The sequence below is a fragment of the Paenibacillus vortex V453 genome (assembly GCF_000193415.1).
Lineage (GTDB): Bacteria > Bacillota > Bacilli > Paenibacillales > Paenibacillaceae > Paenibacillus_AQ > Paenibacillus_AQ glucanolyticus.
Window position 1 is genome coordinate 173,014 of sequence record NZ_ADHJ01000018.1, and the last position, 57,671, is coordinate 230,684.

Consider the following 57,671-nt stretch of genomic DNA (forward strand, 5'->3'; position numbering starts at 1 on the left):
CAGGGAGACAGAACCCTCCTCGCCCAGATTCAGCTGCTGCAGCGGCCGGATCAAATCATCCGCGGAGATGAGACAGATCAGATAGCGATTATGATAAGGCACGATGTTGATTACGTAGAACTTGTCTTGAACCTGAATCGGGTTCCAGTTCGAGTAGAAGGTTTCGTATACGTTTTTGGTAATCGGTGAGTGTTACGATCTGCTCCTTTAAGTCCCGGAACTCTGCATACGACAGCGACATAGGCGCATAGTTCTGGAAGAAATCCTGATCCTTTAGATAGAAGAAAAAGTTGTATTCTTGACCATAGTTTTTCTGAAGCTCGTTAAAGCGCTTATGCATTCGTTCGTTTGACTTAATATAATCTACATAGTCGGTGCCCGGGGTGTCCATCATCTTGACGCTTTCATCATTCGCGAGTGTCCACCCCATATAGTGGTTGATGTACGAGAAGTCATGATTGATCTGCCTTATATACAGATTCGCTGTATCCTGAAGATACCTTGTGGATTGCTGCTTCACGATGAAGATGGACGCGAAACTGATCACCAGATCCACTACAAGGGCAAAAATCGAGATGAAGAGCATGATTTTGACGTAGTGACGGATGGGATAAGGCTTATTATTCAGTGCTTTAACCATAGGGATGTTCGGGGTTCCTTTCCAATCGCCTTTTTATGAAAGCGTTTTATTGATGATAACGATATTATATAGGGATTAGGCAAAAAAAACAGGAGCGAACGCAGTCGCTTTTACCATAAAGTCCGAATAATACATCGTAAAGTCCGGATCATAGCATGTTCCTCCCTGAAATTTAGAGCTTCCCTGGCTGTAGAAAGGGGCAAAGGTCCGAATAGAGCATCATGAGGTCCAAATAACGATTCTGGGCGGAAGTATACTTGAGTTGCTTACACGACATACCGGGTTCACGACAACAAGAGGAGAAAGGGGAATCGATTTGAAAGCAGGCCAACTGAATAGCTCAACACACCCGACACTCGGGCGGATAAGAAAAAATTGGGGTCTGTATCTATTGCTGCTGCCTGCGGTTGTACTGGTCTTGTTATTTTCTTACGTTCCGATGTACGGCATACTGATCGCATTTAAGGATTACAGCCCGGCTGTTGGGATTATGGATAGCCCGTGGGCAGGACTGAAATACTTTGAGAAGTTTTTCAATTCCTATCAATTCTCAACCACTATTACCAATACGCTGGTCATCAGTTTGTACAGTGTCGCAACGTTTCCGATTCCGATCATGCTCGCCCTGATGGTCAATCAAATGCGGCAGAATAGGTTCAAGCGGTTCTTCCAGACCGTAACCTATATGCCGCATTTTATATCCACGGTTGTCATGGTGGGACTCATGCTGATTCTATTCTCGCCAGGTTCGGGACTGATCGGGAATATCTTCCGTCTCTTCGGTGCGGAGGCTCCGAATTTGATGGGCTCTGCCAGCTTGTTCAGCAGTGTGTATGTATGGTCGGATGTGTGGCAGCATACGGGCTGGGACAGCATCATCTATATCGCGGCGCTTTCCGCGGTGAGTCCGAGCTTGTACGAGGCGGCAACGATGGACGGGGCAAGCCGGTGGCAGAAAATCCGGTTTATTGATATTCCGATGCTGATGCCAACCGTGGTCACTTTGCTTATTTTGCGGATTGGCAGTTTGCTGGGCGTAGGTTTTGAAAAGGTATATCTGATGCAAAACAGCCTCAATATTACCTCAAGCGAGGTCATATCCACCTATGTATACAAAATCGGGATGCTGAGCAGCCAGTACAGCTTCTCCTCGGCGATCAATCTGTTTAATACAGTCATTAATTTTGCGCTGCTTATTCTGGTCAACCAGATTTCGAAAAAATACAGCGAGAACAGTCTGTGGTAACAAAAAGAGAGGAAGGGTTCTATGGGCTTAGTGGAAGTTAGAGAGAAAAGGGCGCCGCGGCAGAAAAATACTCGATCTTCCGATAAAGCGCTGGAAATCGGCCTGTATGTGTTCGCGGTCCTGATGCTGATCGTGCTGATCTACCCGCTTTACTTCATAATCATTGCATCATTCAGCGAGCCGGCAGCGGTTGCCAATGGACAGGTGTGGCTTGTTCCCAAGGATTTTACGCTGGCAGGCTATCAGGAATTGCTGAAGCACTCTAATATATGGATTGGGTACCGAAATACGATACTGTATACGATTGTGGGTACGGCCATCGGACTCGTGGTTAACATTTCCGCAGCGTATGCCCTGTCACGGAAAGACCTTGCGGGCCGCAAGTATTTTTCGCTGCTCTTTATATTTACGATGTTTTTTAACGGCGGTCTGATTCCTACCTTTATGACGATCCGGGATTTTCATCTCTACGATACGTTCCTTGTCATGGTGCTGCCATTCTCGGTTGCCGCGTTTAACATCATTGTGGCCCGGACTTTTTTTCAGAGCAGCATTCCGGAGGATTTATGGGAAGCGGCTCAGCTTGACGGCTGCGGAAACCTCAGGTATTTCATGACGATTGTAATCCCGCTATCCAAAGCGGTCATCTCGGTCATTGCATTGTGGACGGCCGTGGGTCACTGGAATTCCTATTTCAATGCTTTGATTTATTTAAAAGATACCAGCCTGTATCCGCTGCAGCTGATTCTACGTAACATTCTGGTCACCAACCAGATGCAGTCTGCCATGGGTACTGGAGAGGCCGCGGCCATTGCGCTGCGTCTGGCTAACATTATGCGTTACGCGGTGATTATCGTGGCAACGGTGCCGATCATGTGCATCTACCCGTTTGTGCAGAAGTATTTCAATCAGGGGGTGATGATCGGAGCCGTGAAGTCGTAAAACCGGATGGATCCAAGAAAATAATAATTGGGGGAATGGTGGTATGGGAACAAACAATAAAAAGAGGCCGCATCATCTGAAATGGGCTTTCTCTATTATGATGGCGGCAATCCTGCTGTTAAACCTGGCCGGTTGCAGCGGCAGCAAGAACAATGAGGCTAAGACGGATACCGAGGCCGCGTTCAATAGAGAGGGCCTGCCGATTGTGAATGAGCCGATAACCCTGGACGTCCTGACTGTTCGCTGGGGCAATATGGGGGACACCTTCCTTCAGAACCAGTGGCTCAAGGATTTGGAGAAGGAGACTAATGTCAAAATCAATTGGCAAATCATGTCCTCCAATGATTGGGGAGAGCAAAAATCGATAATGCTGGCCAGCGGGACGCTGCCTGATATTATTTTCGGTGATATCGTATTCAGTGATTCCGACATCGTGAACAACCTGTCTTATTTCCGTCCGCTCGACGATTACATTGATCAATACATGCCAAATTTGAAAGCGGCGCTGGAAGAAACGCCAGAGATGAAGAAGATGAGCACATTCCCGGACGGTAAAATATATTCCCTGCCGGCACGCTTGCCGTCGAGACCGAAGGCGTCAATCCAGCCGATCATTAACAAAACGTGGCTGGATAAACTCGGGTTGGATGTTCCGGATAACACAGACGAGCTGTATGAAGTGTTCAAGGCGTTTAAAGATAAGGATCCGAACGGCAATGGCAAGGCGGATGAAATTCCGGTCAGCGGATCGGGCAATATCAGCATGGATTTGTTGAATCCATTCGGCATCACTGACATCAATGCCAACAGCATGATGGTCATCGACAATGAGCCTGTTTATTATCCGGTGACGGAGAATTACAAGGAAGCGATCAAGTGGGCACACAAGCTGTATTCGGAAGGCCTGATCGACCAAGAGATTTTCACGCAGGACAGCACCATGTCCACGGCGAAACATCAGAACCCGGATGCGGCGCTGATCGGTTTCTCCAATCAATGGGTCCCGGATGCCGTGTTTGGCAAGTGGAAGGATCAATACATTGCAATCCCGTCCATCGCAGGACCTGACGGCAAGCGATATCAGGGCGGTGAGCCGCAGGGCATGAGTTTAAGAAGAAATGAGTTCCTCATTACAACGTCGAACAAACATCCGGAGGTCTCGGCTCGTTGGGCGGATCAGTTCTACACCAATGAAGCGAGCATCCAGAATTTCTGGGGAGCCATCGGCACTGTAATCCAGAAGAACGATGACGGTACCTTTACCCTGATGAATCCTCCGGAAGGAACGAGTGCCGACGCTTGGTACTGGGAACAGTCCGTCCGGGATTTCGGACCGAAGTATGTGAGCCCGAGCTTCGAGACAAACATCATTCTGGATGAGACTACGGGGGACGGTCTGAAGCTGGTCATTGACAAGCTGGGCAGCGATTATGTAACCACGCCGTTCCCGAATGTGATGTACAGTGCTGAGGAGTTCCAGGAACTGCCTACACTCACAACGGATATCGATGGCTTTGTCGGCACAACCCGGGCGAAGTGGATATCCGAAGGCAATATCGATGCGGAATGGGACGCTTATGTCAAGAAGCTGAACGACATGGGGTTAGAGCGATTGATCGAGATCCGTAAGGAAGCTTATCAGCGTTATATCAGCGTGAAATAAGGATCGGCTGCACGGATTCAGGCTGCCCCGCAGATCAATAGGCTGTGGGGCAGTGTGATTATTCAGGGAATAAAAGAAGAACTCTATCGACCTACAGGGGGTTGCAATCATGGGAAACATCAAAGTCACAGTGTGGAATGAATACCGGCATGAGAGACATAATGAACAGGTAGCGAGCATTTATCCGAATGGGATTCACAGAGCAATAGCGGATCATCTCGAAGGAGTTGAAGGCTTAGAAGTAGCTACCGCAGTATTGGATGAGCCGGATCACGGATTGACCGATGAGCGGTTGGCGAACACGGATGTGCTGCTGTGGTGGGGCCATTTGGCACATGATGAGGTGCGGGACGAGATCGTCGAGAAGGTGCGTCAGCGCGTTCTGGACGGCATGGGACTGATTGTCCTGCATTCCGGTCATGGCTCCAAAATCTTCTCCAAGCTTCTCGGTACAAACACCGGCATGCTGAAGTGGCGCGACGATGGCGAGATCGAACGGCTGTGGGTGGTCGAGCCCGGTCATCCTATCGCGAAGGGTCTTGGTGAATATATCGAAATTCCGAGGGAAGAAATGTATGGAGAACGGTTTGAAATACCGGCACCGGATGAACTGGTATTTATCTCCTGGTTTGAAGGCGGCGAAGTGTTCCGCAGCGGGTGCTGTTACAGAAGAGGCAGAGGGAAGCTGTTTTATTTCCGTCCAGGCCATGAAATGTTCCCTGTGTACCACCAGCCCGAGATTCTGCAGGTGATCACGAACGGCGTGTTCTGGGCTGCGCCTGTTGATGGGGCAAAAACATCCTACGGACGGGTTGCGCCCATCGTCCCTGTTGTTCAATCCTAAGACCATCAGTTATATAGAAGAGGAGTGCATCTAGATGAATAAATTTCGCATTGGATTAATTGGCTTGGGGGGCATGGCTCAGGAGCATATCCGCTGGATGAATGAAGAGAACATGTATCAGTTTGTCGCCGTTAGTGACGTAAATGGTGAAGCTGTGGCTCGGGTAGGCGATCAGCTCGGCATTGAGGACAGCAAGCGTTACGCTGACTTCCATCATTTAATTGAAGATCCGGACGTCGATGCCGTAATCTCGATTACACCTAACAATGTGCACGCAGATATTATCAGTGCATGCTTGCAGGCAGGCAAGCCTTTTTTGGCGGAGAAGCCATTCACTCGCGTCTTCGAAGAAGCGGTGCCCCTGCTGGAGCAGTATGAAAGACAGCCCGTTCCGGCCATGATCGGTTTTACATACCGTTACACACCGGCTTTCCGTTATGCCAGAGAGCTGGTGCGCACAGGCAAGCTGGGTACGATTCGTCACTTCTCGATTCAGTATTTGCAAGGGTTCGGTGTGCCAAGCGAGCAGGTTCCTTACATGTGGAGATACAATAAAGCCATCACGGGCACAGGCACTCTGGGTGATTTGGGATCGCACATGATTGATATGGCGCGCTTTCTGTTCGGGGAGTTCGAGGAAATAACCGCACAGCTGCACACGATTATTCCGGAACGCCGCGATCCGGTAACGGGCGCAATGGCCCGGATCGAAGTAGACGATTTTGCAAGCTTTCAGGCGCGGATGACGGGTGACATTATGGGCGTGTTCCAGACATCGCGCAATGCATTTGGCTCAGGCAATCAGCATGAGGTGTCCATATATGGCGACTTCGGTACGGCACATGCCAGCACATTGGACCCGGACCGGCTCATATGGATTCGGGAGGAGGAGCCAGGTCAGCTCTCCAGAACGACAATGGAAGTGCCGGAGCATTGCAAGGTGAAGCAATATGCGGATTTTGCAGCCGTATTACGCGGTGCGCCTGCCGATGGAGTTCCTGGATTCATGGACGGCTATCGAAATCAAGAGGTGCTGGATGCCGTAATCCGGGCAAGCGAAGCCAGGGCAGCAGTAGAGCTCCCGAATTAAAGCCGGGGTTCAGGGACCAGGAAATTAACAGCTGTCTCACAGTGTTTTGCCCATCCAGATGTACAAGGCCATTAAGCTGAACAGAAACAGGCAAAAGTTTACGCTTACAAATAATCCGCGAAGGACGGGCGAGCGGTGGAACTGAAAAGGTGTCCGCAGATCGCCTGTGCCTTCGATCAGGAACAGAATCAGCAGCGTGTGAATGATGGTGTGCCCGATGACTTCCTTGTAACCGAATACAAGGCTTGTCATAATAAAAATACCTGATACCAGCAGGGCGGTGAATCGGCTCATGATGCCTACGATGAATGCCCACGCCAGTCCAATTTCGATAAAAGCGCTGATCATAACAAAGTGTTCGATGGAGAATCCGAAGGTAGGCAGTCCATAGCTGCCCATGACAGAACACGCCAGTTCTGGAATGGTCAGCTTTTCCATGGCGAGCCAGGCGAGGGACATGCCTGTGCATACATACATGACTGGAGCGGCCGTTTTTTTCAAGGGCGTGCCGCACACGAACAGATAATACACAATACCGATATAAATCAAATAATCAATGGAATGAAAGATACCGTAGTTTAATGAAGCTTGAATATACAACAGGAACAGGATGGCACCGCTGATCGGCAATGTACGCTGATAGAGAAGACACGCAGCGGCGGCAGAGAGGCCGAGGATAATCCACATGGAATTGGTTCTGAATTCGGGTGCCAGATAAGAACCGCTCAGAAGCTGAAGCACTAGGCCGATGGCCAGCCCGATGCGGAGAATGACTTCGGTATGCGGCCTGAGACGGTACAGGAATTGATGAATCCGCACCACGGGCCGCGTCTTACCCAACGGATCGTTGAACACACTCGATACCAGTAAGACGAACAATGTAAACGCTAACCAAAACAAGAAGGTCAATGTAACGACACGGGGGAAGGGCAGGGGAACCCATTCGAAATTGTCCGTAAACCACTTTACATGAATATAGATGTTGCTAATCTCGCTGAAATACATTAACATTCAATCAGTTCCTCCCTTAACCACTCTAGTCACCTATCCAAGATAATACAACTTTGACTAAAAAAGTATATTAATAGATGAATATATCCCTCATTGTGAAAAATATTGTCCCTAAGCGCTCGCACATTTGAGTGTCTATAAAGGTTTTGAATGACACAAAGCAGGTGATCCAGGCGGATCGCCTGCTTTGTGTACGTTTTCGCCGAACAGGAACCTAAGATTCCGGAATGGAGTCATAATGCTCCCCTTTTGCAGCGGTTTGTTATAATGATGAACAAGCAGATCAAGTCATGGAAAAGGGTGAGGAAGATGAGTGAACGAACATACATAAACGATACGCATACGTATAACGGCGAGGCACGGGGAGCAGTACTTATGCTGCAGGGCACGGCCTCGGACGTAGGCAAGAGCATCCTAACGACCGCGCTATGCCGTATTCTCCTCCAGGATGGTTATCGCACAGCTCCATACAAGTCGCAAAATATGGCGCTTAACTCCTACGTGACGCTGGATGGCAAAGAGATCGGCAGAGCGCAGGGCGTGCAGGCCGAAGCCTGCGGCATTGCCGCAAACACGGACATGAATCCGATCCTGATCAAGCCGATGAAGGACATGTTTTCGCAAATCGTAATCCACGGCGTGCCCGAAATGCAGATGAGTGCGATGGATTACCGAACGGAGTTTTTGCCGAAGGCCAAGGGAATCGTACTGGCTGCACTCGATCGGCTCCGGGAGCAATACGATATCGTGCTTATGGAAGGCGCGGGAAGTCCGGCGGAGATCAATCTCAAGGACCGCGACATTGTGAATATGAATTTGGCGGGATGGGCGGATTCGCCGGTGATTTTGGTATCAGACATCGATCGCGGCGGCGTGTTTGCCTCCATCGTAGGCACCCTTGAACTATTGGAGCCCCATGAGGTTGCCAGGGTCCGGGGGTTTATCATCAACAAGTTCCGCGGGGATTTGGCACTGCTGAAGCCGGGACTGGACTGGCTAGAAGAGCGGACGGGCATTCCCGTGCTGGGCGTTCTCCCTTATATTCAGGACATGCGAATCGAGGCTGAGGATTCCGTTGTGCTGGATGAGCTTCAATATCAAAGACAGGAAAAACGCGACCTCGATATTGTTGTTATCCGGTATCCGCGGATTTCGAACTTTACGGATTTTGATGCGCTGCGCTGGGAGCCGGATGTTACCGTGCGCTTTGTCCAATCGGTGGATGAACTCGGGACGCCGGACGTCATTATTTTGCCTGGCACCAAGGATACGATCAGCGATCTCGGGTTTATCCAGGATCGGGGGCTGGCGGATGCGATTATGAAACAGACGCAGCAGCGGGATGTGCAGCTGGTTGGCATCTGCGGAGGATATCAAATGCTGGGCGAGCAGTTGTCCGATCCGCATGCGGTGGAAGGAAACGAACGGGATGCGGCAGGACTTGGGCTGCTGCCGATCCGGACCTCCTTTTTACAACAGAAAAGGACCGTTCGCGTAAAAGGGAGATTGTCACAGGAACATCCTTTGAGACTCATTCTACCGGATACAGAGGCCAATGTGGCGATAGCGGCCTATGAAATCCATATGGGCGTGACCGAATGGACCTCGATGCCTGGCGGATCGGGGCACCATCCACTGTTTTTAATAGAAGCAGACTGCGAGAATTCTTTAAAAAGTGAAGAAGATACTCCTATCCATCCAGAAGGCTTGGCTACCGCCGATGGCCAAGTATGGGGAAGTTATTTGCACGGGTTGTTTGACAACGATGCTTTCCGCAGGTCATGGCTGAACGGTGTCCGGGGGAGTAAGGGACTGGATGCCATTCCGGTAACGTTCCAAGCCGAGGCACGCAAATTCGCGGAATTCGACCGTGTGGCAGACATCGTGCGGGAGCATGTGGACATGGAGAAGATTTATGAAATCATCGGCTGTACGCGCTTATAGCCATAAGGAATAGAATGGGTTCTTGGGGTAATAGTGAAGAATAGAAGAACACCTTGCCTCAATTGCAAGGTGTTATCTGTGTGGGGAGGAAGAAAACTAAAATTGATTAATTATAGGATAGGGGGGTATACTAATAAAAGAGAGTTAAAGTCACCGCAAAGTATATCCATGATTGGAGTGATAGCCTATGTGGAATAAGAAGGGGACCTTGCTAATCTTAACGGGCCTGCTTGCTTTGGGATTGTTGACATCATGCGATAACGCGAAGCAGGTACAAGATACGGGTGGCCAGGGAGGGAACTCAAATCAGGAAAACGCAAACCAGGAAGAGAACGGACACAGTGGACACGAAGGCGGGCATGAGGCTGCCTCGAACAACTACAAAGCTGCAGTTACATCGAATGAGCCGGTAAGCGCAGGCACCGAAACCGAGCTATCGATTCAGATCACAGACAGTAACGGCGCACCCGTCCAGGAATTTGATGTCAATCATGAGAAACTGCTGCATCTGATCATCGTGAATCGGGATTTGTCTTTTTTCCACCATATCCATCCCGATTACATGGAGAATGGTAAATTTACCGTGAAAACTACTTTTCCGGCTGGCGGCGAATATAAATGGTTTGCGGATTTTGTCCCCAAGGGTGCTGAAGGGACGACGCGAAGCGAATGGCTCCGGATCGAGGGAGAAGAAGGAGAAGCTTCGGCAGTTCAACCTGACACCAGTCTGATCCAACAAGTAAACGGCAAGGAAATTGAACTGAGCCTGAGCAATACCTTATCGAATGAAGAGGTTGTGCTCAGCTATCATATTCGGGATGCGCAGACAAAGCAGGGAATCAGCGATTTGGAGCCATACCTGGGCGCGGTCGGGCATGTTGTCATTCTGTCCGCAGACGCCCAGCAGTACATCCATGTGCATCCTCTGGAGGAGCAGAGCACGGGACCGAAAGCGGAGTTTGTCGCTACCTTTCCCCATAGCGGCATCTACAAGATTTGGGGGCAATTTCAACACCAGGGCGAAGTGATGACGGTGCCTTTTGTCGTTGAGATCCAGTAATATTCACTTACAAGGAGTGATCGATATGACGGAAACATTGAAAATATACACCATTCCCACCTGCAGCGACTGCCATCACGCCAAGCGTTATTTCAAGGAGCAGGGAGTTCCGTACATGGAATATGATTGCACACAGAATCCGGAATATCCGGAAGAAGTGAGGCGTCTGACGGGGAAACAGATTGTGCCTACCATCGTTATTGGCGATAACGTATTTATCGGATTTGCCGATAACCTGCAAGAAATCAGGGAATTGTTCAGATAAACCAGCGATTATGGTTATAAAAAAGAAGCATGGTTCGTTCCTCGCGGAATGATCCATGCTTCTTTGCATGTGGTGTTCCCGATCGCAGCGCGTTGCTTATCGCGCCGGGCGTCGTTCGTCTTCTGGAGCCTTCCGCATCAAGCGGGCAATGCTCTTAATTTTAAACGATGACATGAGTGGCAATGTCAAGGGAGACCATGATCACGAAATTTGATGCTACACCCTATAAAACGTAAAGAATCAGGCATTGTATGGCTAGAATGTTCATTTTCGGGAGTTTTTTAATGTTAATTCGAAGGTGTAAATAATCTGTAGCGGTGTTATTATATGGATTGCGTCTTTTGGAAGATTATCGCTCTGCAAGCGTTGATAACTGATCATAGATTTCTGAAACGATTCCAAATATTGCACGTATCAATACTCACTGCTTAGATGGAAGGGGTAAGAACCAGTGGATAATGGAATGAATGTCATTTTGTTTGAAAAGAGACCGGATGGTGAACTGATCCAGATTGAAGAGCGTGCATGGACGATTAACATGGTTGCCGCACTGGAGCATGTGAACTATATCGTCGCAGGCGGCCGGGAATACGAAACGATTGAAGGCAGATTAAATGTAGACACGGGCAAACTGGAGCTTCTGCTCGTTCCGATGCGGAACGAATGAACCCTGTCCGAAAGGAGAAATCATCTTGAGTCATGAAAAAGACAAAAAAGAGCATCCGGCATCGAAATGGCTGACGCCGGATGGCAAACCGATCCGGGTCTTGTCAAGCTCGCTCGGCATCGCTTTGTTAGCGAATGCTTTTCTGGTATCGGGCACAGCCGCAAAGGATCTCGCATCGGAAGCGGTTACCTCGGCTGACGAGCCGCAGCTGGTGTCCTGGTCAACAGAAGAAGTAAAGAAGTATTTTGATAAGAATGTGGATTGGAACATTCCGTTTCCAAGCGAGGAAGAATTCCAGGATGAGCCGGTGGAGGGAGCTGCAGCAGGCTCAGGCGGCGGAACGACGGTTGTCAACAACTATGGCGGGTACAACTCAGGCTTCGGCTGGGATGATCTGCTGCTCTATCACATGCTGTTTAACAACGGTTCCTATTATTCATCCAGCGGATGGTATAACAATCACCGCGGTTATTACGCGAACAGTGGTAAACCATACAAACCCCGCACGTATTCGAGTGGTACGTTCCAGAACAAACCGGTGGTAAACTCGACCGTTCGCCCCAAAACTTCAACCTCATCTTCGGGTACGATTACACGCCGCTCCACCTCGTCCAAATCCGGCGGCATTGGCGGTAATTCCAGTGGATTCAGCTCCTCGGGTTCGAAATCCAGCTCCAGATCCGGTGGTTTTGGCGGATGAGTCAAGAAAGTGTGTTTGAAGTTACAGGAAAGCCCGAGCCCAATCGGAACGAGCGGGTGTCAGAGCTTGCGGAGCTTGGATTTACGTGGGCGGACATGGAAGGGGAAGCCTACTGGATAGACCAGATTGTGACCATGCGTCAAGAGACCTATCACGAGCTGGAAGAAGCGGCATCTATTCTGTGGACGATTTTAGACAAAACCGTTCGCAATATTCATCGCAATCATCACATATACAGTTTGATTGGCATTCCGCCAATCCTATGGCAAATGCTCGATGAATGCCCGATCCCGGAGGAGGGGCTGATCAGCAGGTATGCCAGGTTTGACTTTGCTATTGCCCATGACGGCAGCATCAAGCTGCTTGAGCTGAATGCGGATACGCCTACAGGCTATGTTGAAGCTTCCATTGCCACTCCATGGCTGTGTAGGCAAGCCGGAATCTTCTCGCCCAATGAAGGAATGCAGGAGCTGGTTGCAGCGGCGTGGGGAGTGGAGCGTCCCGATACGGCAGCCTGTATTGCATATGGTGAGCACAAAGAGGACTCCGGTACGATTGAAGCGTTGGTCCGGCATAGCGGTCTTGATATTCAATTGGTGGATTGTCTTGATCTGTGGGTGGATGAAGGCATGCTGAAGGACGGTGCCGGCCGGGAGATCCACCGAATGTTTGCCCTATACCCGAAGGAATGGATGTCCGTCGATGATGGCGGAGATGCGCTGGCCTATGCCATCGAGACGGGACGACTGCAGCTGTTCAACTCACCGCACAGCATTCTGCTGCAATCCAAAGGTTTGCTTGCCGCCATGTGGGGGATGTATGAGCTGGGACTTCTGTACGAGGAGAACGAACGGGAAGCCATCCTTAAATATATGCTGCCGACATACAACAAACCGGTGTTCTCCGGTCATTTTGTCTCCAAATCCATGTTCGGCCGTGAAGGTGGTTCTGTTAAACTGTACGATCAGGCAGGTCAGCTTGAAGTAGAGGATCAGGACGGCTACGACACGAGTGTGATGTTCCCGACGGTCTATCAACGAAGAGCGGACTTGGCTCGGGTTGAGACAGCGGAAGGAGCATTTCATTTATTGACCGGATTGTTCGTGCTGAATGGAACTCCTTGCGGCTTGCTCGGACGGGCGGGCGGCTTGATTACGGGGAATTCCAGCCATTTTATCGCAATGGGAGTGAAATAAATGCAGTTGAAACAAAAGGGAATGCAGCCAAGCGGCGCTCCTCTAAGGAAGAGGAAGCCTTCTGTCGTGCTGGCTGTACTGATTCTATCGATCATGGTGCTGGCGCTGAGCGCATGCGGAAGCAATGAGTCGTCCGTGTTCCATAGCGGTTCTTCAGAGGAAGTATCCTCCTCTACCCGTGTGCCATGGGACTACCGAATTGTTGAAGGCACGGTAGGCGATTTGATTGGCGGAGATATGACAGTGCTGCCGGATAACGAGCTGCTGCCAAACGACAACAATTATGCGACCGGGGACAAAATCTGGACGCTTGAATTCATGGACGCCGAACTCGCCACCGATGCGAATCAGCGGAATGATATCCGGTTATCCTCCTGGCAGACGATCAAATCGTTCAAGGACAAGAAGAGCGCGCAAGCGGATTTAACCAACCTGAAAGTCACGGTTAAAACGGATGTGAAGCTGATTGGTGTATACAAAACAACATACAAAAAAGAAACAAGACATTTTGCGGTAGTTGAATTGCCGACAGGAAACCGGATCAAACAGCCGATTGACGAGAAGCGTTTTACCGCAATGGAGAAAAAGAAAACGGTTGATGTTGTATTGGAGGAAGTCCATGATTTCGCCGATTACGACTTGGCCTATGCAAAATTTCGGGGGTGGGCGGATTGACGGTCGTTGTTAATATTGTAATAAGTGTGCTCTGCATTATCGTGCTTCAATTGCTGGGGATGTTGATATTTAGCTGGATGACCCGGTTTAACGACATGGAGGAGCTGAAGAAAGGGAATACAGCGGTAGGACTGGCTTTTGGAGGCAAATTTATGGCAACGGCCATTATCCTGGGGATATCAGCATACACGAATTCATCGATCTGGCATATGATTCTGTGGTTTGCCGTAGGGTATGTATGTTTGATCGTTGCCTATTGGGTATTCGAGCTGGTTACGCCGGGTCTTCGCATCTCCGAGCAACTGCAAAAGGGGAATGTAGCTATCGGAATTCTGCTCGCTATGGTGTTTATCGGTACAGCCTTTGCGATCAGCAGCTTGATTATTTAGGAAGAATAGCGCCCTTGGGGAGAGGATCAGGAACGTGCACTTTTTTCTAAGATTATCTTTGAAAATGATGCGTCTGCGTAAAACGACGATCAGCGTACTTGTCATTCTGTTTGTGGTACTGTGCTCGACGCTGGCATTTCTGCTGGAACCGGAAACCTTTCAGAACGGGTTTAACGCCTTTTATTGGGTGCTTACCACGATGGCAACCGTAGGTTACGGCGATTATTATGCAGTCACAGTGCCCGGCAAGATACTGACCATATTTATATATATTTTTGGTATCGGGCTGCTGAGTTTAGTAATTGGTAAAGTGATCGAATCGTTTGGAAGTATGCAGCGGCAGAGAGGGGCGGGCAGGTTGAATTTTCGGGGCAGCGGTCAAGTGATCATTATAAACTGGAGCAAAAAAGCGCAATCCGCCATCGATGAGATTTTGTCGTATTCGCCGGAGTCCGAGATTGTTGTCATTGATGATTCCAGTCAGCATCCTGCAGAGCATCTCGAACAGGTGCATTTTATTAGCGGGGACCCGTCAGCAGATGACGTGCTGATGCGGGCCAATATCCTGGAGGCGAAATCGGCGATTGTATTTGCAGACGCTCGGATTGATGAATCGGCGCTGGTGGATGGCAAATCGCTCTTGATTGTTTCTAGCATTGAACGGATTGCACCAAATGTACATACCACGGTGGAGATTGTTCAGGAGAAGCATGTTCAGAATTTCCGCCACAACCATGTGAACGAGTTTGTTCTTTCGCATGATGCGGTTTCCCGCTTAGCGGTACGTGCAGCTCTGCAGGAGGGCAATTCGGATGTGCTGATGCAACTGCTTAGCCGTGAGCATGGCGATGATATATATGAAGTGTCATTGAACCAGGCATGGAAGACTTATGGCGATGCCTTTCAGGATCTGCTGCGGCAGGGAGCGACGCTTATCTCCGATCGCAACGACCTCACCATTAACCGCAAGCTGGATCAGCCGATCCCGCGGGACGCCAAGCTGTATGTTGTCTCGGACGAGGCAACCTATAGGCGGATTGTTGGTAAACTTGCTTGACATTTCGAATTGCCATGGTTTAATATGGCTTAAATATTATGGAAACAATGAAAAGCTATGAAGAGAAGAGTAGTTGAGAAACGTTGTTTGCAGAGAGCTCCTGGCAGGTGGGAATGGAGCAGCAATATTCTTAATGAACAAAGACTCGGAGCTGCGTAAGGAATTGGGCAGAAGGGCTCAAGGATGTTACGACGGGCCTCTCCCGTTACAGAGATAGGGTATAAGCATCGTGATGCCGTACCTGAAGAGGTGGAACTGGTGACAGCTTTCACAAACCGGGGTGGTACCACGAAGCGTATTCTCAAAGCTCTCGTCCTCAAGATGACAATCTTGCGGATGAGGGCTTTTTTTGGTTTTTACCAAACGAATTAGAGGAGGGCTCGGAATGCATTGGTCAGAACGAATCGCGAACGAATTGATCGAGAGGTATCCAGATAGGCAGACCTATGTGTGCGCAGCCGGAATCAGTCCTTCCGGGGCTGTGCATATCGGAAATTTCCGGGAAATCGTGACGGCCTATTTTGTAACAAAAGCGCTGAGAAAGCAGGGCAGGAAGGTTCGGTTTATTTTCTCTTGGGATGATTTTGACCGATTCCGGGAGGTTCCTGCGGGAGTGGACCCGGGGTTTGAGCAGTACATCGGCATGCCCTACGTGGAGGTCCCATGTCCGTTCGGATGTCATGCTTCCTATGCGGAGCATTATGAGAAGGAGTTCGAGCTTGCCTTAGCCGAATTCGGGATCGAACCCGAGTTTATTTATCAGAGCCGGGAGTACCAATCCAGGCGGTATAATTCGCTTATGCTTCATGCGATCCGACACAGGACGGAAATTTACGATATCCTGCATGCCTTCAAAACGGGTGGAGCCCATGACCAAGAACGGGCTGTTTATTATCCAGTACAGGTATACTGTGAGGAATGCAGAAGGGATACAACGACGATACAGCAATTCGATGAGCCCACGGAAAGATTGGGTTATGCCTGCATCTGTGGGCATCGGGGCACCCTGTCGATCCTGCAGGCAACGCATATGAAATTGCAGTGGAAAATCGATTGGCCCATGCGCTGGAAGATGGAAAATGTCGCCTTCGAGCCGGGAGGCAGAGACCATTCGTCGGAAACAGGCAGCTACAATGTATCCAAAGTGATCTCGGAGAACATTTTCGGAAATCCAGCGCCTTTCTATGCGGCCTACGAATTTATAAGCATGAAGGGGAGCCATGCAAAAATGTCCAGCTCTTCCGGCAGCAACTATACGCCTGGGGACCTGCTGAAGGTGTACGCGCCTGAGAATATTCTGTTTATGTTTGCCAAGTATCAGCCGAATGCACCCTTCCATATCGGACTTGATGAAGATGTGATCCGTAACTATACCGAATATGAGCGTTACCGCAATCCTGCTGCTTCTAAGGAGTTAAGCCCTGATATTGAGGCTGCACTCGAGCTCTCCATGCCGGACAGCCATCCGGGCAGGGCTCCCAAATTCAGCCAGCTATCCGGCATATTGCCGCTCGTGAATTTTGATTACCGACTTCTGCAGGAGCTATTGCATCGAGTTGGTGAAAGTTATGCGAAGGAGCAGCTCGAACCCACCGCACGGCGAGCCGAGTATTGGATCAAACACTGGTATCCGCAAAAGCTGATTACCGTGAAGGAGCACCAGGATCACCAACGGTACGAGACGTTGGATTCATTGGAGCGGCAATGGCTTCACACCGTATGCGATCTGCTGAAGGATGCCGAGCTTACTGGATCAACACGAATGGAGAAGATCTATGCGATCTGCCACCATGATGATAAGAAGATGATGAAACAAAATCAGAAGCGTTTGTTCAGTCTTATCTATCAATTGGTCCTTGGCCGCGATGAAGGTCCCCGTATGCCGATCTTGATCGAGGGTGTCGGCGTGCATCGAATGCTTGATCTCCTGAATTTTCAGAAATAAGGAGGACGGGCTTTATCCTCGGGGGGAGGTACAATCGACTTGGTCACAAAGACGTGGGCAATTCATCAGATGTCCGGGGAACTACAGTGGATTTCAGGGTCGGATGTTGCCGATGTCTAAACGATGAATCAACTAACGCCGCTGGCGCTTATATAGGGGCGGGTAGAGGAGTGGAGATATTCGACATTTTGGAGGTGAAGGTGACATTTGCCTGTAGAATAAACGGTAATCAAGGTAACTTTTTCAACCTCATAGCCTTGCAAACAGACCCGCGAGACTAATTATCGGGTCTGTTTTATGTTGTCATGCCCGGATTTGTGTAAATTTTTAAACTAATTTATGTAAACTACTGTTAAGTAATCGAGACCTAAATCATCAAAAATAGGCGATACTTACCACTTGATCCTGATAATCAAATCTATAGAATATTACCCAATCCCGGTACAGGACTCTGTTCTCATTTTGTATAAAAGGCTAATATTGCCAATCCTTTACAGAATGCGGTTCTCAGCCGTTTTTTTATACGACTTTGGTATCAATTTTGTCATAACTATGGATAATGATGTAAAAATGACCGGAACTTTAGCAATTTTTCTGCGTTTAATATTACGATTCACGAAAATTTTCTGAAAACGGTCTGAACACGCTGTACTCCTTTCATGGGATAAAGTCATACAGGCTACAGCTTCTTCGGGGCCATGCCCGTTAGCTACACGTAACTAACATCATCTTGTGAAGTTGTCAAATGACAAGGTTGAAGAGACGGCGATGCATGATTCGGGGGAAAAGTTATGGGAGTGTTAAATCCGCTTCTTTAAGACTACTGTCGGTATTAGAAAAGTTGGTAAAGAAGGAATATGGTATCGGGAACGCATCGGCTATAGAATGACGAGTATAGCTCACGTCATGAACGTCGGTGCAGCAATCAGCATGTCATAGAAGGGGCAGGTGAGCAACGAAGACGATGAGCAGACGAAAATGGTGGGTAATCGCAGCGCTTTGTACTATAGTGCTTCTCTGCGGTGCCGCTGTAATTCTAGGATATCTAAGACCGTCATTAAAAACGTATGCGGATGCGGACGGCGTGAAAATGAAGTTCAAAACCGAGGGCACCTCTTTATTGGAATATGAAAACAAAGAGGTTTGGAATGAGGTTTTTGCCAAAGGCGTGAATCTGGGTGCAACGGTACCGGGGCATTATCCTGGTGAGCTGCCGGCAACGGAGGAGGATTACCTGCGTTGGTTCAAGCAGATTGATGACATGGGAGCAAACGTCATCAGGGTCTATACGGTGCACAATCCGGTCTTTTACTCGGCTTTGGTGAAATATAACCGTGATAAAGGCGAAGACCCCCTGTACTTTATGCAGGGCATCTGGTCGCCGGAGGAGCAGCTGATCGAGCGTCAGGATGCTTATGACGAGGAAATCGTCCAGACGTTTAAAGCCGAAATATCCAAGGCAGTCGCGGCTGTCTATGGGGATATAAACGTAGAGCCCAAACATGGGCAGTCGAGTGGCAAGTATAAGGTCAATGCAGGCAAGTACCTGATGGCCTGGCATGTGGGTACAGAGTGGGACCCCGCCATGGTTGAGAAAACAAATACGGTACATAAGGATGTTCCTCAATACGAGGGCTCCTATTTCTCGGGGACGGAAGACGCAAGCCCCTTCGAGAATTGGCTGGCATCTTTATTGGATTATACGGCTACCGAGGAGCAGAAGTATGGCTGGCAGCATCCGATGACATTTACGAATTGGGTCACAACGGATGTGCTGGAGCATCCCGGTGAACCGCTGTTCGAGGAGGATCTGGTGTCTGTGGACGCGAGGCATGTCACACCGGTGAATTGGGAAGCAGGATATTTTGCGGCTTACCATGTGTATCCGTACTATCCGGATTTCTTCCGAACGGACGAAACATTGCAGACCATTCCTGATGGAGACGGGGAATACAACACATACAAAGCCTACCTGCGCAAATTGAAGGCGGAGTTCGAGGATATGCCGATCATGGTCACCGAATATGGCGTGCCGTCATCCATAGGCGTTTCACACCATGGTCCTGGAGGGAGGGATCAAGGCGGACATGATGAAGCAGAGCAGGGTCTAGTCAACGTCTCACTAACCCAGGATATTTACGATGAGGGATATTCCGGGGCAATCCTGTTCATGTGGCAGGACGAATGGTTCAAGAAAACATGGAATACGATGCCTTTTGAAATCCCAGCAGACCGCCGGGCATTCTGGTTGAATGTGCTGACCAACGAGAAGATGTTCGGGGTTCTGGCCATGCAGCCGGGTAAAACAGAGCAGATTACAATTGACGGCGATTTGGCTGACTGGGATAAGCTTCCCGATGGGGAAGTTAAGGCCTGGTCCGGAACGGCTCCGGGGGTGAAGAGCATGAGGCTGACTCATGATGAAGCCTATCTGTACATTGGCATGGAGCTGGGCGAGGTGTTTGACCCTGAGCGTTCGAAGCTCTTCATTGGAGCGGACACGATTCAAGGCGGAGACATCCCGGAGAAGGAGCTGGCAGGACGAACGCTTACCGGCGGAGCTTTGGAGACTTTGATTCAGTTAGGGCAAGAGGACGAGTCCCAGGTAACCATAGCGCCATCTTATGACTTTCACAGCCGATTGTACGGCGAAGAAGGGTATTGGATGCTGCCAGGGGAGGAAGCCAAGGGCACGAAGAATGATCCTGTAGTACCGGGTGGATCGTTTCACTCCTGGAAGCTGGCGATCAGCCTGCTGATGAATCCCCCGGACACCCGTTTCTCTCATCCGTTTGTGGATGAAACCGTAGGAATTCTCAAACGGGGGACCACCGATCCGGAATCTCCGGATTTCAATTCTCTTACAGCGTGGCAGTATCAAGGACAGTTCATTGAGATGCGAATTCCTTGGATGCTATTGGGATTCGGAGACCCGAGCTCGCTGCAGGTTGTGGATTATACTCCGCTTCAAGACAAGCGCTCATTCAGCACCGTGACGGCGGATGGAATTCGCTTGGCACCATGGATTGCGGAACGCTCGAAGCAGAACGGGGCTTCGGCAGCCGAATCGCCGGAGGCTATAAACCTGCAGGATATCAAACCCTATACATGGGAGCTGTGGGAAGCCACCAAGTACAGTGAGCGGTTGAAGCAAAGCTATTACGATATGCAGGAAATCTTCACCCGCCTGCCTGAACCGGGGCGGCAATCAGATGCTAAATAAAAGGAGGAGCCATCGGATATGTTTTCAAATTTAGCCATGGCGTACGTATTCATCTATGTATGTCTCGGCCTCATTGCAGCCGGCATTATCCTGTTGTTCCAAATGAAGATCAAGCATAATGCCGAGCAGAAAGAAACGGAACGTTTAAAGAAAAAGTACCATGATTACTTTGTGTATGTGCAGACCCATCTGCATGGCGATATAACGCCAGAGCTTCCGCCTGGCAAACTGACCCCGGCAGAACGCCGGGTCATTCAGGCCAAGTTTATGGAATGGATCGAGCAGTTCAAAGGGGATGCCAGAGAGAAGCTGCTTCGCTTGTGCAGGGATGCCGGATTTGTGGAGGCCGATATCCGGGCACTGTCCAGCCTGCGGAAAGACCGCCGAATCGAGGCGGCCTACCGGCTTGGGGGGATGCGTGCCGAAGAGGCGGTGCCGCAGCTTCAGCATATGATGAATCGCATGAAATACGGTCCCATGACCATCATCATTGCGCGGGCAATAGCCAAAAGCGCGGTGCAGTCCCAGCAGATTCGGGAGATGCTGTCGAAGCTGCTCTCGTACGATAAAGCCATCCATCATATGGCAGCCGATATTTTGCTCGAGACCCGGCTGGATTCGGCCAGCCTTATGCGTAAGCTTCTGGATGATCCGGATCCGGGACTGGTCAAGGTTTCGCTCGTTGCCATGTGGGGGCAAGCCATTCCGGCGGTCGTTCCTGCACTGGGCAAACTGGTGGGATCCGAGGAGAAGGACGTACGCGCAGAAGCGGTCAAGCTGTACCTTAGCTCCAACCCTGCCCTGAAGGATGACACCATTGAGGAGCTAATGAATGATCATGCGTGGGAAGTACGTTCAGCAGCAGCGAAGGCGCTGGGACGGCTTCATGCCGCAGGCAGCATTCCGCTTCTGGCTTCTGCCCTGAAGGATGACAATTGGTATGTGCGTAATCATAGCGCCGAGAGTCTTGCCATGCTTGGAGAACAAGGCTTCGAGACACTGTGTCAGGCTGCGTTGACAGGAACCGGTCCGGCAAGGGAAACGGCACTGTACCGGATCGAACGGATCATGGCCAAGGAAGGCGAACATGAACAAGTGGAGCAAATGGTTGCCTATAACAAAAGAAAACTGGTGTACGATCGTTATTTCGGTGTTCAACCGAGTAAGCGCATCGGCACCGTTGCAGGAGTAGGAGGGGATTACACTGCTTAGAGACATCCTGCTCACTTACGGCATGGTGGCGATATATTACGTCATGGCCGTTAGCGCGCTTTATTTTGTAATTCTGTTGTTCTCTTTCAGAAATATCCGGGATATTTTCAGACGGGCTAATTACTCAAAATACAATACGCTGTCCGGCTCCGAGCTGGTACCATCCGTATCCCTGCTGGTTCCCGCTTACAACGAAGAGCTGACGATCGCAGAGAATGTTCGTTGTCTGATGACACTGAATTATCCCACGTACGAGGTTATTGTCATCAATGACGGATCTTCCGACGACACATTGCAGGTGCTGATTGAGGAGTATGGATTGACGCTGCTGCCAAATCCGGAGCTGCGCGGGAACATCCATACCCATAAGATGCGCGGGATTTATTACAACCCCCAGTATCCGCAGTTATACGTGATTGATAAAGAGAACGGCGGCAAGGCGGATTCATTGAACGCGGGAATCAACCTCTCCCGTTATCCGCTGATCTCTTCCATTGATGCGGATTCATTGCTGGAGAAGGATGCGCTGATCCGGATGGCCCGGATGTATATGGAGAACCCGGAAGAGACGGTGGCCATCGGGGGAGATGTTCGAATTGCCAACGGCTGCGTGATTGAGAACGGAGAGGTTAAGGACGTATCCTTGCCGCGCCGTATGTGGCCCATGTTCCAATCGATTGAATACCTCAAAGCTTTTCTGGGGGGACGAATCGGCTGGAGTCATCTTAACGGGCTTATCATCGTCTCCGGAGCCTTCGGCATGTTTCGAAAAGATTATGTCATTGCCGTAGGCGGCTATCGGGGCGGTTATCCCGGAGAAGACATGAATATCATCATCAAGCTGCACCGCTATATGCTGGAAAATAAAATCAAATATCGAGTCTCCTTCTGTCCGGAAGCAGTGTGCTGGACGCAGGCGCCGGACAGCTACAACATATTGTCCAACCAGCGCAAGCGCTGGGGACGGGGAAATTTGAAGAACATGATCGAGAACCGCAATATGCTGTTCAACCCGAAATATAAAGTCATGGGATTGCTGACAATGCCCTACAACGTTATTTTTGAAGCGCTAAACCCTTATTTCAGAATCACGGGCCTTCTGGCTCTGCTTGGATATGTAATGCTGGATATGACAAATTGGCAAGTACTGGTCGTGTTTGGACTCGTCAACTTCTTAAGCGGGTACCTGCTCAGTGTAGGCGCCCTCATCCTGGAGGAGATGGCCTTCCGGCGGTATACCAAATTGTCGGATCTGGTGAAGATGCTTCTCTTCTCGGCACTCAAATTTGTGGGTTACCACCAGTTGGGCGTGCTGTGGAGGGTACAGGGGCATATTCAATACATGCAAAACAACAATTCATGGGGAACCATGACCCGGCAGAGCTGGAAAGACAAGAACGAGGCAGCCTGACATCAAGGCCCGGTTCATGTTTTTACAGCGTCAAACCATAAAGAGAGGTGGGACTTACAATTATGTCTCAATCCGCAACATTGCAACGCGTGCAGGCCGTTGATTTCTACGGCCGCCTGGAGGAGGAAGTGAGAGGACACCGAAACGGAACAGCTTTGCTGTTTCTGTACTGTGCTGGCGATCCGTCCGGAACGGATGCTGAGCTGACGGAGGTCCAAAGCTTTGTGGACCAGCTGTCCGGTGTGAACAGCGAGGTTCTGCGAGATGTCAGTACCGGCGTCTTGGCCCTTACATTGCCTGGGTATACGCTGGATGCCGCCCACTATCAGGCACTGCTCTTGAAGCAGCATCTTCAGGGCCGGCTGGAGCAGTCGGATCCGAGAATTACGCTTGCAGCGCTTACTGAAACACCGTCAACGCAGACGATGAAGCAGATGGCGGAAGCGGCTAGGCTCAGCACCTCTTCGGATATTCATATATTCACGCAGGAGGAAGCAGACCGTGATCAGAGTCGAATTCTTATTGTGGATCAGGACGCCACGGTGAGAGAATTTTTGCAAATACGTTTGGCCATGCAAGGCTATGAAACACTCGAAGCGGTGGATGGCTTGGAGGCTCTGGATCTTATCCCGAAATGGGAGCCTGATCTTGTGCTGACGGAGCTTAATCTGCACGGCATCGATGGTTTGCCCTTCATTCATCATATCCAGCAGCTCAAGGTGAAGGAACCGCCAAAGATTGTTGTATTGACCGAGAAGCGTGTGGAGCAGACCATCAGCCAGTGCTTCCAGAACGGGGTGGATGATTATGTAACCAAGCCGTTCTCGCCGGTAGAGCTGGATGCCCGCATCCGCCGGTGCCTTCATTAAACACATGGTTATTAACGTCTTTAGCTTGATGAGGAATGTTTGAATGAAGAATGGATACGTGATTAGTTGAGCTGAGAAGTTCTTTAATCGCAAGGAGAGAGTTCAACAAACGAGGTCTATCCTTTAGCCAAAAAGTGAGACGATAGACTAACAGACTATACATCCGATGGAGGTTGAATACTTGTGAATGAGGAATACGAAACTTTATTGAGTGCCATTGAGAATAAGAAAGCTGTTTTGGGTGTTGTGGGGCTGGGCTATGTAGGATTGCCGCTCGCCGTAGAAATGGTAAGACAGGGATTTACGGTGATTGGAATCGATCTCGATTCAGACAAGATTGATCGAATCTATCGCGGAGAATCCTATATCACGGACATCTCGTCCGAAGAGCTTGCAGCCTGCATGGAGACCGGACGCTTTAAACCAACAACGGATTACAGCATGATTACGGTCATTGATGCGGTTAGCATCTGTGTGCCGACGCCGCTCAGCGAGAACCAGGACCCGGATACATCCTACATTACAATGGTAGTCGATCAGCTCAAACGCTTCATGAAACCCAATCTGTTGATTACTCTGGAGAGCACGACTTATCCGGGAACAACCGAGGAGCTGATCCAGCAGCAGATCGAAAAGCTCGGTTACAAGGTCGGTCAGGACTTCTACCTGTGCTTCTCGCCGGAACGGGTAGATCCATCCAACAGCCGGTTTAATACACGCAATACGCCGAAGGTGATCGGCGGAACAACGGATGCTTGCCTTAAACTGGGCGAGGCGTTGTACAAGCAGTACGTGGAGACGGTTGTGCCTGTCAGCAACCCCAAGGTTGCGGAAATGTCCAAGCTGCTAGAGAATACGTTCCGCAGCGTGAACATCGCCTTCGTGAACGAGATGGCCATGATGTGTGATCGCATGGGCATTGATATCTGGGAAGTAATTAATGCGGCAGCAACCAAGCCTTTCGGATTCATGCCGTTCTATCCGGGACCGGGCATCGGCGGTCACTGCATTCCGCTGGACCCTATGTACTTATCCTGGAAGGCCAAGGGTTTCCGTTTCTACAGCAAATTCATCGAGCTGGCGCAATCCACAAATGACAATATGCCATACTATGTGATCAACAAGACGGCTACGATTCTGAATGAGTATGCCAAATCGATTAAGCGCTCCAACATCCTGCTGCTTGGCATGGCGTACAAACCGGACATCAGCGATTTGCGCGAATCGCCGGGACTTGAAGTATATGAGCAGTTTAAGGAGAACGGCGCCTATGTGGAATATTACGATCCGTACGCTAACAGCTTTGTGGACAAGCATGGCACAACGATCCGCAGCGTGGAGTATGACCTCACCAAATTCAGTCGTTACGATTGCATTGTGCTGATCACGAATCATAGTAATCTCGATTACCATTCCATCGCTTCCGCGGGCGTGCCGATCCTGGATACGAGAAATGCATTTAAGGCGTATGCCGAGCCTCATATCTACAAGATTGGCCATTCCGTTCAGCATGTTGCCGAGCCGGATGAGGCCGTCTTGATCTGATGAAGTGGACGAGAAGACTGAGGTATATAAACGCAAAAGCGAAGTTGATCATCCTGGTTGCCAGCATCTGCCTTTTGCTGCTGATCCTTTTTCTTCTTCCGTCAGGCAAGGTGAATCAGAACAAAGCCACTTGGCTGTGGGATGCAAGTCTGATCCGGAGTGAAACGGAGGAGATTGTAGCCTTTAGCGGGAGGGAAGGAATTACAACGATTTTTTTGCAAATCCAAAAAGAGGTTACGGAAGAGGAATATCGCCGCTTTGTGGCGGCTGCGCATCAGAAGGGCATCAGCGTACATGCTTTGGGCGGGCAGCCGGATTGGGCTTATGGGGAAGGCCAGGGTCAAGGGATGGAGCTGTTAACCTGGCTGGACGAGTACAATCAGGCTTCTGCACCTGAGGAGAAATTTGAGGGTGTGCAGTTCGATGTCGAGCCCTATGTGCTAAGGAGATGGGACCGGGAACAGGTGCAGGTCGTGGAAGAATGGAGCGCGAACATGAAAGTGTGGGTGCAGGAGGCGGAGCGTCAGAACCTCCCGCTCAGTGCCGCCGTTCCGTTCTGGCTTGATTCCATACCTGGACCGAAAGGCGAGAATTCGGATTCGTTCAGCCGCTGGATGATTCAGAATACGGATGCAATTGCCGTTATGGCTTACCGGGACAGCGGGGAGCAAATGTATGAATTGTCCAAGGAAGAGCTGAAGCAGGCGGACGAACTCGGCAAGTCCGTCTGGATCGGCATGGAGCTTGGGGATACGGAAGAAGGGGAGCATTTGACCTTCTTCACCAAGAGCGAGCAGGAAATGGAGGATGAAGCCCTGAGCGCCGCCAAGCTTGGCAGCGACCATTCCTCCTTTGCAGGCCTGGCTGTCCATCATTACCAGGCTTGGGTTCACAAACGGACGGCGATGGTCGAGGAAAAACGGTGATTTTGTAGTAAGCCCGGTCCGTATTCCGGGTTAATGTGCAAGCAGCTTCATATCATTCACTCATTCAACTTTCAGCGTACCCCCGGAAGGTCTTCAGAGATCTTCGGGGGTATTTTTTATGCGTTTTTTGAATTGTTTAGAAATTGTATAGAATTGAATTTTATAATGAATCATCAAGTCTAGGAGGATGAAAGATGATTCAAAAGCAGTGGATGGATCGAGAGAATAGGTATAATGAACCATATATCCCTCAATTTGGTTAGAGCCATCTAAAAAAAGAAAAAAAATACCATGAATTCTTTAAAACAGCTGTAGCAATTATGGACGGATGGTGTTATATTCTACTGGTTTGTTCAGGATGACTGCATGACAAAAGTCCCGGTTTGAAATATAGAAGGAGTAACCAGATGAAAAGAGTTTCTATTAAATTCCGAGTTCCATACATACTTTCGAGAATGACTGCACTATTCATGATCCTGATATTATTGGGAGGCTGTGGTCTATTTGGCGGTAAACCAGCCTCTAATGAAGGAACCGGTCCGATGGCGCCCGCGCCGAAGGTAGATCGGTATACCGGGGAGAAGAGCAGGGAGATCCCGTATGTATACACAGACCAAAAAAGAATTGGCACTTACTTTCAATGGCATGGGTGATAAAGCGACCATGACCGCTCTGATCGATGAACTGGATGCGTGGGGGATCAAGGCAACTTTCTTCCTGCCGGGCATGAGAGTGGCGGAGGAGCCGGATATTGCCAGCGCCATCTTGGCCAGAGGTCACGAAATCGAGAACAATACACTGAACCAACTGGATATGAACAAGCTTGATTATGACCAGATCTATAAGGAAATCAAATTGGCGAATGACGTTATCAAGCGGGAAACCGGAGCAGAGCCGCGCTATGTTCGGACACGCTCCGGCGATTACCCTGCCGATGTACCCCTGGCGGCTGCGCATCTCGGCATGAAGGCGGTTGTGAGTTACAACATCAACCCCAAGGACCGTAATATGCAGAGTGCGGAAGAGATCGGAGAGTATGTGGCCAAATTCATTTCAAGAGGCGGTATTATCTCGATGAATACCGACGTCAATCCGGAAGTGATCTCATCTATTCAATATATAGCCCAGGCAGCAGATGATATCGGGTATCAGCTTGTTACGTTGAACGAGCTTGTTGAGAATGGCGGAGAGCGCAAACCGCTTGAACAGATTCCGGGATACGACGCAGCCCGAATCAATCCGGATTATCAACAGGCGAAGTATGAACTCGTCTACAAAGTGGATACGAACAAAAAAGAGGTAGCCTTGACGTTTGACGATTTCGGAAGTGACAAAACGGTGACCCGCATTCTCGATATTTTGGCAGAGCATGATGTAAAGGCCACCTTCTTCCTGCGGGCAAAAGGAGTGGAGAGCAACCCGAACCTGGCACGGGCGATGGTAGAAGGCGGCCATGATGTGGCCAACCATTCCTATAGTCACCCTGTTGTTACTTCGTTAACACCACAAGAGCTGCAGGAAGATGTGGTCAAGGCCCATCAGGTCATTACGGAAGCCATTCAACAACAGCCCGTTATGCTGTTCCGTCCGCCAACCGGCGTGGTAGATGATGAGCGGGCGAAAGCGCTGGCCGCTGTCGGTTATCCGGTGATTGCCATGTATGATGTGACAACGCTGGATTGGGACATTTCAAACAGTGCGAAAGATATCGTGAACGGAGTTATGACCAAAACGGAACGAGGCAGCGTCATCTTGCTGCACATGCTGGATGATATTCACACGATAGAATCTCTGCCAAGCGTGCTGGAAGGCCTGCAAGGCAAGGGATACACGTTTGTTAAAATGGCGGACATGATGCAGCAAAACAAGGCCGCAACGGAGATGGAATAATATGGGGTTGTATGAGAACATGGTAGACCGCTTGGACAAATTGGCGGTGGTGGGTCTTGGATATGTAGGTCTTCCGCTGGCGGTTGCATTTTCGAAGAAACTGGACGTTATCGGTTTTGATCTGAGTGAAGACAAGGTGAAGCAGTACAGCAGCGGAATGGACGCCACCGGTGAGATCGGAGATGCATCTCTTAGGGACTGCAGGGCGGTATTCACTTCAGATCCGGACAAGCTGAGGGAGGCTGGTTGTTTTATTGTAGCCGTTCCGACCCCCGTAAAAAGCGGGAATGTGCCGGATTTGAAATACGTGCGCAGTGCCAGCAGGATGGTGGGTCGTGCCTTATCGCGTGGGGCTGTAGTTGTCTATGAATCGACAGTTTATCCGGGCGTTACGGAGGAAATTTGCATTCCAATCCTCGAAGCGGAGTCAGGTCTGCGCTTTGGCGTGGATTTCAAGGTGGGATATTCCCCGGAACGAATTAACCCGGGAGATCGGGTGCACCGGCTTGAAACGATTGTGAAAATCGTGTCCGGCAGCGATTCGGAGGCGCTGGAGACGGTCGCCAGGCTATATGAGCTGATTATCGAAGCCGGCGTCCACCGGGCAGAAAGCATCAAAGTGGCCGAAGCAGCCAAAGTCATTGAGAACGCTCAGCGCGATATCAATATCGCGTTTATGAACGAGCTGTCGATGCTGTTCAACCAGATGGATATCGATACGAATGCCGTCCTCCGGGCAGCGGAAACGAAGTGGAATTTCCTGCCGTTCCGGCCAGGTCTCGTCGGTGGACATTGCATCGGAATCGATCCGTATTATCTTACATACAAGGCCGAGGATACCGGATATCATTCCAAGATCATTCTGGCCGGAAGGCATATCAATGACGGGATGGGAAAATACATCGCCCAGAATGTCATTAAACTTGCAGTTCGCCAAGGTCTTGATCTGGTGCAAGCGAAGGTTGCGGTGATGGGTCTTGCCTTTAAGGAGGATTGCCAGGATATCCGCAATTCCAAGGTCATCGATATTATCCGCGAACTGCAGGATTACGGGATACAGCCGATGGTGACGGATCCATACGTGGATTCGAAGCAGGCATATGAAGAATATGGTATCGAGCTGTCGGATATGCGTGAGTTAAAAGGAATCCAAATTGCAATCGTAGCGGTCGCTCACCATGAATTCAAGCAGCTTGCGATTTCCGACTTTAACGGGATGTTCAGCACGGAGAAGGAGAAACTCTTGATTGATGTGAAGGGAGTTTATCCAAAGGCCGAATGTGAAGCCAACGGTTTTCATTATTGGAGTTTGTGAGATAACGATGGGAGAACGCAATGGGGATAAAAAAAAGTAAGCAACAAAAGAGTACCAAGGAAGTACTTACGTTACCGCGTACGGACAGAAGGACTCTTTCGTATGTGCCTGATCCGGAGCAAATTCGCATGAATGCGGACCGGAGGGGGAATCGAGCGCTGCAACCTGGAGACGATCTGTCCAATACCGAATATTTGAATAAACTTCGGATGCTCAGTTTGCGTTATGTGGCAGATTTCGAGGTGCTGCTTGTTCCTAAGGGGAAAAAGAAAAGCTCTGGAACCAAGGGGCAGGACGGCCGATATTTCGGGTACAGGCCTGCTGCTTAGGGTGCCGGACGCATCGGGCCTTGAAGTTGGCGACAAGGTGAAGGCCCGATTCCGAATTCCTACCGGGTGCGATGCCCGAGGGCTTCGAATCGGCTGTGCGGATTGATGCAAGCATTGTTCGCCAGTTTGTAAACAAAACGGAATCCGGCGACGAGTTGATGCTTGCCATTGAATTCGAGAAGCCGCTAACCGATTATTTTCAGCGCAAACGGTGGGGATATTCCGTCTACTCCGCCAGCGCGCTTCTGTTCGTGTCGGTGCTCTTCATTATGCTTATGCGCGCCGAGAGTATCATCTATTTTAAATACAATATGGTGCTGTATTTATACAGCATTATTGCAGCACTGTTTCTGTTGACTCGTTACCTGTTCGGAGCCTTATACCGCGATGTGCCGATCAATCCCGGGTATACACCTGGCGTGTCGATTATCATTCCCTGCTTTAATGAGGCCGACTGGATCAAACGCACGATTCTCAGCTGTATCAATCAGGACTATCCTGTTGAGAAGCTGGAGGTTATCGTGGTGGATGACCGTTCGACGGACCAATCGGTGCAGCAGATCCAGGATATGATCGAACTGATTCATTCCGAGGCGGAGCGTTACGCTACCCGGGAACGTCTGACCTATACGGTGCTGCCGGTGAATGCAGGCAAGCGGGCCGCACTGGTCAAAGGTGTGGAGATGGCGAAGCATGATCTGGTTGTTTTTGTGGATTCCGACAGTTTTCTGGACCCGACGGCCATACGCCATCTCGTTCAACCCTTCCAGGACCCGAAAATGGGCGGTGTGGCCGGACGGACAGACGTCGAGAATAAATATACCAATAATATGACGAAGCTTCAGACGGTCAGATATTATATTGCATTTCGGATTATGAAAGCGGCAGAATCATGGTTTGACAGCGTAACCTGTTTGTCGGGTCCGTTGTCCTGTTACCGAAAAGAGCTGATTGTCCAGCATGCGGATGCATGGCTGAACCAGAAGTTCCTCGGCAGACCCGCAACCTTCGGTGATGACCGGAGCATGACCAATTTTATTCTAAAAACACACCGTACCGGCTATCAGGATTCGGCCATATGCTCAACCATCGTTCCTTCACAGATGAAGGTATTCCTGAAGCAGCAGATGCGCTGGAAGCGCTCCTGGCTGCGCGAGTCTCTGCGGGCTGGCAGTTTTATATGGCGGAAAGAGCCGTTCATGGCGCTGTTCTTCTATATCGGGCTGATTGTGCCGATCGCGGCGCCTGTTGTGGTTGCCTACAATCTGATGTATGTGCCAATCGTTCACGGCATTTTTCCGGGAACCTTCCTGATGGGCTTGCTGCTGATGGCGCTGCTTATGAGCCTTGCCCATTTACTGTTTCGCAAGAGCAGGCTCTGGGTGTTCGGCTTCGTGTTCTGTCTGTTCTACGAATTTGTGCTGTTATGGCAAATGCCGGTGGCCTGGTTTACCTTCTGGAAATCGACCTGGGGGACCAGGGAAACGCCGCAGGATATTGAAGCCAGACTGAAGAAGGAAGCCCGCAAGCGCAAAGGCAAAAAATTCGGATTACCGTTCTGATGGTGTCAAAGCGGTTGAAGTGAGGATGACAAATGGGGAAGAAACAAAATACTGCCCTTAATGTTCGGCGAAAGAATCGCGGGAAAATCATAAAGGTTACGGCGCAGATTCTGATTTTGGGCGTAGTTGCGATTATGCTGGCGAACGCGATTTTCGATTTCAGAGCCTATAAGGAGCCGGATAAATCGGCCTGGCGTCAGGAACAGGGTTTTATCGCTTTGTCCTATTTTGGAGTCGGTCGTACCGGAACGTCCAAGCTGGTGTCCAAAAGCCAGCTGGATGCCCAGCTGAAGGCTTTGCATGACCAGGGCTACGTCACGATATCGCAGCAGGATATGATCGATTATTACGCCGAAGGCAAGAAGCTGCCGGATAAAGCGCTGTACCTGTCCTTTGAAGACGGGCGGAACGATTCTGCCCTGTTCGCGCAGCCGCTGCTGGAGAAATACAATTATAAGGCAACCTTTTTGTCTTACGCGAACAAAATGGGCAACAGCGAACGGAAGTTTCTGCAGCCGAAGGATATGCTGAAGATGACCCGCACGGGTTTTTGGGAGCTGGGGACCAACGGCAACCGACTGACGTATATTAATATTTTTGACAAGGAAGGCCGCTATATCGGTGTTAAAGACGAGAGCGAGCTGACCAGCAAAGCCAGCGTGGAGTATTACAACCACTATCTGATGGATTTCATCCGCGATGAGAATATGATTCCGCTGGAGAATCGCGTAGAGATGGAAGAACGGGTCCGTGCAGATTATGAGGTGATGAATAAGGTCTACACGGAGGCGCTCGGCTATGTTCCCGGCACTTACATGATTATGCACGCCAATGCGCTTGGCAGCGGGATGAATCAGCTTGTTGCGAACGCGAATACGGATCAGATTCAACAGCTGTTCGGCATGAATTTCAACCGGGAGGGCAACGCCTTTAACACGAAGGACAGCGATCTTTATAATCTGACTCGGGTTCAGCCTGCGCCTTACTGGTCCACCAATCACCTTGTCATGAAGCTGCGCAAGGATCAAGGGCAGCCCATGCAGTTTGTTCGGGGGGACAAGCGGCAGGCCGACAAGTGGGAGCTGCTTGGCGGAGCGGCCGAATTCCAGGATAACCGCATGGTGGTTACGTCTCCGCCCTCCCAGGCAGGTGGCGTATATTTGAAGGGAAGTGAAGCGTCTGACGTTACCGTCTCGGCAAAAGCGCTCGGTAATGTGGTGGGACGCCAATCCGTCTATGTTCGTTACGACCGGATGAAGGGTTCTTATCTGCGCCTTCTGCTGGAGAATAATAACGTGGCGGTGGAACAGAAGATTGCGGGGCAGCCTCCCGAGACACTGTTCACGTACTCCTTGCCGAAGGTAGGATGGGGGGGAAGAGGATCTGCAGTTCGACAAGGCGTCGGTGTATACGAAGGAACAAACGCAGTCCGGCGCCCGTGATGACGAGAACGATTATCCTGTGAACATCGGCGGAAGCCGGGTGCTGGAGATCTCGGTGGATGGCAATTCACTGTCCTTGAGCGTTGATCAGCAGCTGATTCTGGACCAGCAGCCAGTGCATGCTTCGATTGGTGCCGGTGGCGTAGCGTTCGAATCGCAATTTCATGAGCAGAATGAGAAGGATGACATCTACGATGCCATTTTTGAAGACGTCAGGATCCTGTCGGAGTCTTCGGACAGGGATCAGAAGCTGCTGTTTACCAATAAGCCGACTGGATTTACCGGTATGGTAACAAGCGTGCAGAGAACCGTGAACCGGGCTGTCGACTGGGCCGTGGAGACTTTTTAAAATTAGGGTGGCGTAGGGTGTGATCAACGAATGAGGTATCGAACGGTGAAATGGGCAGCAACAACAGTTTTGGTGACCATGTGCGCTGCTGTCATCATCTGGTGGCCACAAGGCAAAGAGAAGGAACGGGTACTACAGCCGCCCCAGACAGGGGTCAGGTTGTCCGCCTGGATTACGGACTGGCAGTGGAAGACGGGGATAACGGATTTGAAGCTGCTTGCCGGAGGGCTTGAAGAAATCCATCTGTTTGCGGTTTACTTCAATCATCAAGACGAACTCCACATTACACCGGATTATTTGGAGGCTCTCCCTAAGGTCATGGAGGCTGCCCGGGAAGACGGACAGATTCGCAGGGTTCTGACCATCGTGAACGACCGTTTCAATACGGATGGATCGACGGTGCAGAAAGATGCAGATCTTGTATCCCGGATCGTGGCTACACCGGAAAGCCGCAGCCGGCATATCGGGGACATCGTGGCTGAGGTGACCCGGCATGGCTTTACCGGTGTGGAACTGGACTACGAGAAGGTCCGTAAGGAAGACTGGGATAATCTGTCCGCTCTGTACAGTGAATTGTATGAGCGCCTCCGGACAGAAGATCTGTCTCTTCGAATTGTACTGGAGCCGGGCGTCCGCGTGGCATCGCTTGACCTGCCGAAGGGGCCGGATTATGTCCTGATGGCCTATAATTTGCACGGTGGTCACAGCGGACCTGGACCGAAGGCGGATCATGCCATGATCCGGGAGCTCGCAGAGAAGCTGCAGCAGATCCCCGGCGAGCATGGTTTGGCTCTGTCCCTTGGCGGGTTTGACTGGGCGGAGGGTGGCAAAGTCACTTCGCTGACGGAGCAGCTGGCGATCGAGCTGGCGAACTCAATTCCAGACGAGCCGCAGAGAGACCCAGCGAGCGGGGCCTTGTATTTTGAATATACCGACGACCTCGGCGCTGATCATACCGTGTGGTATGCGGATGGGACGACCGTCGCGGGCTGGATTGAAACGGCGCGGGCATCCGGCATCGCGAAGATTGCGATCTGGCGACTGGGGGACGTGGGAGAGAATACACTGCAGCAATTGAACGAAATATCGGATACCAAAAAGCAATAATGGAACGACAGTACATAGGACATCCCCTGGTGATATGAAGCCGGTAGGGATGTCCTTTTCATTAGGGTTATTTGCATGCCGATTTAATGAATCAGTTTCGAGGCTTTTGCTTTGCGGACCAGTCCGCTGCTGGCGCGGTTGATTGGCTTCTTGAGCACGATTCCGATAACCAGTGCGATGGCAGCGAAGATGAGCATGAGCAAGGCATCCCGGATCACGATGTCCCACAGGATGCCGCCAACGGCTTCCCGCATCATGCTAATGGCATAGGTAAAGGGCAGGTACGGGTGCAGCGCCTGGAAGAATGGCGGTGTCATCTGAATCGGGAACGTGCCGCCCGCACCCGCCAGCTGCAGCACAAGCAACACGATGGCCATTGCTTTTCCGACATTGCCGAATACCGACACCAGAGTGTATACAATCAGCATGAAGATGGAGCTGATCAGCAGCGCAAACAGGATGAACCAGCCGGGATTCACCACATAGGTCCGGAGCAGGTAGAGGTCGCCGAGGGTGACAAACAGCGCCTGGAACAGAGCGATGGTCAGAAAGGTTAAGTAGCGCCCGAAGTAGACCTCGATGCTGCGAAAGCTTCTCTCCTCATCATGAATATCAACGGAGAGCAGGGACACAAGCAGCAAGGCACCCACCCACAACGATAAGGTCGTGAAGAAGGGAGACATTGCGGAGCCGTAGTTCGGAATCGGGTACAGCCGATTCTCTTCCAGTGTGACAGGCTCGGCAAAAAACTGGCTTTCGAGCTCAAAATTGTTCTGAAGCAGATCGATGACTTCCTGAATATCGCCCTCAGCTTCCATCTCCCGGAGCCGGTTGGCCAGCGTTGTAATGCGAAGCTCGGCCTCCGGCAGGCGGCTCTGGGCAAGCTGCACCTCTTCTCCCCCCACTGTGAGCCCCCTCTGGGCATCCTTTAACAGGCGCTGGATGTCGGGCACGCTGGTCAGCGCCTGTGTCAGCTCATTCTGGACACGCTTGGCGGTATCGGAGCCCTTGCTGAAGGCTTTGCTTATGGCTGGACCGATCTCGCTATCGTAGCGGCTTAACAGTGTGTTGGTCAGATCTGTAATGTCATCGGCAAGTTTTTTCAGCTTAGCAACGGAATCGGCGGGTGCTTCCTCGCCCCGTTCCACCGCTTGTGTTAGGGTCTGGAGCACGGAATGCGCAGATTTCCATCTTGCCGCAATTTCCTCAAGCCTGGCGGCACCTGAAGCTGCTGCGGGGGAGACGGAGCCCAGCCGCTTAAACAATTGGCTCAGCCGAGCTGCAGCTTCAGCAGCTGTCTCGGCGCGAGCCTGGGCAGCGTTCAGGCGGTCGGCAAGCTCCTTCGGATCCATGTCGGCTTGCCCTAAAGCGTCCAGCGCCTGAGAGAGGGCACCAGTAGCTGCATCCAATACCTCCAAATCTTGACGCAAGGCAGGCTCCAGAGACTTCGAGGCACCGGCAGCCTGATTGGCGAAGTCCGCCAGTGCGCCCGCCATTTCCTTGCCCTCGGTAGCGATTCCTTCCAGGCGGGGGAGGGCGGTATGGGCTTGCTGAACGAGCTGGTTGGCCAGCTTAATATCCTCCTGAGCTGTGGTTACCGCTTCATTGAGCTCAGGAAAGCTTTTTTCAAGCCGGAACAGAAGGTTTCGCACTTTATTAATCGCAGGGAGTTGGTTCTCGATTTCAATCCCGAGCGTATTAAAAATCTCGAAGATGGTACCGTTGGCGGTTTTGATGAAGTTTTTGCTGATTTCCTCGACAACGCCGGATGCGCCCTGTGCCGTGACTTTGGGGGCAATCGCGTTAATCTTCTCGTTCGTATAGTAGAGGATCTGGGCTTTGACAGGCTCGTTGCTAAGCACCGTGCCGATACGGGCAGAGAAGTCCTCCGGAATGACAATGGCCGCGTAATCATTACCGCGCCTTACCCCCTGAATGGCGTTCTCGCTATCCTCCGTAAACCGCCAGCCCAGCTTTTCATTTTGATGGAGAGACTCCACGATTTCTTTTCCCAGATTGATCGGTTCGCCGCGCAGGGTGGTTCCTTTATCCAAGTTGGCGACAGCGATGGACAGCCCCGAAGTCTGGCCGTAGGGATCCCAGGATGCCTCAATATTAAACCAGGCATATAGTGAAGGGAGAATGGCCAACCCGGTGATGATGACGGCTGCAGCCCAGTTTCGAACGATTCTATTTAAATCAGTAGAATAGATATGGAAAATATTCTTCATGAAAGCTCCTGTCTTGTACGTAGTTGGAGCTAGTATGCCGCCAAATCCGTGCCAAGATACGAAACAAGCTGTTCCTTTATTGCTTCCTTGAGAGAGGCCCAGTCGCTGAGCAGCCTGCGTTCATATCCGCGGCATAAATACAGCACCTGCACCCCATCTTCTGCGGTACGGCTCTGGTTCTGAATCCGGATACCGCGCTGCCTCATCTGCTGCTGAACCGACCAGGCATGATCAGAATTCCCTTTTTGCATGTATTGCAAATTTAAAATGTAGAGGTCTGCCATTTTGAGACTAAGGGTCTTCAGGATTTGAATGTCCCGCTTAAGAAGCGATTGGAGCAGGTTGTACAGGAGATAGTCTCTGATCAATGCTTCGTCTTCTTCAGAGGGCAGTGGAGGAGTTGAAGGCTTCATAAGTAACACTTCCTCATAAATGAAATACGTATAAGAACATATGTTCTAATATACACATCGTATTCGAGGATTATGCTTCGCGCAATGTATAATTTTTGGTATGTTCACGATATAGGCGTACATATCATGAATAGAGTGGATGGATATTCAACTTGAGTGTGCAATTATGTTGATGTTCATGTAATCCATGGTAAGCCGATGTTTAGGCAGAGCGTATCTTCCTGGGGGTGATGATGTACCGAATCACACAAGTGTTCATCCAGTAAATTCCAATGAGTACCGATGGCTGTTTAGCTAGCCTGCAATCTGTGTTATAATAATGTTAGCAGTTAACTATAACGAGAAAGAAAGGATCAGGATACCATGTCGTCCCCGAAGGACGAATCCCCAAAGGACGATTTGGAAACGTTATGATCTCTCATACACATAGCTTCCTTCGTAGAGCGAAGTCGGACGTCTGAAGACAAGGACGGTCTCTCACGAAAGGATGGGAACTATGGTTCGAAGGATGAGCTCCTCCAGGTTTCCTCAGTGTAGAGATTGGCCTATGTCTGACCAATCTACTACGACAAGAGGGATCCTGTATGAGGAAAAGACAAAACACAATTATCACCATGTCGGCGATGTTGTTCGGAACGTTTTTAATGGCTTTTACGTATTATCACATTAATTTTCACAATCATTTAACCGAAGGCGGCTTTGTTGGCCTTGCGCTGCTTGGCAAATATGCACTCGATATTCCGCCGGCATTAAGTATGATCCTGATGGACATACCGGTACTGCTGGTTGCCTTGTTTATCAAAGGCCGGAAGTTTATTTTCAATACGGTTGTTGCAGCGAGTATGTTCACTGTGTTTTACGCATTAATAGAGCGGTATTCTACGCTCGTGATTGATTTGGGCCATAATTTACTGGCAGCCGCGCTGCTGTCTGGTTTATTAACAGGTTTTGGAGCCGGTATTGTGCTCCGATTCGGTGGGGCAACAGGTGGAGACGATGTGATCTCCGTGCTCTTCAGCGAGTGGAGCGGGCTTAAGGTAGGGACGGTGTTTTTCCTGATGGATGCCGTAGTACTGCTATTATCGCTATTCTACATGCCATTGGTTGAGACTTTATACACCATATTAGCCGTATCGATTGCCGGACAAGTGATCACGATCACAGTTACGTACGGTACCGAGAAAACGGAAAAGAAACCTTTTCGGAAGGCGGTCCGTGCCCCAAGCACTCCGGTTACTCCGAAGGCAGCACAGCATACCGTTAGCGGCCGTTCATAATACGGTCCCATTAAGAGAAGCTCACCCGCATCAGGGTGAGCTTCTTTAGTATGCGGTCAGGGATGGATGTTACTTCCCCTCTTTGGGGTGATTTTCGTCCCACTCCTGCGCTTTGGCGGTGGCGATTGCGATGGCCCGACCTTCATCGTAGTCTTCCTCCAGTAAGGCATTGGCTATTTCCACCGCTTTATTCCTCACACGGGGCTCCAGATTTTTCATCGATGGCGGATAATCATTTTTGCTCCAAGGCATATTGCGATCCCTCCATTTCATTGGATTCAGTATGTACTGTATTATTACCCTGTCCTATAAAAATGAATAAACACTCTAACTCCATAAAAAAAGTACATTGTCCGTTGATTGGACAATGTACTTTGGATGTTCCTGTTTATTCAAACAGCTGCAAATATTCGCCGTAGCCTTCCTGCAACATGTCTTGCTTCGGAACAAAACGCAGTGCCGCTGAATTGATGCAGTAACGAAGTCCATTGGGTCCAGGGCCGTCGTCGAATACATGACCGAGGTGTGAGTCGCCTTTTTTGCTTCTCACCTCGGTGCGGACCATCATATGGGTGAGATCCATTTTTTCCTTGATGTTATATTCGCGAATCGGACGGGTGAAACTTGGCCATCCGCAGCCGGCATCATACTTGTCCGTAGAACTGAAGAGCGGCTCGCCCGACACGATGTCTACATAGATTCCTTCTCCGTGATGGTCCCAGAATTCGTTGTGGAACGGAGGTTCGGTCGCATTATTCTGAGTTACTTCGTATTGTATCGGCGTAAGACGCTGTTTCAGATCCTCGGTATCGACGGGATCGGACCAGTGCTGGTCAATGAAGTCTTCGCGGCCGGATCCTTTGCGGTAGCGTTTGTAGTGGCCCGGATTTTTCTTGTGATAATCCTGATGGTATTCTTCGGCTGCATAGAAGGTGCTGGCCGGAATAATCGGCGTTACAATCGGTCCATCAAATCGTCCGCTGGCCGCTACAGCCTGCTTCGACTGCTCTGCCAGTTCTCGCTGTTCTTCTGTATGATAGAAAATAGCGGTCCGATACGACAAGCCGCGGTCATGAAATTGTCCGCCCTCATCGGTAGGATCGATTTGCTGCCAGAAGAGTTCAAGCAGCTTCTCGTATGGGAACACTTCCGGGTTGTAGGTGATTTGCACGGCCTCATAATGGCCTGTTGTATCAGAGCACACCTCTTCATAGGTCGGATTTTCCTTATGTCCGCCCGTATAGCCGGATACAACATTCAAAATGCCGGGCAGCTCATCAAAGGGAGAGACCATACACCAGAAGCAGCCTCCCGCAAAGGTAGCCAATTCGCTTGGGTTTGAACGATTACTCATATATTATCCCTCCGTCGTAATAACAATATAAATGTAAGTCTTATTATTATTATAATCATTTTTGGTTGGCGAAACCAAAATATTGCTCAATCTTCATGTTTCCTTGCCTTCAGGCGGCGGAATATCGCCAGGCCTAGAGCGGTTACCAGCATGAGTCCTGCAGCAATGGCAGCGAATATTGCCGGATGCTCGGCAAGTCCGCTGCCCATCCAAGCGTACAGGAGAATCGCAGGGATTTTACCGATGGCGGAAGCAGCTGTATATGTCCAGAAGGGAATGGAGGCCACCCCTGCATAGATATTGACGGCCATCTGCGGTATGACGGGCAGCAGCCGTGCGAGCAATATGGCTTGAAACGGACGGCGTTCCACCGCTGTGGTAAACATTTCTGCAGCCGCATATTTCCCCAGCAAGCGCCTGCCGTTCTCCTTGTACAGTGCGCGAACTGCCGCATACAGGAGAATGGCGGCTACCGTTGTGCCGAACCAAGAAATAGCTGCAGCCCAGATCGTGCCGTAAGCGTATCCGAGTACAGCGATTACGACTTTGTAGGGTGCAATGGGGAACAGGGCCAGCAGCGTGGCCAGCATCACCATCAGGAAGAGCGAGGGTTCTCCTCGAAGCCAGTCCATGATTTCTGCTCTGTATGTAAAACCTAATGCCAGGACGGCAGCATAAATTGCCGGTATAAACCATCGTTTCATTATGTCTCCTCGCTTTGCATGATAAAGCTGAATAGCATAATAATAGCAAAAAAGCGGGAATTCTGCCCGATTTTCGGTGCGGAGAGACTATGACTTTATGGAAAAAATTGAATATACAAGCGATTTTCCATATGTTATAATATGTAAAATTGAATATCCCAAAGGGGAGTAGCTTTATAAGAAAACCTATATCGTGGCCTTTTTCAAGGATGAGTGACCGCGATTCGAAGATGGGTTTTCTTGCGATATAGGGTTTAGTCAGCTCTGCTGATAACTCATAAGTTCTATATCATAAATAAAGTCGTCATGACGGGACTAATCATCCCCGGCTTTATTGGCAACGAATTTGTTGTTTAGCGAGACCTTTGCCTGATTTATTTATGAATGAGGTGAAGGTCTCTTTTTGCGTTCAAAAAACGCTGTAGACCTTATAAATTAAGGTAACAGCATTTTTTTTGGATGGAGGGCATTCGCAGGTGGAAACCTAAAAGAAATCAAAGAAAGGGTGGGAGAAGCATGGATTTGATGTCGGTGGAATTTTGGACGGCACTGCTGTCGATTATCCTCATTGACCTGGTGCTGGCAGGCGATAATGCCATTGTTATCGGACTTGCGGCTCGTAATGTCCAGAAAGAAGACCAGAGGAAGGTTATCCTGTGGGGTACCGTTGGTGCGATTGTCATTCGGATTGTGGCTACACTTCTCGTTGTACAGCTCCTAATGATTCCCGGCTTGCGCCTGATCGGCGGCATTGCGCTGCTGTGGATCGCTTACAAGCTGCTGGTGGATGAGAAACAGCATGAAATATCTGCCGGCAACCAAATGTGGGCAGCAATCCGTACGATCATCATCGCGGACGCCATGATGGGACTCGATAACGTCCTTGCGGTAGCCGGAGCAGCGGGTGAAAGCTTCATGCTCGTCATTATCGGACTTGCAATTTCTGTTCCCATTATGGTGTGGGGCAGTACCATTATCCTGAAGCTGACAGATCGCTTTCCAATCATTATTACCATCGGTGCAGCGGTGCTTGCATGGACAGCATCGAAGATGATCGTAGCAGAGCCCATGATTCATGACTGGTTCTCAAATGACTTTCTAAAGTACGGTTTTGAAATTCTGGTCATCGCCATTATCATTGGTGTTGGAACTTGGATGAAGAAGAAGAATGAGGACAAAGCGAAGAGGAATCCGGTCCATGTAAAGATGGTCGATTAGCTTTGGTTTTGTATAGGGTGCAATAAGCGGTATAATATCTTCATGGACGAAAGGAACGAAAAAGAAGTTCCCATCGCATGAGGAGGAGTTATTACATGGAGTCAGCAGCCGGAAAATCCATGGAAGAACGGATTGCGGAATCGTACCGCCAGGATGAGGATATGATGATCCTCGTATTTGCCCAGTGGTGCGTGAATCACGGTCTGGATCCAGCCGAACTTTACCGCAAAGCATATCCGAGTCAGCCCGCCAACGATCAGTTGACCCGGGTTCTGGCATTAACGGTGCCTAAGGAAGAAGCGGGTGAGATACCGGATCAGACCCTGCTTGGAGTGCTGTCATTATTCGGAAACGAGGATTTGGCGATCGTTGTCTCTGAGGCAGTAGCCACATTTGGTGCCGATAAGAAGTAAGCGTGAACTCATGGCATATCTTACATGTGATCTTAGGCAAAAGCGGGTCGATCAAGGAGAAAACCTTGGTCGACCCGCTTTTTTATGGTCAGAATGGCTCATTAATTTGACGTTCGGCTGGCCATCCGGAATTGTTTAGGCGAAACACCGAATCGCGAACGGAAAACACGGTGAAAATAAGTGTAGTTGGCAAAGCCGGAGGTTTCGGCTACATCCTCCAGCGAAAGAGGACTGAACACAATCCGCTCCTTGGCCATGCTCAGACGCACGTCCATGGTGTATTGCATGATGGTTGTACCGAATGCCTCCTTGAACAGATGAACCGCACGGGAGACGCTGATCCCGACATGGGCGGCAACATCCTCCAGCTTGAACATCGAGGAGGCATTCTCTTCAATATAATTCTTCATGCGATAAGCAAGATACGTCTTGGGCGTCGTCGAAGGCTGCTCCGACAGCAGACGGTCCACTTCGAGGCACAGAATGCGCACTGTATAATCGGAGATTTCCGGATAAGGATCGGATACGCGCCGCTGCTCCAGCAGGATTTGCCTGAACAGACCCAGGTAGCGTTCTTCGAGCGGAACACGGATTTTGGTGGGCCGTTTCTTCGAATTCCACCATGCATCAGCCCAAGGCCCTTTGAAAAAAATATGATAATCCCCGCTTTCAATGGTTAATTCTCCCAAAGCGTTGTATTCATCATCAATTCGGAGCTCGTATGGCTGTCCGGGAGTGAAAATCAACAGATCTCCGGCCTCAACGAGCGATAGTTTATCATCGATTTTCGCGCGGCATTTTCCGTCGGTCTGCCATCGCATTAAGTAGGTATCAAAACCGTCCGCCAGGGACATCTTGAAAGGTTTGCGGTGAAAAGAGAAATCTGCTGCTACGACTTGGTTGGAAAGATTTGAATCCATTGCTAAAGTCCCCTTTGAAGAATAAGAAAATAATGACCAGATTGTTCATGTTTTAATCATATTCTTCATTTTAAACGAAAGCATAAAAGAATACCATTGTACTAGTCTAGAGCACATCTAAACACTCAAGGAGTGACAGCGATGAAAAAAATGAAAGCAGGTATAATTGGCTGCGGAAACATCAGCGGCATATACTTCACGAACTTAAAGAACAGCCCTTGGGTTGAAATCGTGGCATGTGCTGACCTTATTATCGAAAACGCGAAAGCGAAAGCTGATGAGTTCAACATCCCGAACGTGTATACCGTTGAGGAGATGCTCGCACAGACTGATATTGAGTTCATTATTAATTTGACCATTCCCTCAAGCCACGCCAATGTTGATATTGCCTCCCTGGAAGCAGGTAAGCATGTTTACAGTGAAAAGCCGCTGGCCATTACCCTTGATGAAGGCCGCCGTGTGCTGAATCTTGCGGATCAAAAAGGCCTTCGTGTCGGCTGCGCACCCGATACTTTTCTGGGATCCGGTGTACAAACGGCTAAAGCGGCCATTGAATCCGGCCTGATTGGCAGGCCTATCGCTGCTACGGCATTCATGATGGGTTCCGGTCCGGAGGCCTGGCATCCGAATCCAGAATTTTTCTACGCGTCGGGTGGAGGACCCATGATGGACATGGGGCCTTATTATGTATCGGCCTTGGTTGAGCTGCTGGGTCCTGCAAGCCGGATCAGCGCATCCACAGGCATTCAGATTCCCGACCGCGTTGTCGGCTCCGGCCCGCTGGAGGGAAAACCGATAACAGTGCAAACACCGACGCATTTAGCCGGAACGATGGATTTTGAGAACGGTGCCATTGCGACCATGATTACAAGTTTTGATATCTTCGGCGGTTCTGGACTGCCATGGCTTGAAATCTACGGTACCCAGGGAAGTCTTAGTTTGGGTGATCCCAATTTCTTCAATGGAGAGGTAAAGCTTCGTAAACCAGGCTCCGAAGAGTGGGAATTGCTGGATCCTGTATTTGAATGCGGCAAGAATGAGCGGGGTCTGGGCATTGATGACATGATTCAATCGATCCATGAGCAGAAGGACCACCGCGTCAGCGCTCGCTTGGCTTATCATGTGTTGGAGATCATGCAGTCATTTCAGCAGTCGTCGCTTGAAGGCAGACATATTGTTCTGCAAAGCACATACCGTTATGGCAGACTTCCATCGCCGCAGCAGGCAGAATCTGCTGAATAAATGGCACTGTGAGTGACTGAATTGCGAGCAGGCAGGTCCTGGTTTTCTCGTATGTATCCATGAGCCTTTAGCGAACTGGCAGCCCGGCTTCTATTCTTGTAAACTGGTTATGAAGTACTTGCAAACCAGCTTCTGACGGATTTGGCAGGAATGAACTCTTGGCAGCAATCCGCATGAAAGCGTTGCAATAATATTTGGAGTGTATCCAAAATTAACAGATGCGTATGGGAGGAAATGGACATGTCGAAAACATTGAAGATCGGAATAATCGGTTGCGGGGGAATTGCCAACGGCAAGCATATGCCAAGCCTGAAGAAGCAGGCACAGGCAGAAATGGTAGCTTTCTGCGACATCGTAGAAGAGCGTGCGCAAAAAGCAGCCGATGAGTACGGAGTCGAAGGTGCCAAAGTATATACGGACTTCAGAGAGCTGCTTCAAGACGGCAGTATTGATGTCATCCATGTATGTACGCCAAACGATTCCCACTCTGAAATTACGGTAGCCTCTTTGGAAGCCGGTAAGCACGTTATGTGCGAAAAGCCAATGGCCAAGACGGTATCTGAAGCCAAGGCGATGCTGGACGCTGCAGAGCGTACCGGAAAAAAACTTACCATCGGTTACAATAACCGTTTCCGTGACGATAGCATGTATTTGAAAGGAATCTGTGAAGAAGGCGAGCTCGGCGAGATTTATTACGGTAAAGCACTTGCCATCCGCCGCCGTGCCGTTCCGACTTGGGGTGTATTCCTTGATGAAGAGAAGCAGGGCGGAGGACCGCTGATCGATATCGGTACCCACGCGCTGGACTTGACGCTGTGGCTGATGGACAACTACAAGCCGAAGAGTGTGCTTGGATCAACCTTCCATAAGCTGGGACATCGTGAGAATGCTGCGAATGCGTTCGGTCCTTGGGATCCGAAGGAATTCAAGGTGGAGGATTCAGCGTTCGGATTCATCACCATGGAGAACGGTGCAACGATTGTTCTGGAATCCAGCTGGGCGCTTAACGTTGTTGAGACTGGCGAAGCCAAGGCCGTTCTGGCAGGTACTGAAGGCGGAGCTGACATGAAGGACGGTCTGCGCATTAACGGGGAGAAAATGAGCAGACTGTATGAAACCAAAGTGGATCTGAATGCTGGCGGTGTGGCGTTCTACTCCGGTTCCAAGGAAAGCGACGCAGACCGCGAGGCAAGAATGTGGATTGAAGCCATTATTGAAGATAAAGACCCTGTCGTTAAGCCGGAACAGGCTTTTGTGGTAACGCAGATTCTGGAAGCGATCTATGAATCAGCCAAGACAGGAAAAGCCGTTTATTTCGATAATTAAGAACCTGACAAGAAATACAAATACAAAATGAAAAACCAGGAGGTACACAATGAAATTAGGCGTATTTATGGTATTGCTGAGCGGACGTAAGCTGGAGGATGCTTTGGATTATGTGGCATCCAAGGGTCTTAAAGCGGTTGAGATTGGAACTGGCGGTTACCCGGGCAATGCACATTGCAACCCTGCAGAGCTGCTTGAAAATGAAACAGCACTGAAAAACTTCAAGAACGCGGTAGAGTCCCGCGGGTTGATCATTAGCGCACTGAGCTGTCACGGCAATCCGCTCCACCCGCAAAAGGCAATCGCTAAAGAGTTCCACGATGTGTATGTAAAAACGGTAGAGCTTGCAGAGAAGCTGGAAGTGCCTGTCGTTAATACTTTCTCCGGTTGCCCGGGCGATCATGAGGATGCTAAATATCCGAACTGGCCGGTAGCACCTTGGCCTAACGACTACCAAGAGATTCTGACTTGGCAGTGGGACAACAAGGTCATTCCTTATTGGACCGAGTGGGGTAAATTCGCCGCTGACCGTAACGTTAAAATCGGTCTTGAGCTGCACGGCGGCTTCTCGGTTCATACGCCAGGCACACTTCTCAGACTGCGTGAAGCAGCGGGTGAAGTCATTGGTGCGAACCTTGACCCGAGCCACATGTGGTGGCAAGGAATTGATCCTGTTCAAGCGATTCAAATTCTGGGCCGCGAGGGAGCTATTCATCACTTCCATGCGAAGGATACAAGCATCGATCCGATTAACGTGAACAAGCACGGTCTGACCGATATGCAGTCTTATGAAAAAATGCTGGACCGTGCATGGCAGTTCCGCAGCGTTGGTTATGGACACGATGTGAAGGAATGGGCAGACATGATGAGTGCCCTGCGTCTGGTTGGATATGACTATGTAGTAAGTATTGAACATGAAGATGGGCTGATGTCCATCGAAGAAGGCTTCTCCAAAGCGGTGCAAAACCTTCAGCAAGTGCTGATCGAAGAGCCGCTCGGAGAAATGTGGTGGGTATAACATCTTAGGGCAACCTAGCGAATACGCAATTAGGGGGAACAGCAACATGCTTAATGTAACCATATGGAATGAGTTCGTACACGAGAAGATCCATGATGAGGTTCGGAGTGTATATCCGACAGGGATTCACACAGCCCTGGCGGAGGGTCTGCATAATCCGGATTTCATCATCAGAACGGCAACGCTGGATCAGCCAGAGCACGGGTTGACTGAGGATGTACTGGATTCGACTGATGTGCTGCTGTGGTGGGGGCATATGGCTCATGACCAGGTTAGTGACGAGATCGTCAGCAAAGTCGTTAAGCGCGTGCTGGACGGTATGGGTCTGATCGTTCTTCATTCGGGGCATTTTTCCAAACCGTTCAAAGCGTTGATGGGAACGAGCTGTGATTTGAAATGGCGCGAAGCCGGCGAGCAGGAAATTATCTGGAGTGTAAATCCAACGCATCCGATTGCGGCGGGAATTACGGGTCCTATCATGATCGAGCATGAGGAAATGTACGGGGAGTTCTTTGATATTCCAGCCCCGGATGAGCTGGTATTTGTCAGCAATTTCGAAGGCGGTGAAGTTTTCCGCAGCGGCTGTACATTCAAGCGCGGTCATGGGAACATTTTCTACTTCCGTCCGGGACACGAGACCTATCCAACTTACTACAATCCCGAAGTACTGAAAGTGATAACCAACGCTATCAACTGGGCTCATTCAACTGCAGGTAAGCAAACATTCGGCAACAGCCAGCCTGTTCGTGCGCTTCCAGTACTAGTCTAAGCCTTTTATACAAGCGTACTTAAGTAAACACAACGACGAGTCGTTCAAGGATCTGTCCTTGTTCGGCTCGTTTTCCAGTTGCGGCGGCAGAATCGTAAATTTTTTTGGAGGCTAGGGATAGAATATACGTAAGTATGGGGTATTGTATGTTATACAAGAAGGGGGCTGTACGCATGAATGAAGTACAAAGCGCACCTGTCGATCCCACCATTATCGCCATATGCCAGGCCAGGCTGGCTCATCAACCTGTTCAGGGTTTTCTGCTGGGGAGAGGAACAAGCTCCGCAGCCGTGATGTTTGTTGGAGAAGCGCCCGGGGCCCATGAGGTTTTGGAAGGAAGACCTTTTGTAGGGCAGGCCGGTCAGGAGATGAATGCTTATCTGGAGCGACTGAACTTGACGCGGGAGCAAGTGTATATTACCAGTGCCATGAGAAGCAGGCCCTATAAGGAGAAGGTGATCGTGCGGGCGTCCGGTGAGAACATCATCAGCCGTTCGAACCGTACACCCACCAAAGCGGAAATTTTGGCGCATGCGCCCTTGCTGGATGAAGAGATCAGATGGGTCCAGCCGAAGATCATCGCTCCCATGGGAAATACCGCGCTGCATCGGCTGATCGGAAGCCATGAAACGGTGACATCGCTGCATGGAAAGCTGATCGAGGGCCCTGTACAACAGGCGATTAGCCTGGAGGATGCTTCGGCTGGATATAGGTTCTCAACCGAAACCTATATGATTTTTCCTCTGTTCCATCCAGCTGCGGTACTGTATAATAGGAAATTATCCCGTTTGATCGAGTCCGATTTGGATATATTGGCTCGGATGATTTCAGGATAAGTGCTGATTTTCTGGGAAAAAGGGGCTAGGTGGTTTTCAGCTTCTCGAAAATATGCTAAAATGAAACATACTTACAATTCGTAAGTTTTGCAAGAATTATGGTTTAGTTTATTGAGTTTCTATAAACAAGGTGACTTCGTAAAGAGGTGAAGAGATATGGAAGTTACAAATGTTACGATGTGTCCCCGTTTTGAATCTGCGTTTTCTTTTCTGGGCAAACGGTGGAACGGTTTGATTATTCAGACATTGATGAGCGGGCCTAAGCGCTTTAAGGATATTTCCAATTTGATTCCGTCCATGAGTGACAAAATGCTCTCGGAGCGGATGAAGGATTTGGAGTGCGAAGGCATATTGATTCGTCATGTCTATCCGGAAACGCCGGTACGTATCGAATATGAACTAACTGAAAAAGGGAACGCACTTCGTCCGGTAATGGAACAAGTGGCTTCCTGGGCAGAGCAATGGGTCGAAAGATGAGTCATCTTAAGATCCCCGTTGACGATTAAACCCTGGCATGAGACAACTCATTTCAGGGTTTTTTTTCAAAATTTGAAGTATGATTTTTTTACAATGAAGCAAGATATGTGGACATGCACCAATCCGATGCACCTGCTATATGATGTATATAACCCAGCGGTAAATCAAGGAGGCGAGCCCATGATCAAGCGAACGTATATCTCCCATTTTCATTATGGACAAGAGGATATCTCAGAACTTGAAAACGCTTCAATGCAAGTCCTTCATATTTTTGTAGAAGACCAAGCGGATGCTGAGTCAGTATTTGCCCGAGCCGCTGTGGTTGGCTTTATCCGGAACAAGCCCAGAATCGGCGGATGCCGCCAGCCGGAATTGCAGCGATGTGAACGACATGTTTCAGAAATGGGTGAAGGGTCCCCGTGGATGGAAATTCATCGGTTATGAAACGGATAAATCAAAAACAACCGGCGGGCAGGATAAGGGGCGTCTGGGCAGATTTCTGCAGATGATAATCTGGTCCCATTATGAGAAGATTGCAATGCTCCATCCATTTCTCGGCAGTGAGCCGTTTTTTGACGGGGAGGAGCTGGATGTGATTGCTGCTTATTTTGTGCCGACGTACATCAGTGCCGAACCCTTGTTGCAGCAAGGGAAGACGTTCAAGGCTATTCAAGGTGGCGTCATTTTGTATCAGGAACATATTCAGGCACCGGCTGTCATTATGCAATCGGGCAGTGACTGGCTGGAGGGAAACTGGATGACGGGTGTGGATTTGGATGCGAAGGGGTTTGCCGGGATCCGGCCTTATCTGAAAGTGCCAAGCGGAGAACGAGCCTATATGGAGGCTCAGATCATATAACATAGATAAACACACCCTCTAGAGGAAGGTGTGTTTATGACGTGCAGTCTTTCCAATCGTTTACCGGTGTTCCACCAGGTCAATCGCACCAAGCACAAGATGAGCCAGTCCGAAGCCGAGAATACCGGTTGCGGCAAGTTTATACTTGCTGCTAAGCAGAGCGGCACCCGAAGCAGAAACCACAGTTCCAAGAACAGCAGGAATCAAACCTTCACGCATGCTGAGCACTCCCTTTAATTTTGGTTTGGAAAGACAAGGTTTATTGTGGTCAAAAGGCTGTATATTATGCACAGCGAGACGCAGTGACATTAAATCCGGCAAATTTCGAGCGGACACATCTCGCAATGGCATATTTCCTGCAGCATCGGCAGATCCTTGATGACAATCATACCACCGGCATATTCAATGGCGTCTTTTTTACGGAGATCACTCAGCATCCGGTTCACGCTTTCGCGGGTTGCCCCAATCATGTTCGAGAGATCGGTGTGGGTAATCTTCTTATTAATGAGAATGGTATCATCTGCCTGATGCTGACCGTACGTATTGCTCAGACGAATCAGCGTCGAGGTTAATGCACCCGGCTTGCCGTACATCATAAGATCACGGAATTTGGTCTGGGTGATCCGGTGGTGAATGCCCATCCACTTCATAAAATCAATGGCAAAATCACAATGCTGACAGATCAGCATCTCCAAATCCTTATGTTCGATAACCCCGACCACACTATCCTCAAGCACCTCTGCCGAGAAGCTGTGATTGGTGCTGAAGAATGGATCGGCCTGACCGACCATATCCCCTGGATGATACATATATAGAATAAGCTCTTTGCCTTCATCAGTCGATTTAGTTAACTTAATTCTTCCTTGTTTTACGAAGTACAACTTGTCGGCGAAGTCACCTTCCCAGAACAAATGGGAGCCTTCAGGGAGTACTCTTTCCTTCATGGTGACCAGCAGACGGTTGCGGTTTTGTTCCGAGAAGCACTGGGTGTTCCCTAGGTTTTCGATTTCCATTGCATTGTCTACAGTTTTCATGTTGGTATCCCCTAACATCCAAAAATTTGATCTGTTTAATCTTTAAATACATTATAACGTGAAAACATTCACTTGTGGGGCGGAACAAGAGGGAAATGATGGCGAATTTTCAAACTTTGTGATCTCTTTCACTTGAAATAGGGCGAAGACAGGTATAAATCACACAGAAAAGATAAATTTTAATATTGTGAAATATTTCACATGATTTTAGAAATGGCTGTGATACGATCAAACCGTAGAAGAGAAAGAATCATGAACCATGGGAGGATGAGAGATATGGCTGTGAGCAAAGGAACGATCGAAGTAAAGGGACAGTCAGCAGGGGAGTACATTCAAGGTCTGATTGACAAAGCGAACCGGGCGAAAGAAAAGTTTATGGAATTGAATCAGGAGCAAATTGACGGGATTGTGCAGGCGATGGCCATCGCAGGCCTTGATAAGCATATGCAGCTGGCAAAAATGGCTGTAGAAGAAACTGGCCGCGGTGTATATGAGGATAAAATTATCAAAAACTTGTTTGCCACAGAGTACATCCACAACAGCATCAAGTATGACAAAACGGTGGGTGTCATTGAGGATAACGCTTTTGACAGCTTTCAGAAAATTGCGGAGCCGATCGGGATCATCATGGGGATTACCCCGGTAACCAATCCCACCTCCACAACAATTTTTAAGGCACTGATCTCTATCAAAACAAGAAACCCGATCATTTTCGGATTCCATCCATCCGCACAGGCATGCAGCAGGGAAGCTGCCCTGATATTGCGGGATGCTGCTGTTGCTCAAGGTGCTCCGGCCGATTGCATTCAGTGGATCGAGGCTCCTTCCATGGATAAAACCAATACACTGATGAACCATCCTGATGTTGCCTGCATTCTGGCTACCGGCGGATCCGCGATGGTAAAGGCAGCCTACAGCTGCGGTAAACCTGCGCTTGGTGTAGGACCCGGCAATGTGCCTTGCTTCATTGAAAAGAGTGCAGATCTGGATCAGGCGGTAAATGACCTGATTCTGTCCAAGACCTTTGATAACGGCATGATATGTGCTTCTGAACAGGCAGTCATTATAGAGGAGCCTATACTACGTACGACTAGTAGAAGAAAAAAATGATGGCCAGCGGCTGTTATTTCGTAAACAGGGAGGAACTGGCGAAGCTGACTGCACACGCGATGGTATCGGAGAAATGTGCGGTTAATCCGTCAATCGTCGGACAGCCGGCATTCAAGATTGCCGAGGCCTGCGGCTTTGAAGTGCCGGAGAGCACCAAAATTCTGGTCGCCGAACTGGAGGGAGTAGGTCCTGCATATCCACTGTCTGCCGAGAAGCTCAGTCCGGTTCTGGCCTGCTATAAAGTGAAAAATGCAGAGGAAGGAATTACGCGCGCGGAAGAAATGGTAGCATTTGGCGGCATGGGCCACTCGTCGGTCATCCACTCGCACAATGAGGAAATCATCATGAAATTCTCGGACCGGATGAAGACCTGCCGTATTCTGGTGAACCAGCCATCCTCGCAAGGCGGGATTGGTGACATCTACAACACGAACCTGCCATCGTTGACGCTGGGCTGCGGTTCGTATGGCCGTAACTCTACCTCGTCGAACGTAACAGCCGTCAACCTCATCAACGTGAAAAGGGTGAACCGCAGAACCGTGAATATGCAGTGGTTTAAAGTGCCGGATAAAATCTATTTTGAAAAAGGATCCACGCAGTATCTTGCCAAAATGCCCGATATTACCCGGGTTGCTATCGTAACCGATCCGATGATGGTGAAGCTTGGCTACGTAGAGCGGGTAGAGCACTATCTGCGTCAGCGCAGAGTGCCGGTTGCTATCGAGGTGTTCTCGGAGGTTGAGCCGGATCCTTCCACAACGACGGTAGAACGCGGATCGGAGATGCTGAAGCGATTCCAGCCGGACTGCATCATTGCCCTCGGCGGCGGTTCGCCGATGGATGCAGCAAAAGCGATGTGGCTGTTCTATGAATACCCGGATACGGACTTCAATAATCTGAAGCAAAAATTTATGGATATCCGCAAACGGGTCTATAAATATCCGAAGCTTGGACAGAAGGCAAAATTCGTTGCCATTCCAACCACCTCGGGAACGGGCTCGGAAGTGACCTCGTTTGCGGTCATTACGGATAAAGTGCTGGGGAATACCAAGTACCCGCTGGCTGACTATGAGCTGACCCCGGATGTTGCGATTATCGATCCGGAATTTGTATACACCCTGCCAAAAACAGCGGTAGCGGATACCGGGATGGACGTTTTGACACATGCCATCGAGGCGTATGTATCGGTCATGGCTAACGATTTCACGGATGGTTTGGCAATCAAGGCCATACAGCTGGTGTTCCAGTATCTTGAGCAGTCGGCGCTTACCGGCGACAAGCTGGCCAGAGAGAAAATGCATAATGCTTCGACGCTTGCCGGCATGGCCTTCGCGAATGCATTCCTTGGCATCAATCATAGCCTTGCGCATAAATGGGGCGGCCAGTATCACACAGCTCACGGGCGAACCAATGCAATCCTGCTGCCGCACGTCATCCGTTACAATGCCAAGAAGCCAACCAAATTTGCCGCTTGGCCTAAATACACTCACTTTGTAGCCGATGAGAGATATGCAGAAATTGCAAGGATTCTGGGCTTGCCTGCAAGAACGACGGAAGAGGGCGTCAACAGTTTGATCGGTGCAATCCGAGAGCTGAACAAGAAGCTGGGCATCGAAGAGTCGTTCCAGCAGCTGGGAATCGATCCTCAAGATTTTGAGAAACGTGTTGAGCATTTGGCGGACCGGGCCTTTGAAGACCAGTGCACTACGAGCAATCCAAAGCTGCCGCTTGTCACAGAGCTTGCGGAAGTATACCGCAACACGTTCTACGGCCGCTTTTAAATCCAATAAATACAAGAGACGGGTTGTGGACTGCGGGTTGCATAACAGAAGCGGGCGGGTAAAACAGAGTGATAAAAATCACGGGAAAAGATAAGTTTGTGATTTTTATCACAGATGCTGAGAATGAACAGGATTACAATAAAAGTGTAGAAGAAAGCTGAATCTCAGGTCTTTGATATAGAAGCTTGAAGGTACACGGCGGGGTCGAGGCAGCATTGATCGTGAAAATAATCACATTAAGATCTGAGATGGATCAATGTGTGACTCCGCCTGTGCGGCAAGCTGCAGCATAATCTAGGAGGGATTCAATATGTCGGTGATTGAAAAAGAAGTGGGCTGGAAAGGTTTTAAATCAGGTAAATGGAACAAGCGGATTGACGTTAATGATTTTATTGCAGAGAACATAACACCTTATTATGGCTCTGATGATTTTTTGGCAGGACCAACGGACAACACGAAGGCACTCTGGGATATCGTATCGGATTTAACCAAAAAAGAACGGGATAACGGCGGGGTGCTGGATGTCGATGTGAATACGCCTTCCACGATTGTGTCCCATCAACCTGGCTATTTGGATAAGGAGAAGGAACAGATCGTCGGCGTACAGACGGATGAGCCGTTCAAGCGTTCGATTCAGCCGTTCGGCGGAATCCGAATGATGATTGATGCTTGCAACGCATATGGTTTTGAAATGCCGCAAGCGGTAGTGGACATCTTCTCAGGCATACGCAAAACACATAACCAGGGCGTGTTTGATGCCTATACCTCGGAGATGAGGGCAGCCCGTAAGGCAGGGATTATTACAGGTCTTCCCGATGCTTATGGCCGCGGTCGTATTATTGGCGATTATCGCAGAATCTCCTTGTATGGTGTAGATGTCTTGATCCAGGATAAATTGCGAGAGCTGGGTGAGCTTGAGGTTGATGCGATGGATGAGCCGGTGATCCGATTGCGGGAAGAGCTGTCAGAGCAAATCCGTGCACTTAAGGAATTGAAGGAAATGGCGGGCATGCACGGCTTTGACATTTCGAAGCCTGCGAATACGGCGAAGGAAGCATTCCAATGGCTGTATTTCGGTTATTTAGCTGCTATCAAGGAACAGAATGGCGCAGCCATGTCGCTTGGCCGGGTATCTACTTTCCTTGATATCTACATCCAGCGTGATCTGGCTGAAGGCAAGCTGACGGAAGAGACTGCACAGGAGCTGGTTGACCATTTTGTCATGAAACTGCGGATCGTGAAGTTCCTGCGTACACCGGATTACAATGAACTGTTCAGCGGTGATCCAACATGGGTCACAGAATCGATTGGCGGTATGTCGTTAAATGGGGAAACAAGAGTAACCAAGAACAGCTTCCGTTTCCTGCATACGTTGTATAATTTGGGCCCTGCCCCGGAACCGAACTTGACGGTATTATGGTCTGAGAAACTGCCCGAAGGCTTCAAGAAATACTGCTCGAAGGTATCGATCGAAACCAGCTCGATCCAATATGAGAACGATGATCTCATGCGTCCGATTTACGGAGACGATTACGGGATTGCTTGCTGCGTATCCGCTATGCGCATCGGGAAACAGATGCAGTTCTTCGGAGCCAGAGCCAATCTGGCCAAAGCGCTCCTGTATGCAATCAACGGCGGGAAGGATGAGAAATCCGGCGCCCAGGTTGGTCCGGAATACCCCGCTATTACGGCAGAGGTTCTGAGTTATGACGAGGTCATGAAGCGATTCAAGCCGATGATGGAATGGCTTGCAAAGCTGTATATGAACACACTGAACGTGATCCACTATATGCATGATAAATACAGCTACGAACGGATTGAAATGGCGCTTCATGATCGGGATATTCTGCGGACGATGGCATGCGGTATAGCGGGCCTGTCCGTAGCGGCGGATTCGCTGAGTGCAATCAAGCATGCACAGGTGAAGCCTGTACGCAATGAGCAAGGGATTGCAGTTGATTTTGAAATAGAAGGCGACTTTCCGTGCTACGGTAACAACGACGATCGGGTTGACGACATCGCCGTAGAACTCGTTGAAGCCTTCATGAGCATGATTCGCAAACACAAGGCATACCGCGATGCGATGCCGACCCAATCGGTGCTGACCATTACGTCCAATGTCGTATACGGCAAGAAAACGGGAACCACACCGGACGGCCGCAAGGCGGGCGAGCCGTTTGCGCCGGGTGCGAACCCTATGCACGGACGCGATAAGAAGGGTGCCCTCGCTTCATTGACTTCCGTGGCCAAGCTACCTTATGAGGACAGCCTCGACGGGATATCGAATACATTCTCGATTGTACCGAAAGCCCTCGGGAAGGAAAGCGAGATTCGCGTGAACAATCTGGTTGCGATGCTGGATGGATATTTTGGAAGCAAGGCTCATCATCTGAACGTGAACGTGTTTGACCGGGAGCAGCTGATGGATGCGATGGAACATCCGGAGAATTATCCGCAGTTAACGATCCGGGTATCCGGGTATGCGGTCAATTTTGTCAAACTGACACGCGAACAGCAGCTCGACGTGATCAATCGTACCTTCCACGGTACGATGTAAGAATGGAAAGTAACAACAGCGGATACAGAAAGGATGACGCCCTATGCTTAAAGGTCATATACACTCCATAGAAACGTTCGGAACGGTGGACGGTCCAGGTATCCGCTTTGTACTCTTCATGCAGGGATGTCTGCTGAAGTGTCAATATTGCCACAATCCGGATACGTGGGGATTGCATGAAGGACAGGAAATGACGGTAGAGGATGTGCTGGCTCAGATTGAGCCTTATCTAAGTTACTATCGTTCTTCCGGTGGAGGGCTGACCGTATCCGGAGGCGAGCCGACACTGCAGTATCCTTTTGTAACCGAGCTGTTTAAGGAAGTAAAGCGCCGCTGGAATCTGCACACGACCCTTGACAGCAACGGTTATAATGAGCCGGAGAAAATATCGGAGCTGCTGGAGCATACCGACTTGGTTCTGCTCGATCTGAAGCATATCAACGATGAGAAGCATATCAAGCTGACCGGGAAGTCGAATGAGAGGACGCTGAAGACCGCCCGCTGGCTGTCCCACCATGGTCGAAAAATGTGGGTCCGGCACGTATATGTGCCGGGTATCCATGACAGCGAACACGACCTGAGGGCGCTCGGTCAATTTATTCGCACTTTACAAGGCGTTGATAAATTCGAAATTCTGCCCTACCATCAGATGGGTGTGTACAAATGGAAGGAACTCGGAAAGGCATATCCGCTAGAAGGAGTTCCGTCACCGTCAGAGGAAGAAATCGCACGCGCTTATCAGTTGATTGGCGAAGCAGCCGAGCAAAAATAATCGGTGGCGAACTAATTTTGTTGTATTATACTGAACATAATATGTTATTATTTATAACAATAACCTTTCCTCATTATGGAAGGGTTATTGTTTTTTGTGGAGGATTTTATCCCTTAGATAGAAAAATATCGACCTATCGAAAAGTGGAATCGCTTTCTATAATGAAGATGTAAGGAAAACGCCTATCAAATATACAAATACTTCGGGAGGGTCAAAGACAATGAAGAAAAAGGGTCTGGCATTATTAATGTCGCTTCTGTTCGTCTCGTCCGCACTTTTGTCCGCATGCGGTGACAAGGGAGCAGAGAAACCATCAGGTGGTACGGAAGGCGCGGCAAGCAATGAACCGTTTGAAATTACAATTCGCCATACGCAGGTAGGCGAATCCAAGAAGTTCCGTCTTGCATTGCTGAACGATGTGGTCAGCAAAACCGAAGAAGCTGTACCCGGGCTTAAAATCAAGCTGGACGCAGTAGACTCCGAAGTGAACCGTAAAGAGAAATTAAGAGGCGAGATGGCCGCAGGCAAGCCGCCGGAAGTATTCGATGTGTTCGGAAGCCCGGACGCAGGCGTATATTCCAAAGAAGGCTTGATGCTTGATTTAACCCCTATTTTGGAAGAACTCGGCATTAAAGACAAATTTACAACACTGGATCCATTCACACATGAAGGCAAGATTTACGGATTGCCAATCGGCGGCTCCATTGAAGGGATTTTCTATAACAAGGATTACTTTGCACAGAAAGGTCTGACCGTGCCGAAAACTTTGGCGCAGCTGGAGCAAATTGCGGAAACAATCAAAGCCGACGGAAAAATTCCGTTTGCACAATCCTCCAAGGACGCATG

The 57,671-nt window shown here is 49.8% G+C and carries 49 protein-coding genes and 3 pseudogenes (2 of these 52 only partly in view); 41 read left to right on the forward strand and 11 right to left on the reverse strand.

Annotated elements, in window-relative coordinates; translation table 11 throughout:
• A protein-coding gene (locus PVOR_RS11210) for a sensor histidine kinase (protein ID WP_234972838.1) crosses the window boundary here: on the reverse strand, positions 1-102 show its 5' end (the start). 1,101 nt of this gene lie to the left of the window's left edge; 102 of the gene's 1,203 nt are visible here — the first part of the coding sequence; it begins with the start codon at positions 100-102; its stop codon lies off the left edge, out of view.
• Entirely contained in the window at positions 89-640 is a 552-nt protein-coding gene (locus tag PVOR_RS31660) for a hypothetical protein (RefSeq protein ID WP_234972839.1), read from the reverse strand. Before PVOR_RS31660 ends, PVOR_RS11210 begins: the two co-directional genes overlap by 14 nt.
• Before the next feature lie 316 nt (positions 641-956).
• Here PVOR_RS31660 and PVOR_RS11215 point away from each other — a divergent pair, with 316 nt between their 5' ends.
• The 5 genes from PVOR_RS11215 to PVOR_RS11235 all read left to right on the forward strand — a co-directional run bounded on the left by PVOR_RS11215 (position 957) and on the right by PVOR_RS11235 (position 6,425).
• Positions 957-1,886 carry an ABC transporter permease gene (locus tag PVOR_RS11215; protein WP_036636665.1) on the forward strand — a complete coding sequence of 310 codons (930 nt, stop codon included), beginning with the start codon at positions 957-959 and terminating at the stop codon, positions 1,884-1,886.
• Positions 1,887-1,907: 21 nt separating this feature from the next.
• Entirely contained in the window at positions 1,908-2,828 is a 921-nt protein-coding gene (locus tag PVOR_RS11220) for a carbohydrate ABC transporter permease (RefSeq protein WP_006209287.1), read from the forward strand.
• Between the two features lie 43 nt (positions 2,829-2,871).
• Positions 2,872-4,491 (forward strand): extracellular solute-binding protein, encoded by a 1,620-nt coding sequence (locus PVOR_RS11225; RefSeq protein ID WP_006209288.1) that lies wholly within the window; start codon positions 2,872-2,874, stop codon positions 4,489-4,491.
• 109 nt (positions 4,492-4,600) lie between these two features.
• Positions 4,601-5,335 (forward strand): ThuA domain-containing protein, encoded by a 735-nt coding sequence (locus PVOR_RS11230; protein ID WP_006209289.1) that lies wholly within the window; start codon positions 4,601-4,603, stop codon positions 5,333-5,335.
• A 34-nt stretch (positions 5,336-5,369) separates the two neighbouring features.
• Positions 5,370-6,425 (forward strand): Gfo/Idh/MocA family protein, encoded by a 1,056-nt coding sequence (locus PVOR_RS11235; protein WP_006209290.1) that lies wholly within the window; start codon positions 5,370-5,372, stop codon positions 6,423-6,425.
• Positions 6,426-6,461: 36 nt separating this feature from the next.
• On the opposite strand, the gene PVOR_RS11240 is transcribed toward PVOR_RS11235, so the two are convergent.
• Complete coding sequence (locus tag PVOR_RS11240) at positions 6,462-7,436, reverse strand: hypothetical protein (RefSeq protein ID WP_006209291.1); 975 nt, start codon at positions 7,434-7,436, stop codon at positions 6,462-6,464.
• A 309-nt stretch (positions 7,437-7,745) separates the two neighbouring features.
• Here PVOR_RS11240 and PVOR_RS11245 point away from each other — a divergent pair, with 309 nt between their 5' ends.
• The 22 genes and pseudogenes from PVOR_RS11245 to PVOR_RS11355 all read left to right on the forward strand — a co-directional run bounded on the left by PVOR_RS11245 (position 7,746) and on the right by PVOR_RS11355 (position 34,514).
• Positions 7,746-9,380 (forward strand): cobyric acid synthase, encoded by a 1,635-nt coding sequence (locus PVOR_RS11245; protein ID WP_234972840.1) that lies wholly within the window; start codon positions 7,746-7,748, stop codon positions 9,378-9,380.
• A gap of 187 nt (positions 9,381-9,567) precedes the next feature.
• Positions 9,568-10,440: a hypothetical protein gene (locus PVOR_RS11250; RefSeq protein WP_006209293.1), complete on the forward strand. Its 873-nt coding sequence runs from the start codon at positions 9,568-9,570 to the stop codon at positions 10,438-10,440.
• Between the two features lie 25 nt (positions 10,441-10,465).
• Positions 10,466-10,705 carry a glutaredoxin family protein gene (locus PVOR_RS11255; RefSeq protein ID WP_006209294.1) on the forward strand — a complete coding sequence of 80 codons (240 nt, stop codon included), beginning with the start codon at positions 10,466-10,468 and terminating at the stop codon, positions 10,703-10,705.
• A 451-nt stretch (positions 10,706-11,156) separates the two neighbouring features.
• Positions 11,157-11,372, forward strand: a complete 216-nt coding sequence (locus PVOR_RS11260; RefSeq protein WP_006209295.1) for a hypothetical protein — start codon at positions 11,157-11,159, stop codon at positions 11,370-11,372.
• A gap of 25 nt (positions 11,373-11,397) precedes the next feature.
• Positions 11,398-12,072 carry a hypothetical protein gene (locus tag PVOR_RS11265; RefSeq protein WP_040680490.1) on the forward strand — a complete coding sequence of 225 codons (675 nt, stop codon included), beginning with the start codon at positions 11,398-11,400 and terminating at the stop codon, positions 12,070-12,072.
• Positions 12,069-13,268, forward strand: coding sequence for a glutathionylspermidine synthase family protein (locus tag PVOR_RS11270; protein WP_006209297.1), 1,200 nt, complete (start codon positions 12,069-12,071; stop codon positions 13,266-13,268). The genes PVOR_RS11265 and PVOR_RS11270 overlap by 4 nt, the downstream gene beginning before the upstream one ends.
• Positions 13,269-13,943, forward strand: coding sequence for a hypothetical protein (locus PVOR_RS11275; RefSeq protein WP_006209298.1), 675 nt, complete (start codon positions 13,269-13,271; stop codon positions 13,941-13,943).
• Positions 13,940-14,332 (forward strand): DUF350 domain-containing protein, encoded by a 393-nt coding sequence (locus PVOR_RS11280; RefSeq protein ID WP_006209299.1) that lies wholly within the window; start codon positions 13,940-13,942, stop codon positions 14,330-14,332. Before PVOR_RS11275 ends, PVOR_RS11280 begins: the two co-directional genes overlap by 4 nt.
• 34 nt (positions 14,333-14,366) lie before the next feature.
• The gene (locus PVOR_RS11285; RefSeq protein ID WP_006209300.1) at positions 14,367-15,389 is read left to right on the forward strand and encodes a potassium channel family protein; all 1,023 of its coding nucleotides are present in this window, start codon (positions 14,367-14,369) and stop codon (positions 15,387-15,389) included.
• Between the two features lie 385 nt (positions 15,390-15,774).
• Positions 15,775-17,334, forward strand: coding sequence for a lysine--tRNA ligase (gene lysS / locus PVOR_RS11295; RefSeq protein WP_006209302.1), 1,560 nt, complete (start codon positions 15,775-15,777; stop codon positions 17,332-17,334).
• A 964-nt stretch (positions 17,335-18,298) separates the two neighbouring features.
• The gene (locus PVOR_RS11305) at positions 18,299-20,557 is read left to right on the forward strand and encodes a hypothetical protein (protein WP_040680492.1); all 2,259 of its coding nucleotides are present in this window, start codon (positions 18,299-18,301) and stop codon (positions 20,555-20,557) included.
• Between the two features lie 18 nt (positions 20,558-20,575).
• Positions 20,576-21,769: a HEAT repeat domain-containing protein gene (locus tag PVOR_RS11310; protein WP_006209305.1), complete on the forward strand. Its 1,194-nt coding sequence runs from the start codon at positions 20,576-20,578 to the stop codon at positions 21,767-21,769.
• A 22-nt stretch (positions 21,770-21,791) separates the two neighbouring features.
• Positions 21,792-23,180, forward strand: a complete 1,389-nt coding sequence (locus PVOR_RS11315) for a glycosyltransferase family 2 protein (protein ID WP_152825183.1) — start codon at positions 21,792-21,794, stop codon at positions 23,178-23,180.
• A gap of 62 nt (positions 23,181-23,242) precedes the next feature.
• Positions 23,243-24,049 (forward strand): response regulator transcription factor, encoded by an 807-nt coding sequence (locus PVOR_RS11320; protein ID WP_006209307.1) that lies wholly within the window; start codon positions 23,243-23,245, stop codon positions 24,047-24,049.
• Positions 24,050-24,232: 183 nt separating this feature from the next.
• The gene (locus PVOR_RS11325; RefSeq protein WP_006209308.1) at positions 24,233-25,594 is read left to right on the forward strand and encodes a nucleotide sugar dehydrogenase; all 1,362 of its coding nucleotides are present in this window, start codon (positions 24,233-24,235) and stop codon (positions 25,592-25,594) included.
• Positions 25,594-26,520, forward strand: a complete 927-nt coding sequence (locus tag PVOR_RS11330) for a hypothetical protein (protein WP_006209309.1) — start codon at positions 25,594-25,596, stop codon at positions 26,518-26,520. Before PVOR_RS11325 ends, PVOR_RS11330 begins: the two co-directional genes overlap by 1 nt.
• Positions 26,521-26,927: 407 nt before the next feature.
• A pseudogene (locus PVOR_RS11335) lies at positions 26,928-28,410 on the forward strand (polysaccharide deacetylase family protein).
• A 1-nt stretch (position 28,411) separates the two neighbouring features.
• Positions 28,412-29,725 carry a nucleotide sugar dehydrogenase gene (locus tag PVOR_RS11340; protein WP_006209312.1) on the forward strand — a complete coding sequence of 438 codons (1,314 nt, stop codon included), beginning with the start codon at positions 28,412-28,414 and terminating at the stop codon, positions 29,723-29,725.
• A gap of 20 nt (positions 29,726-29,745) precedes the next feature.
• A pseudogene (locus tag PVOR_RS11345) lies at positions 29,746-31,616 on the forward strand (glycosyltransferase family 2 protein).
• Between the two features lie 32 nt (positions 31,617-31,648).
• Positions 31,649-33,058, forward strand: a complete 1,410-nt coding sequence (locus PVOR_RS11350; protein ID WP_327196533.1) for a polysaccharide deacetylase family protein — start codon at positions 31,649-31,651, stop codon at positions 33,056-33,058.
• Positions 33,021-33,407, forward strand: coding sequence for a hypothetical protein (locus tag PVOR_RS32785; protein WP_327196534.1), 387 nt, complete (start codon positions 33,021-33,023; stop codon positions 33,405-33,407). The genes PVOR_RS11350 and PVOR_RS32785 overlap by 38 nt, the downstream gene beginning before the upstream one ends.
• Before the next feature lie 30 nt (positions 33,408-33,437).
• The gene (locus tag PVOR_RS11355; protein ID WP_040680494.1) at positions 33,438-34,514 is read left to right on the forward strand and encodes a glycosyl hydrolase family 18 protein; all 1,077 of its coding nucleotides are present in this window, start codon (positions 33,438-33,440) and stop codon (positions 34,512-34,514) included.
• Between the two features lie 83 nt (positions 34,515-34,597).
• Here PVOR_RS11355 and PVOR_RS11360 read toward each other — a convergent pair whose 3' ends face one another.
• Together PVOR_RS11360 and PVOR_RS11365 are read right to left on the reverse strand one after the other, a co-directional pair.
• Positions 34,598-36,745 carry a YhgE/Pip domain-containing protein gene (locus tag PVOR_RS11360; protein ID WP_006209317.1) on the reverse strand — a complete coding sequence of 716 codons (2,148 nt, stop codon included), beginning with the start codon at positions 36,743-36,745 and terminating at the stop codon, positions 34,598-34,600.
• 29 nt (positions 36,746-36,774) lie between these two features.
• Entirely contained in the window at positions 36,775-37,158 is a 384-nt protein-coding gene (locus tag PVOR_RS11365) for a hypothetical protein (RefSeq protein ID WP_006209318.1), read from the reverse strand.
• 584 nt (positions 37,159-37,742) lie between these two features.
• Between PVOR_RS11365 and PVOR_RS11370 the strand changes: the two genes are divergently transcribed.
• Positions 37,743-38,435, forward strand: a complete 693-nt coding sequence (locus tag PVOR_RS11370) for a YitT family protein (protein WP_006209319.1) — start codon at positions 37,743-37,745, stop codon at positions 38,433-38,435.
• Between the two features lie 69 nt (positions 38,436-38,504).
• On the opposite strand, the gene PVOR_RS11375 is transcribed toward PVOR_RS11370, so the two are convergent.
• The 3 genes from PVOR_RS11375 to PVOR_RS11385 all read right to left on the reverse strand — a co-directional run bounded on the left by PVOR_RS11375 (position 38,505) and on the right by PVOR_RS11385 (position 40,493).
• Positions 38,505-38,687, reverse strand: coding sequence for a hypothetical protein (locus tag PVOR_RS11375; RefSeq protein ID WP_006209320.1), 183 nt, complete (start codon positions 38,685-38,687; stop codon positions 38,505-38,507).
• 136 nt (positions 38,688-38,823) lie between these two features.
• On the reverse strand, positions 38,824-39,789 hold the full coding sequence (gene msrA / locus PVOR_RS11380) for a peptide-methionine (S)-S-oxide reductase MsrA (RefSeq protein WP_040680496.1): 966 nt from the start codon (positions 39,787-39,789) through the stop codon (positions 38,824-38,826).
• 86 nt (positions 39,790-39,875) lie between these two features.
• Positions 39,876-40,493, reverse strand: coding sequence for a TVP38/TMEM64 family protein (locus PVOR_RS11385; RefSeq protein WP_006209322.1), 618 nt, complete (start codon positions 40,491-40,493; stop codon positions 39,876-39,878).
• A 516-nt stretch (positions 40,494-41,009) separates the two neighbouring features.
• Here PVOR_RS11385 and PVOR_RS11390 point away from each other — a divergent pair.
• Both PVOR_RS11390 and PVOR_RS11395 read left to right on the forward strand, forming a co-directional pair.
• Positions 41,010-41,711 (forward strand): TerC family protein, encoded by a 702-nt coding sequence (locus tag PVOR_RS11390; protein ID WP_006209323.1) that lies wholly within the window; start codon positions 41,010-41,012, stop codon positions 41,709-41,711.
• A gap of 95 nt (positions 41,712-41,806) precedes the next feature.
• Positions 41,807-42,124: a hypothetical protein gene (locus PVOR_RS11395; RefSeq protein ID WP_006209324.1), complete on the forward strand. Its 318-nt coding sequence runs from the start codon at positions 41,807-41,809 to the stop codon at positions 42,122-42,124.
• Positions 42,125-42,225: 101 nt separating this feature from the next.
• On the opposite strand, the gene PVOR_RS11400 is transcribed toward PVOR_RS11395, so the two are convergent.
• Positions 42,226-43,044 (reverse strand): AraC family transcriptional regulator, encoded by an 819-nt coding sequence (locus PVOR_RS11400; RefSeq protein ID WP_006209325.1) that lies wholly within the window; start codon positions 43,042-43,044, stop codon positions 42,226-42,228.
• A gap of 141 nt (positions 43,045-43,185) precedes the next feature.
• Between PVOR_RS11400 and PVOR_RS11405 the strand changes: the two genes are divergently transcribed.
• From PVOR_RS11405 to PVOR_RS11435, 7 genes are all read left to right on the forward strand, one after another.
• On the forward strand, positions 43,186-44,286 hold the full coding sequence (locus PVOR_RS11405; RefSeq protein ID WP_006209326.1) for a Gfo/Idh/MocA family protein: 1,101 nt from the start codon (positions 43,186-43,188) through the stop codon (positions 44,284-44,286).
• 240 nt (positions 44,287-44,526) lie between these two features.
• Complete coding sequence (locus PVOR_RS11410; RefSeq protein ID WP_006209327.1) at positions 44,527-45,612, forward strand: Gfo/Idh/MocA family protein; 1,086 nt, start codon at positions 44,527-44,529, stop codon at positions 45,610-45,612.
• Between the two features lie 49 nt (positions 45,613-45,661).
• Complete coding sequence (locus PVOR_RS11415; protein ID WP_006209328.1) at positions 45,662-46,630, forward strand: sugar phosphate isomerase/epimerase family protein; 969 nt, start codon at positions 45,662-45,664, stop codon at positions 46,628-46,630.
• 46 nt (positions 46,631-46,676) lie between these two features.
• Positions 46,677-47,399, forward strand: a complete 723-nt coding sequence (locus tag PVOR_RS11420) for a ThuA domain-containing protein (RefSeq protein WP_006209329.1) — start codon at positions 46,677-46,679, stop codon at positions 47,397-47,399.
• A 173-nt stretch (positions 47,400-47,572) separates the two neighbouring features.
• Positions 47,573-48,235: a uracil-DNA glycosylase gene (locus PVOR_RS11425; RefSeq protein WP_006209330.1), complete on the forward strand. Its 663-nt coding sequence runs from the start codon at positions 47,573-47,575 to the stop codon at positions 48,233-48,235.
• A 156-nt stretch (positions 48,236-48,391) separates the two neighbouring features.
• Positions 48,392-48,712 carry a winged helix-turn-helix transcriptional regulator gene (locus PVOR_RS11430; RefSeq protein ID WP_006209331.1) on the forward strand — a complete coding sequence of 107 codons (321 nt, stop codon included), beginning with the start codon at positions 48,392-48,394 and terminating at the stop codon, positions 48,710-48,712.
• A gap of 322 nt (positions 48,713-49,034) precedes the next feature.
• Positions 49,035-49,571 carry a hypothetical protein gene (locus PVOR_RS11435; RefSeq protein WP_234972841.1) on the forward strand — a complete coding sequence of 179 codons (537 nt, stop codon included), beginning with the start codon at positions 49,035-49,037 and terminating at the stop codon, positions 49,569-49,571.
• 60 nt (positions 49,572-49,631) lie between these two features.
• Here the strand turns inward: PVOR_RS11435 and PVOR_RS11440 are convergent, their stop codons facing one another.
• Complete coding sequence (locus tag PVOR_RS11440; RefSeq protein WP_006209333.1) at positions 49,632-49,790, reverse strand: hypothetical protein; 159 nt, start codon at positions 49,788-49,790, stop codon at positions 49,632-49,634.
• A gap of 89 nt (positions 49,791-49,879) precedes the next feature.
• Positions 49,880-50,605 carry a Crp/Fnr family transcriptional regulator gene (locus PVOR_RS11445; RefSeq protein ID WP_006209334.1) on the reverse strand — a complete coding sequence of 242 codons (726 nt, stop codon included), beginning with the start codon at positions 50,603-50,605 and terminating at the stop codon, positions 49,880-49,882.
• Between the two features lie 276 nt (positions 50,606-50,881).
• Here PVOR_RS11445 and adhE point away from each other — a divergent pair.
• The 4 genes and pseudogenes from adhE to PVOR_RS11465 all read left to right on the forward strand — a co-directional run.
• Positions 50,882-53,496, forward strand: a pseudogene (gene adhE / locus PVOR_RS11450) (bifunctional acetaldehyde-CoA/alcohol dehydrogenase).
• Between the two features lie 310 nt (positions 53,497-53,806).
• A complete protein-coding gene (pflB, locus tag PVOR_RS11455) occupies positions 53,807-56,053 on the forward strand; it encodes a formate C-acetyltransferase (RefSeq protein ID WP_006209335.1) in 2,247 nt (748 codons plus the stop codon).
• A 43-nt stretch (positions 56,054-56,096) separates the two neighbouring features.
• Positions 56,097-56,825 (forward strand): pyruvate formate-lyase-activating protein, encoded by a 729-nt coding sequence (pflA, locus tag PVOR_RS11460; protein WP_006209336.1) that lies wholly within the window; start codon positions 56,097-56,099, stop codon positions 56,823-56,825.
• 220 nt (positions 56,826-57,045) lie between these two features.
• Positions 57,046-57,671, forward strand: partial view of an ABC transporter substrate-binding protein gene (locus tag PVOR_RS11465; RefSeq protein WP_006209337.1) — the beginning only. Its footprint extends 727 nt past the window's final position; 626 of the gene's 1,353 nt are visible here — the first part of the coding sequence; its start codon is at positions 57,046-57,048; its stop codon lies beyond the right edge, outside the window.

Bases quoted from the DNA above. Each gene is read 5' to 3' on its own strand.
- PVOR_RS31660 (WP_234972839.1), bottom strand. From the start codon at position 640: ATGGTTAAAGCACTGAATAATAAGCCTTATCCCATCCGTCACTACGTC.
- PVOR_RS11220 (WP_006209287.1), top strand. From the start codon at position 1,908: ATGGGCTTAGTGGAAGTTAGAGAGAAAAGGGCGCCGCGGCAGAAAAAT.
- PVOR_RS11225 (WP_006209288.1), top strand. From the start codon at position 2,872: ATGGGAACAAACAATAAAAAGAGGCCGCATCATCTGAAATGGGCTTTC.
- PVOR_RS11230 (WP_006209289.1), top strand. From the start codon at position 4,601: ATGGGAAACATCAAAGTCACAGTGTGGAATGAATACCGGCATGAGAGA.
- PVOR_RS11235 (WP_006209290.1), top strand. From the start codon at position 5,370: ATGAATAAATTTCGCATTGGATTAATTGGCTTGGGGGGCATGGCTCAG.
- PVOR_RS11240 (WP_006209291.1), bottom strand. From the start codon at position 7,436: ATGTTAATGTATTTCAGCGAGATTAGCAACATCTATATTCATGTAAAG.
- PVOR_RS11245 (WP_234972840.1), top strand. From the start codon at position 7,746: ATGAGTGAACGAACATACATAAACGATACGCATACGTATAACGGCGAG.
- PVOR_RS11250 (WP_006209293.1), top strand. From the start codon at position 9,568: ATGTGGAATAAGAAGGGGACCTTGCTAATCTTAACGGGCCTGCTTGCT.
- PVOR_RS11255 (WP_006209294.1), top strand. From the start codon at position 10,466: ATGACGGAAACATTGAAAATATACACCATTCCCACCTGCAGCGACTGC.
- PVOR_RS11270 (WP_006209297.1), top strand. From the start codon at position 12,069: ATGAGTCAAGAAAGTGTGTTTGAAGTTACAGGAAAGCCCGAGCCCAAT.
- PVOR_RS11275 (WP_006209298.1), top strand. From the start codon at position 13,269: ATGCAGTTGAAACAAAAGGGAATGCAGCCAAGCGGCGCTCCTCTAAGG.
- lysS (WP_006209302.1), top strand. From the start codon at position 15,775: ATGCATTGGTCAGAACGAATCGCGAACGAATTGATCGAGAGGTATCCA.
- PVOR_RS11305 (WP_040680492.1), top strand. From the start codon at position 18,299: ATGAGCAGACGAAAATGGTGGGTAATCGCAGCGCTTTGTACTATAGTG.
- PVOR_RS11310 (WP_006209305.1), top strand. From the start codon at position 20,576: ATGTTTTCAAATTTAGCCATGGCGTACGTATTCATCTATGTATGTCTC.
- PVOR_RS11315 (WP_152825183.1), top strand. From the start codon at position 21,792: ATGGTGGCGATATATTACGTCATGGCCGTTAGCGCGCTTTATTTTGTA.
- PVOR_RS11320 (WP_006209307.1), top strand. From the start codon at position 23,243: ATGTCTCAATCCGCAACATTGCAACGCGTGCAGGCCGTTGATTTCTAC.
- PVOR_RS11330 (WP_006209309.1), top strand. From the start codon at position 25,594: ATGAAGTGGACGAGAAGACTGAGGTATATAAACGCAAAAGCGAAGTTG.
- PVOR_RS11340 (WP_006209312.1), top strand. From the start codon at position 28,412: ATGGGGTTGTATGAGAACATGGTAGACCGCTTGGACAAATTGGCGGTG.
- PVOR_RS11350 (WP_327196533.1), top strand. From the start codon at position 31,649: ATGGGGAAGAAACAAAATACTGCCCTTAATGTTCGGCGAAAGAATCGC.
- PVOR_RS11355 (WP_040680494.1), top strand. From the start codon at position 33,438: ATGAGGTATCGAACGGTGAAATGGGCAGCAACAACAGTTTTGGTGACC.
- PVOR_RS11360 (WP_006209317.1), bottom strand. From the start codon at position 36,745: ATGAAGAATATTTTCCATATCTATTCTACTGATTTAAATAGAATCGTT.
- PVOR_RS11365 (WP_006209318.1), bottom strand. From the start codon at position 37,158: ATGAAGCCTTCAACTCCTCCACTGCCCTCTGAAGAAGACGAAGCATTG.
- PVOR_RS11370 (WP_006209319.1), top strand. From the start codon at position 37,743: ATGAGGAAAAGACAAAACACAATTATCACCATGTCGGCGATGTTGTTC.
- PVOR_RS11375 (WP_006209320.1), bottom strand. From the start codon at position 38,687: ATGCCTTGGAGCAAAAATGATTATCCGCCATCGATGAAAAATCTGGAG.
- msrA (WP_040680496.1), bottom strand. From the start codon at position 39,789: ATGAGTAATCGTTCAAACCCAAGCGAATTGGCTACCTTTGCGGGAGGC.
- PVOR_RS11385 (WP_006209322.1), bottom strand. From the start codon at position 40,493: ATGAAACGATGGTTTATACCGGCAATTTATGCTGCCGTCCTGGCATTA.
- PVOR_RS11390 (WP_006209323.1), top strand. From the start codon at position 41,010: ATGGATTTGATGTCGGTGGAATTTTGGACGGCACTGCTGTCGATTATC.
- PVOR_RS11395 (WP_006209324.1), top strand. From the start codon at position 41,807: ATGGAGTCAGCAGCCGGAAAATCCATGGAAGAACGGATTGCGGAATCG.
- PVOR_RS11400 (WP_006209325.1), bottom strand. From the start codon at position 43,044: ATGGATTCAAATCTTTCCAACCAAGTCGTAGCAGCAGATTTCTCTTTT.
- PVOR_RS11405 (WP_006209326.1), top strand. From the start codon at position 43,186: ATGAAAAAAATGAAAGCAGGTATAATTGGCTGCGGAAACATCAGCGGC.
- PVOR_RS11410 (WP_006209327.1), top strand. From the start codon at position 44,527: ATGTCGAAAACATTGAAGATCGGAATAATCGGTTGCGGGGGAATTGCC.
- PVOR_RS11415 (WP_006209328.1), top strand. From the start codon at position 45,662: ATGAAATTAGGCGTATTTATGGTATTGCTGAGCGGACGTAAGCTGGAG.
- PVOR_RS11420 (WP_006209329.1), top strand. From the start codon at position 46,677: ATGCTTAATGTAACCATATGGAATGAGTTCGTACACGAGAAGATCCAT.
- PVOR_RS11425 (WP_006209330.1), top strand. From the start codon at position 47,573: ATGAATGAAGTACAAAGCGCACCTGTCGATCCCACCATTATCGCCATA.
- PVOR_RS11430 (WP_006209331.1), top strand. From the start codon at position 48,392: ATGGAAGTTACAAATGTTACGATGTGTCCCCGTTTTGAATCTGCGTTT.
- PVOR_RS11440 (WP_006209333.1), bottom strand. From the start codon at position 49,790: ATGCGTGAAGGTTTGATTCCTGCTGTTCTTGGAACTGTGGTTTCTGCT.
- PVOR_RS11445 (WP_006209334.1), bottom strand. From the start codon at position 50,605: ATGAAAACTGTAGACAATGCAATGGAAATCGAAAACCTAGGGAACACC.
- pflB (WP_006209335.1), top strand. From the start codon at position 53,807: ATGTCGGTGATTGAAAAAGAAGTGGGCTGGAAAGGTTTTAAATCAGGT.
- pflA (WP_006209336.1), top strand. From the start codon at position 56,097: ATGCTTAAAGGTCATATACACTCCATAGAAACGTTCGGAACGGTGGAC.